Origin of the sequence: Desulfosalsimonas propionicica (genome assembly GCF_013761005.1) — a bacterium.
GTDB lineage: Bacteria > Desulfobacterota > Desulfobacteria > Desulfobacterales > Desulfosalsimonadaceae > Desulfosalsimonas > Desulfosalsimonas propionicica.
This window is the reverse complement of record NZ_JACDUS010000007.1, coordinates 1-57,671: the sequence shown is the minus strand read 5'-3', so window position 1 is coordinate 57,671 and position 57,671 is coordinate 1. Positions and strand designations below refer to the sequence as shown.

The following is a 57,671-nucleotide window of genomic DNA, read 5'->3' as shown; positions in this document are numbered from 1 at the left end:
GGGACTCAAGCTCCTGGTAACGCCTCTTCAATGACTGCTTCCGCTCAGTCCATTGCTCCTCGTGCTGCTGCATTTTTTGGCGTTCTGCGATTTCCTTTTCCGCTGTCTGGTAAATATCCAGCGGGTTTTGCCCGGCCGGGACAACCCCGGCCATGAGCACAAGCAACACCAAAAAGTACCCGCAGCACCGGCCCGGGCGAATAATTGATTTTTTCTCATGTGCTTTCATTTTTTAATTGCCGCCTCTTACTTTTTGCGCTATCGGGCAAATGGCTTTAAAAAAACACTGCAGATGTTTTTCAGCCGATTCTAGAAATTCATTTGCACACCGGCCAAAAATTCAGTGCCATCAACATCATAGGCATCTGTAACGTCTTTTTTGTTCAAGATATTATCCACCCGCACAAACCCCTGGTAATGATCTCCGAAATCCTTGTTTAAGACGATATCAAAAACCGCATATTCATCCAGGCGTTCTTCATTGTCCTCATCTGCATATCGGCGACCCCGGTATTGGCCTTCCAAAAAAGCTGAAATGCCGTATTGCCGCCAGAAATAGCCCAGACGCATGCTGACCTGATGCATTGGCCGCTCTCCCAACTCCATGCCCGTATCCAGATTTTCCGTATCCAAATATGTATAGGCAAAATCCGCCGTCAAATCGTCGGTGATAACGATGGCAGTACTGACTTCCACCCCACGGATCCGGGCTTTTTCCACATTTTCCCATACCAGATCCCAGGGAGGTGCTCCCTGACGGATACTGCGGGAAACAATCAGGTTATCCACCTCATTTTGAAACAAAGTAGCTGACAGGGAAATATTTTTGGTCGGGTTCCAGTCCGCACCCATGTCATAGCCCCAGGATTCTTCCGGCTCCAAATCGGGATTGGGCTGAACCGCGTAGGGCCCCATGCGCCACTGACCGTAAAGCTTGCTCAGCGTTGGCGCGTTAACCCCCCGGCCCACGGAACTGCGGAGCTTGACGGCATCGCTTACCCGATAGGCAATGCTGAACTTCGGCGTGACCTCGGATCCCCACTCGTCATGCTCGTCCACCCGCACCCCGAGCACCAGCACCAACGGGTTGAAATCGATTTCATCTGAAACAAAAAAACTCAGCACATCTTCTTCCGCTTCGTATTCCTTTATTTTATCATCGCGCTCTTCACGCTCAAACTGCGACCCCAGCGTCAAAAGGTGACGGCCGGAAAACAAACGACTGTAATTGATTTCTGTTTCATACATGTCATGGGCATATTCGGTTGCTGTTTCACCGGTTTGCTCATCGCTGCTTTCATGATCATATCTAAACCATGAACCCCATAGCCGAAGCGTTGACAAATTATCCGGCTTCCATTGCCAGGACGGGTTTACGCCCACGCGCTGCTGGATCCGGTCCTCATAGTCCATCCGGTGTTCGGAAAAATAGGGTTTCAGGCTGATCTCCGCCCGGGGCGACAAATCATAACGAAGTGTCCCCTGAATCGCATGCTCCTTGTATTGATCATAATCCGGATCAACGCCGTCTGAATGCTTAGAAGTATAACTCAGGACGGATCCCATGCCGTTGCTTTTCCAGCTGCCGGTGGCTTCCATGATCCGCCGGTTTCGACTGCCTGCAGCCGCAGATGCGGAAAAGTCCTTTCCGTCTTCTGCCTTGCGCGTGATGACATTGATTACCCCGCCCATTGCCTCGCTTCCGTAAAGGGCGGAGCCAGGCCCCTTGACCACCTCGATTCGTTCGATCATTTCCGTTGGATAAGACTGTAAATCCACGGATGCATCATGGCCGCCATAAATACGGTGACCATCCACCAGGATCAGCACATGCCTGGACTCCATGCCTCTGATGCTGACCTTGCCCTTGTCGCCCCATGACCCGCTGTCCATATCAACCCTGAGACCGGGCAAATGTTCCAGTGCCTCCTGCAGCGTCTTGAGCTTCCTGTCTTCAATTTCCCGGCGGGTAATCACCTCGGTTTTAACCGGCACATCCTCTATGAGATGATCGGTCTTGGTCGCGGTGACCACCACATTGCCGGCCTGTATGACATCTTCTCCGGCCACTGCCTGACCGGCGCTTAACATGCAAACCAGCAGCAAACCGATCCCTGACCGCAACCATCGCAATTGGCTATATCCCATTGAAACAAACTCCTTTAATAGATTAACTAAACTGAAATAAAATAAAGCCTTTAATTTTAACCCGCTAAATAAGTTAGATAACACTAAATCAATTTTCGTTGCTAACGATTCAGGCCAGAAAATTAACGTTTCAGGCCAGGGCGGATTTTTCCTTTGGCAACCGGGAAAAGACAAAGCCCATTTTTTAAGAAGGCTGAAAGCTTGTTATTTTTCCGGACCGGACTGCATCATTGTACAGGCTTGCCGGCGAACCCGGGAGGGACGCATTCCGTGGTATTGGTAAAACAACTTGCTGAAATGACTAATGCTGTCATAGCCCACCGCATAAGCCACTTCAGTCACATTCATTTCACCCTGGCGCAGAAGCGAAATCGCTTTTTCCATCCTCAGCCTGCGCAGATACGCATAAGGGGTCGTGCCGCAAATATGGGGAAACAGCTGTTTGAGCTTGGAGGCACTGACCCCTGCCCGGCCGGCCAGTTCCACGATTGAAGGCGGGTTATCCATAGCTTCTTCCATGCAGGCGATGGATTTTTGGATGATCTGCACGTTTGACGGGCTGCTCTCATTGAACGGGGTTAACTCATCAATGGCAACGATATTACAGATAAGCTCCAGGATCTTGGCCAAATAAAACAGATGAACCGGACCTTTGGCAAAATCGGAATGAAGAATCTCATTGACCACCGACCGCATGCCGGAAGTCATCGGAAGGATCTGCTGATGCGCAAACACCTGGTCAGCCCCTATTCTTTCATAAATCCAGGCAGCGTTTTCTTCCGCAATCACTCGGGTCAGCAAGCACCGGCCGACAGTGACCATAAGCCCCTGGCAGCTTTTTTTGTCGCCTTCGCATTCCAGCCTGCAGCCATTGGGGGAACAGTGAAAATGGCAGCAGTTATCCGGAACCCAAAAATCCCGTACCTGCCCTTCAAATACAGCCCTGACCCGAATTTTTCCACACAGACAAAAAAACAGACAAATGCAGTCGGAATGATCATGCTCCGGTGACTGTCCGGAAAAAACCGATGATGCCATATGAACAATCCGGATATCCGGATCAGACCAGATGGTCCGATCCGGAAGCCCGTATTGGCCTTTTTTATCAGCTTGCATGGTCATCGATATGGGATCCATCGCATTTGGCAACAAAATATTCCCCCTCATTTACCGGGATTTTTCACTTCACCGGGAATTTGAAAAACCAAAGTGGCCGTCTGCTTTTCCTGTAAGTACTTTTCCCGGTCTGCGCCCTCGGCATCAACCTTGACAGAATACCGCACAAACCAGCGGCCTGAGCGGGGAATGGGAATGCGAATCGTATCACCGGACACGGCAGTCTTTGAATAATAATAATCCTCCGAACGCGTGGAAAATCCGTTGTAAGTGGCATTCCAGGTCCCGGGCCCGGTATATGGCTTCCCCTTAAAATAAACTTTCAGCTCCAGGTCATCGCCCGCCTTGAGCCCGGAGATATCGCGGACAGGGACCAATTCAAGATTCTGGCCGATGCGCCCCGGGAAATCGGACGAAGATTTTTCACAGGTCACATAGGTTTTGGCGTACTGCTTGCTGTAAAGACTGAGCTTGATTTCCCCTGATCTGTCAATAATCGCGCTTTTGGGCTTGATGGTATGCCGTTCACGACCTTTTTCATCCATATAAACCGTATAAAAGCCGGGATTGGTCTCAGCGGCAAGCACATAAGTGCCCGGCCCGTCATAATCCACCATGTACGAATGAAGGCAGGTTTCATTGCGGATTTTGATTTTCCGGATATCACCGGCAGGCGTATATACACGCACTGATTTTAATTTTTCCGCGCGCACGCCGTCATCTACGGGAATATGATGCCCATAGCAGAAAAAAAGCGGGGAGACTTTCCCGGCATGGACATGGTACCGGCTGGATTGAATAAACAGGGAATGGCCGTAAGCATCAGACGGCAGGACCGGCTGCAGCAAAAACACCGTAAGCAAACCCATCAATGCATACACTTTTTTCCGACTCAGCATTTTAACCATTTTTGCATCCTTTGTTGAAATGAAACAAAAAAAAGGCCCAACCCGACGCATAAACAAACTGCATCTTTTGTTGTGCCTTCACTTTCTTCGCGATTCATCAATCCGAAGACCGTAAAACAAAACATCATCAATTAGACTTGTCTAATTAAAAAAGAAGTTTCTAATTAATCCGGCAAAAAATTTTTGTCAACGTTTTTTTCCTTTTTTCGAAAACCCCTCAACCCCCTTGCCCGAACTGCAAACCGGCTCAACTCTTTTGATTCCAAACAGGCCAGAACCCTGCATTTTTCAGGAGCTATGACAAAACCGGCGGCTCCCGTGAAAAAAAGCCGGGCCAGGGGCAGCCGGCTCAGCATCAGGCGGCACCTCAATGCGTCCCTGCCAAACGGGCAAATATCGCACAAACTACAGGTTTCAATAAAAACACGGCCCTTGCCGTCATATTTATCCGCAATCAGGTTCACCAGTTCACAGGCGGAAGATCCGTCCAACACCCCTGACGGCTGCACATATAAATCACCGGCGATCTGCCGATACCGGATGGCAAAACCGGCGCTCATTTTCCTGCCCCCTCCCGGCCTGAACGCAAACGCTGCTCCAGTCTTTCCTGAATTTCTTCATGCAACGATTTGCCGCCCATCAGCCTGGACTTCATGTTGATCATGCCCAATTCCCTGCGCCTCAATGCTTTTTGCGCATCACGGTCAAAAAGACAATCGCCTTGACGGATTTCTTTTTCCATATCTTTCCCTTTTTTGAATTTATTTTTTGGGCCTTCATTCAGGCACTGTTTTTTGCGGTTCTGGCCACAGCATTGAAATCAGCGGGTTCGGCATTTGATTGGGATTGATTCCAAATCGCCTCGGCAACGGCATTCAGACTTGAATTGGGCAGCATGAAAACCGGTTTCTGATATTTTTTGCCCAGTTTTTTGACAAGAGAACAGGCATTATGGCTATTGCAGCTGACCGGGCAAACAATCATATCCGAACGCTTAAACTGCCCTTCCAAATTTTTTGCGCCGTTTTTGACAGACCCGTCATGATGTTCAAATAAACCATTTCTGCCTTCGACAAGCTTTCGGTAAAGCGATTTCATCCGGGTAATACCCCCGACCATCAAAATCCGTTTATTGCATAAGTCATAAACAGGACAATCCCGGTCACAGTCATGAAATGCAGACAAGCGTGCCATCATGCCTTCAATTTCTGTTTTGAGCCGGTTGTTGGCATCCCGTTGTTTTTCCAGCTTGCTGGCTACTGAAGTATTTTGCTCCCGCAGACTTGTCATCTCCTGATCCTTTGCCCGGGTCAGCGCTTCAAGCTCAGCCACCCTGACCCGAAGACGGTCATTGTCCCTTTTGACTTCAGCGATAAAGTCTTGCTCCGAAATTTCGGCAACAAATTGTTGCAATCTTGACTGCTCCTGCTCCGAGGCCCTGACCCGCCTTTCCAAGGATGCCTTCTCAACAGACAACCGTTCTTTTTCTTTTTCCAGGGCCCGCCGGGCCTTTCTTGCCTTTCGGAGGCTTTCCTGCAAACCTTTCATGCTCTTTTCCCGCTCTGCCAGCTGCCATTTTAACCCGACCTGATCTTCAGCATTTTTATGCATGGCCATATGGATGTTACCAAAAACCTCACGCCTAAATTCAGCCGGAAAGCCCGGCCTTGAAGCGATCTCCCACAGAATCACCTGATAATCACCGGTTTTAAACAGATCCCGCCATTTCTGCATTAATTCCTTTGGGTCCAGGGATTCAAAACTTTCTGAATCCTTTTTAAACTTACGGAAAAGCAAATTCTCCACTTTTCGGGAAAGCTTATTTTCACTGTCTGAACTGGCCACTATCGCTTCATGAATTTCAAAGGCGGATTTTTTATTGAATGACAAACCGGATTTTTTCAGCACCTGCTTTTGTTCGGACCGCGTCAGACATATTTCTGCCACCGGACAGGTCAAAAAACCGTCAAATTCCCAGAATCGCAGTCGGCCATTGGGCTTGGTTTCAGATCTGTTCTCAGCACTGTGCCTGGTTTCCCCCGGCTCGCGGAATTTTTCATTAATGGGCATTTTTTCAATCCTTTCCTGGAAAAATGTTCAAAATATTCTGAAATGATGCCGCTGATGACTAATCCATATCCGCCAGAACCTGTGTCAACTTTTTGCGCAATGATTCCAGCTGTTTTGATTTAAAGGATTTCCGACTTTGCTCAAGATCCTCAATGGCATCCCGTATGGCGGTTTTTAACTTCTTCTCCCGTTCCCGGGAGGAATGAACTTCCAAAAGCCGGGAAAAATGGCCGACGCCAGGCTTATCCGCTCCTTGCTCAAGCACGGCGGCAACCAAGCGGCGATGCCTGTCAATACAACATTGCAGTTCCTGAACGCTCTCGCCAACGGCATTTATCAATTCGTTTCTGTTTGCTTTCATATTATTCGACAATCCTTCTTTTGTTTTATACTTCTAATTTTAGCGCAAAAAAAAGACCCGTCTGTCGTCATACAGCTTCCAGGCGTTTCTGTGTCTCACTGAAATGAAAGCGCATTGACAATTTCTGCCCTGAAATCCCAAAATTATGTCGGGCAAACATATTTTGTTTTAGATTTCTATTTATATTTTACCTATCTAATAATGCTGTTTTAAATTCGTGTCAAGCTTTTTTTAAATGCTTTATTTTTATGCTTGACAGTGCTGTTCCGGTTTGATTAGGCTTTAAACCATAAATTTTATCTGCCCAGGTGCTCTAACAGAGCCTAACAGGGAACCCCGTGTGAATCGGGGACGGGCCCGCCGCTGTGATCGGGGACGAAAGCTGCAAAACACCACTGGCCAATCATGCCGGGAAGGTGCAGCCGGTAGGATGATCCGAGAGTCAGAAGACCTGCCTGAGCAGTAAGGAACACGACCGCGAGGACAGCGTCGTGTCCCGCGTCATCTGCGGATAAAAAAGGGAAATCCCGGATCGATTTGTTTCGATCCGGGATTTTTTTGTTTGGAGGATTGTCAATGAAACCAGATGTCCTTTTTTTCAGTGCAGCAGGGTGTTATTTTTTGAGTTTCGCCGCTGCATGGGCTCCCGGAAGGTGGGGCAACACAATGTGGTTGTTTTTACTCCCGGGTCTTTCTGCCAATGCCGCGCTGGTATTTTGGCGATACTCGACCGCCTGGCCCCTGATGCCCATGTATCTGGGGCCGGCAACCCTGCCGCTTTGCCTGGGTTTGCTGACCACGCTCGACCGGCGCAGGGCAGATGATATCCGGGCACGCCGTTTTGTCCTGGGTCTGACCCTGTTTTTGGCTGTGGCCGCGTTTTTGTTTCCCAAGGATTTTTATCTGCCGTTTTTAAAATCCAACACCCCGGCCTCTCACCTGTTTTTTCTATTCAAAACCCTCGGCCAGGGCTGCTTTCTTTTCAGTGCCGCATGGGCATGGGCAGGTCTTTTATCAGGCAAACCGCAGCAGCCCTGGCTCGGCTGGGCGGTTTGGGGGTTTGTCTTCTGGACCCTGTGCATGTTCTCGGGCATGCTTTGGTCTTATCTGGGCTGGGGATCGCCGGTTGTCTGGGATGATGCGGCCATCACCCTGATTATGGCGACCTGGTTTTTTTATATCAGCCTGCTGCATTTGCATCTCACCGGCACCTGGACGGCTCAGACCCGGGCGGCTTATGCCGCATCAGGTGCTTTCGTGGTCGTGACGCTGAACTTTGTCCCGGACCTGGGGCCGTTACGATGGCCGTTCTAGATGCCATGCCAATATTTTCTTACATATGGAAAAAGCTGGCCGGCATTCATCTGACCATCGTGTTGTGCCTTTTGCTGGCCGCGGATCTGTCTTTCGGATATGTCTGCCTGAACCGCAATGAAATCCTTTTTGCGCCCTTAAACGACGTGGGCCTCATTGCCTGGATCAACACCTATGGCCGCTGCAACCTGAAATCCACGGCCTGGCTGCTGGCCCTGCTGGTTCTGCTGACCCTTTTTTGCATCAACACCTTTGTGTGCACGACAGATCGGGTGGCGCGGCTGATCCGGCATCGCAAAAAGTATCCGCGGCTGCGCCTGCTTTTCAGGCTTGCCCCGCATCTCATGCACTACGCCCTGATCCTTATCCTGACCGGTTATCTCTGCAGTTATACGTTTTCCCGGGTTCTGGACGCACGGACACTCGTGCCCGGATCCTCCCTGACGCTGCCCGACACTGAAGCCAGAATCCAATTCCAATCCTTTTCCCCGGATTATTACAAAGGCGGCCGAATGCCTGCCTTTAACCAGCATGTGATCCGGCCCCGGGCTTGCCTGCTCCTTATCGACGGCGACCGCCGCAGAAAAGCCCATCTTTCCTATAACAAGCCTGTCATTTTTCAAAATTACGGCATCTTTCTCAAGGATTTCGCGCCAAAGAAAAAAAACAGCGGAATGAACAGCAACGAACGGATCGATCTGACCATCCGCAAAGATCCCGGGGTCTTTTTATACATGCTGGGCATGCTTTTGTTTACTGCCGGAATCGCCTTGTACCTGACCGATTGGATGGCTCTCAAAAATGGAAAAAGGAGGTCTGATGAATAAAATGCTTTGGGTTTTTCTATATATGCCAATCCTTCTGCTGCCCATACTTGTTTATGCATGCGGTCAGTCCGGAGATAAAGGCAACGCGGAGGATAACAACAGGTCCTTTATTCAATTGGGGGAATTTACACTGCAAAAGGTTTCCCCCGGACGAACCGAGGTACGCGACGGCGCCGGCCGCAGGCTGGTGCTGGTGCCGAAAAACGCCCCTGCGCCCGGAAATGTGGATTCCAACCGTCTCATCCGAACACCGGTCAAGCGCGTTGCGGCATATGGTGCATTTAATGTTTCCGTATTAAAAGCGCTGGGGGTTTTGGAAACAACGCTGGTGGGATCCACTTATCCAACAGAGAAATGGCATATCCCGGAAGTCAGAAACGGTATGAAATCCGGAAAAATCGCTTTTCTGGGAAGTGACAACAGCATTGATTTCGAGCGCCTGGATCAGGTGCAGCCGGATCTGGTGCTGACCTGGGACCGCTCCATTATTCCCATGCTCAATGACCTGGACATTCCCTGCGTTATCACTTCTTCAACCACGGCCATGTGTTTGAATACCCGGATGCGTTTTGTCAAATTCCTGGCTCCTTTCTTTCACCGGGAGGATCAGGCCCGGAGTTTTTTCAACCGGGTCAACACCGCTTTGACGGAAATCCGCGAACAAACCCATAATGCAGGGCCGCCGCTTAAGGTTATGTGGGGGGATATCTACGAAAAAAGGGTGCTGGTGGAACCGGGCAACGCCTGGGTGGCCGAACTGATCAATACCCTTCAAAGTGATTACCTGTTTGATGACGTCTTTGGCACGTCCTGCATTGAGATCAATGTAGAACGGTTTCTCTACAGCGGCAAAGAAGCCGACATCCTGTTTACTTACCGCACGCCTGAACAGGGCGCCACGTCCAAAAAGGCCCTGGCTCGCCTGAACCCGATTTTATCCGGCATACGGCCCTTAAATGACGGAAGGGTGTATGCGCCTCTGCCGCATTATGCACAATCCTATCACCGGCTGGATGAAATCCTCAAAGAAATCGCCGCCATCTTGTATCCGGAATTGTATAAGGACGATGCGCTTCGCTATTTCATGGAACTGCCGGAAACCAATCCCGAAACCAGACGGAGAAGATAAATGAACGTTGCAGCAAAGCCCATAGCCGGCCGGCACCCCCTTAGGGAACACAGGCGGATCTTTGGTTTTGTCCTTTTGGGAGTGCTGACTGTCCTGCTGATGGTTTTCAATATCGCGGTGGGCTCGATTCCCATCTCTCCTGGGGAAATCTGGGAGGCCCTTATCCATCCGCAAAGCACGGCCATTTATAACGATATCATATGGAAAATACGCATTCCCCGGACAATTTCGGCAATTTTGGGGGGAGCCTACCTGGCGGTTTCAGGGCTTTTGCTCCAGGTGTACTTCCGCAATCCCATCGTGGGCCCGTTCATTCTGGGAATCTCCTCGGGCGCCACGGTGATGGTTTCCTTTGTCATGCTCACCACTCTCACTGTCGGCATGACGGTAATTTCCCCGTTCGTGACCACGTTGGCCGCTTTTATCGGGGCCTATGCGGTCATGATGGTGGTTGTGGCCATCGCATACAGGGTAAAAAGCGGGATCACCCTGCTGATTGTCGGATTGATGATGGGCTATTTATGTCATGCAATCACCAGTATTCTCACGGCCCTTGCGGAAAAGGAAAAAATAAAAGGCTTTGTGCTCTGGCAGCTTGGCAGTTTTTCAGGTTTCGGCTGGGATGAGATCTGGATGCTACTCATCTTCGGGGGCCTGGTGCTGGCCCTGATTTATTTTTTAAGCAAGCCGTTAAACGCTTTCCTGCTGGGCGAGACCTATGCCGCCTCCATGGGGGTAAACATCCGGCGTTTCCGGATACTGATTCTGCTGTGCGCCTGTGCGCTTGCCGGCATGATCACATCAGTGGCCGGGCCGGTGGCCTTTATCGGCTTGGCTGTTCCGCATATGGCGCGCCTGGTGTTTCAAACCTCGGACAACCGGATTCTGATTCCAGGCGCCTGCCTTGTGGGTGCGCTGGTCACCAGCCTGTGCGATTTTATCGCCCGGATGCTGCTTTCTCCGGTTGAACTGCCGCTTTCGGCAATCACAGCTTTTTTCGGCGCACCGATTGTCATGGGGCTTTTGGTTAAAAGGAGGGTGGAATTATGAATCACAACAAACCAAACCATATCCTGTCCTGCACTGATCTGGCGGTGGGCTACAAGGACAAGACTGTGCTGTCGGATTTGACCCTGGGGTTTGCGCCGGGCCAGTTTGTTTCTCTGCTGGGACCCAACGGCGCCGGGAAAACCACACTTTTGCGGACTTTTTCCCGGCATTTAAAGCCGATAGCAGGGGCCATAAAGGTTATGGGCCGGCCCATAGGGGAAATCACCGCCATGGATCTGGCCCGATACATGGCGGTCGTACTGACGGAAAAAATCTCGCCCCCGCTTTTTTCAGTATTCGAATTTGTGGCTTTGGGCCGCTATCCGCACACGGATTTTCTGGGGCAAATGGATCAGGCAGACCACAGGGCGGTTGAAAAAGCCCTTGCGGCTGTAAACGCCGGGAATCTGGTCCATCGCTCCTTTTCCGATCTGAGCGACGGTGAGCGCCAAAAAGCACTGGTGGCCCGGGCCCTGGCCCAGGAACCGCAGCTATTGCTTTTGGATGAACCCACTCTTCACCTGGATTTAAAGCACCGCATGGAAGTTATGTCCATTCTTCGCAACCTGTGCCACAGCCACGGAATCACGGTGGTGGCCTCACTGCATGATGTGGATGTGGCCGCCAAGGTATCCGACCGAGTGGCTCTGATCAAGGACGGCGGGGTGTCTGCCTGGGGAATGCCCGAAACCGTGCTCTCCGGTCCGGTTGTGGCGGATCTCTATGACTTCAATGATGCCCGGTTCAGCAGCCGGCTGGGGGGAATTGAGTTCCGGGGAACCGGCAGCAAGGGCCGAATTTTTGTCCTGGCGGGCGCCGGCACCGGGGCCCTGGTATACAGAATGCTGATTAAGCGGGGATTTGCAGTATCCACAGGCATTCTCTGCTCCAATGATGTGGATTATTACGTGGCGCGTTGCCTGGGAGCGGATTGCATGACACAGACGTCCATGACATGGGTAAACAGCGAAACCCTGGCTGAAGCCGGGAAAAAACTCGATGCCTGCGAACTGGTCATTGACTGTGGGTTTGACAACGGCCACGGCCCAATAAGCCAGGGCAACCAAAAGCTGCTGGAAATGGCCCTGAAAAAAGGCAAGCGAGTAATGAGCCTGCGCAGCAACGGAATCGAAAAAACAGACCCGGACCTTCCAGCAACAGATGGACCCATCATCTGCCGGGATGCGGCCGAACTGCTCGAAGCCATAGATCACCGGGCATGGGTACATCATGAACAAAAACAAACATTTAATCCGTCCCCCACAGCGGCATAAAGGAGGTATTATGCGGCATTACACCTTATGCTATTTTTCTGCCACCGCCATGGAAATTTCCTCTTTAAGCCAGGGGGTTGACCATTTCCGGAAAAATGACGGTCAAGTCACCATTTACGTCCGCACTCAGACCCAGCTTTTTGACAACTCCAGGCAACACAGCTTTGTGGAGCAGGCTCTCTGCGCAGATATCGTGATTGTAACCCTTCATGGCGGGAAAAACTCCTTTCCTGCTTTTGATGCTTTGATTGAAGCGTTAAAGGCAATACCAGAGCTAAAACGGCCGTATCTTCATATCCAGCCCACAGCGGGCGATGAGGATTCAGTGGCAGCGGCCGCAGAGTTCTCCCCCGACTACGCGTCCGAAGCCTGGAACCGGATTTACGCCTATTTATGCTATGGCGGCCACCTCAATTATCATCAGCTGCTGATCTATCTCCATAATCGGCTTTTTGATACGGATGAGCCCTGCCGGCCGCCCATGGAACTGCCCCATGAAGGCATCTATCACCCGGACATGCCGGACATCCCTTCCCTTGCGGAGTATCTGGCCGAACGGGTGAATCCGGACAGGATAACCGTTGGCCTCTGGTTTTACCAGACCTACTGGCTCAACAACAACCTGGGCTTTATCGACGCCATTATCCGATCGGTGGAAGCAGCCGGCGCCAACGTCATTCCGGTCTTTCACATCCGCTTCAAGGACGCCCACCGGGGCAACCACGGCGCGGATTATATAGTTGAAAACTATTTCATGGACGGGGACCGTGCGCGCATCGATGTACTGATCAACCCGAACATGTTTTCCCTCACCCTGGTGGCCCCGGAGTACAAGTCCCTGTATCACCGCATGGACGTGCCCGTGATCCAGGCCATGACATGCCTTTCGCCCTATGCCGAATGGAAGGAGAGCCCACAGGGCATGACCGCCATGGACGTGGCGCTTTCCGCAGCGCAGCCCGAATTTGACGGTGTCCTGATCTCCGTTCCCGTGGCAACGCGCGAACAAGAGACCATCGACCCGATTACCGGTGCGCTGATAGCCAAATATCAGCCCATATCGGAACGGGTGGACAAAATGGCGCGCCTGGCCATCAACTGGGGCCGGCTGAAAGGCAAACCCACTGCCGAGCGCCGTGTGGCTGTTATCTTTCACCATTACCCGCCGCGAAACGACCGGATCGGCTGTGCCGCGGGACTGGACAGCTTTGCCAGTGTCAAGCTGCTGCTGGACCGGATGAAACAAGCCGGGTATGCAACGGATTTCGAATATGCAAATGGCGATGAACTGGCCAATGACCTTTTAAGCCGCATGACCGCCGACCAGCGCTGGCTGCCCATGGATCAAATGGCAAAAAAGGCCTGCGCCCATGCGGATGAAAAATGGTTTACCGCCTGGCACAAAGAAATCCCCCGCCGCGTGCGGGAAAAAATGGACGAAGACTGGGGCGGGATCCCCGGCGATCTGTTCGTCCATAACGGGCAGATGCATTTTGCCGGCATTCAAAAGGGCAACGTGTTTTTAACCATCCAGCCGCCCCGGGGCTACCTGGAAAATATCGACAAAATATACCATGACATGTATCTGTCCCCGCCCCACCACTATCTCGCCCACTACCGGTGGATCCGGGATGTGTTCAAGGCGGATGCGGTCATGCACGTGGGCAAACACGGAAGCCTGGAATGGCTGCCCGGAAAGGCGCTGGGACTTTCGAACGAGTGCTATCCGGATCTTTCCATCATGGAGCTTCCCAATGTCTATCCCTACATCATCAACGATCCGGGCGAGGGCACCCAGGCCAAGCGCCGCTCCTATGCAGGCATCATCGATCACCTGACGCCGGCTTTTACCAACGCGGATCTCTATGACGATCTGACCCGCGTGCAAGCCCTGGTCAACGATTACGCGGCAGCCGGGGCCGAAGACCCGGGCAAACTGGAAGTGCTGCGGCCCATGATCTGGGAGGCGGTGGAAGCGGGAAACCTGGACAGGGATCTGGAAATCACCAAAGAAGACGCGTTTTCCGATTTTGACGGTTTTCTGGAGCGCCTTCACGACTATATTGAAGAGATCTCGGATACCATGATCAACGACGGCCTGCATATCATGGGAACGCATCCCGAAAATATACGCCTGAATGAATTTGTGGTCCAGCTCACCCGTATTGCCAACGGGGACACGCCATCGCTTCGCGAAGCCGTGTTGCATGCCATGGGCTTTGACTATGATGACCTCCTGGAAAACCGGGGCCGGCGGCCGGATCGCTTTGGCGGCAAAAGCGGCGGAGATATTATCCGCCAGGCCCATGAAACCGCCCTGGAAATGGTGGGCGAGCTTTCAGAATCCGGCTTTCGGCCGGATGCTGCAGCCGGAATCGCTTCAAAGCATCTGGGCCGGGCTGCGCCTGAAGCGGATGCGGTTCTCTGCTATATCGCCGATACCCTGGTGCCCAATATCCGGCGATCCACCGAAGAGATGGATAACAGCCTCGCCGCCTTTGACGGCCGGTTTGTCCCGCCGGGACCGTCCGGGGCACCGAGCCGCGGGCAGGCGGACATCCTGCCCACGGGCCGCAACTTCTACTCGGTGGACCCCAACAAGATCCCGAGTCCTGCAGCCTGGGAAGTGGGGGTGCAGATGGGGGATGCCCTGCTTGCGCGCTACCTCGAGGAGTCGGGCCACTATCCGGACTCCATCGGCATCCTGGTATACGGAACCGCCACCATGCGCACCCGGGGCGACGACATCGCGGAAATCTATTATCTGATGGGCTTAAAGCCCGTCTGGGCCAGGGGCAGCGGCAATGTGACCGGCTTTGAGGTAATCCCGGCACAGGAGCTGGGACGCCCCCGCCTGGATGTGGTTCCGCGCATTTCCGGATTTTTCCGGGACGCTTTTCCCAATCTGGTGGAACGCATCGACGAGGCCGTGAGCATAGTCACATCCCTTAAGGAACCACCGGAGACCAATTTCCTCAGAAGAAACGTATTCAAGGATATGGAAGAATACCGAAAAGAAGGGCTGAGCGAGGAAGACGCCTTTCGGGAAGCCACCTTCCGGGTCTTCGGCTGCCCCCCGGGCACTTACGGTGCAGGGGTTGCCGAGCTGGTTGAATCCAAAAACTGGGAGACCCAGGAAGATCTCGGCAATAATTATATCCGCTACTCCGCCCATGCATACGGCAAAGGCTCCTACGGTCAGCACAAAGCCGGCGCCTTTCGCAGGCAGCTCTCGCGCATGGACGTGACGGTGAAAAACGAGGATTCAAGAGAATACGACATGATGTCCTGCACAGACTACTACAACTATTACGGCGGACTGATTGCGGCCGCCAAGACCGTGCGGGGGAGCCTGCCCTATTCCGTTATGGGCGATTCCTCAGACCCCCGGCGCGTCAAGATGCGCACCACCTTTGAGGAGGCCAAGCACGTGCTTCGCTCCCGCCTGGTCAACCCCAAATGGCTGGCCGGCATGAAGCGGCACGGGTATAAGGGCGCGGGCGATATCTCCCATATGATGGATGTGGTGCTGGGCTGGGACGCCACGGCCGAGGTGGTGGAGGACTGGATGTATGAAAAGATCGCCCGTGCCTATGCCCTGGACCCGGAGATGCAGGACTGGATGAAATCGGTCAATCCCTTTGCCCTGCAAAACATCCTGGACAAGCTCCTGGAGGCCATCAACCGGGGCATGTGGAAGGCGGATGAGCAGATGACGGAAGAACTCCGGAACGCCTACCTGGAGATGGAAGGCGAGATCGAGGAATGGACCGAATAGAGGGCTTTTAAACACAATCATGAATTTATTTCAAAAAAATAAAGCCATAAGGCTTTCGTTCATGGTCGTCTGTCTCTGCTTTGGATGCGTCTGCACCCCTGCCCGAGCCGGGGCGGCTGAAAACGGAGATACCGTCGTGCTTGAAGCCGAAGCGATCCGCGCTATGAACGCCCTGAAAATGCCGGATATTTTAAACAACGTTTCCGGTGTTCAGGCCGGAGATTCTTCGGTGAGCATCCACGGCTCCTACAAGGTCAAGGTATTTGTGGACGGCCGGCCCATCAACGATCCCACCTCGAGCCACGGGGGCGTCAACTGGGATATGATATCGCCGGAAGATGTGGCGCACATTGAGGTCCTGAAGGGAAGGGGGGGGCTGACCTACGGCCGGGATGCAGGCGGCGGGGTTATCCTGATCACCACAGAAAGGGACCACCGGCTTTCCGGATACGTCAAGGCCTATGGCGGCAGCCATAATACACAGGACTATAGTGCGGCGCTGAGCACCACAAGCGGTAGATTCAGCCTGGGGGTAAGCGGGGGTTATGAAACCACCGGCGGCTATAAAACAAACAACGACAAGGAACGCTACCAGACGGGCCTGAAGCTTTCCTATGACCTGGAGGAGAAGAAAAAAATCACCTTTTCAGCGGATTATCTTGAAGACAAACGAGGCTTGAGCGGTCTTCCGGATTATCCCACACCGTTTTCCCGAAAACAGACGCGCAACACCGCCTACTCGCTGACAGCCGATTTTCACCCGGTAAACAGCCGGACCTATTATAACGCGGGCCGGCGGGACAATACAGATGAAACCCGGGGGGTGGACAACACCCTGGAGGTCGCAAATTTCGGGGAGGATATAGCCACAACATTTCACACCACAGACCGGGGGGATTTAAGCTGCGGGGCGGCATTGACCTGGGATAAGGCCAGCGGCACCGCCTTTGAAGACCAGGATGAACACGCCATCTCGCTATTTGCCTCTCAATCCATAACGTTTCCCGACCGCCATGTCACCTTTACGGCAGGGCTTCGCGGCAATTACCATTCCGCCTTTGCCAATACGGTCAACCCGGAGATCAAACTGATTTACAAAAAAGCGGCATGGCAGATAGCCGCTGCCTACAGCCGTACCGACAACGCGCCGTCGTTTTACCAGCGATACAATGAAACCAGCTCCACCCGGCCCAACCGGGACCTGGTGATGGAGACCGCGGACAATCTGAGCGTGGAGTTTTCCGCATCCCCGCTGGAAGGTTTTTCCTTTACCATCTCAGGCTTTTACAATCGCCTGAGCGACCGGATCACCTATGTAACCGGAAACGAGGGCATCGGCCGGTATCAGAACTTCGGCGAGGTGCTCTACCAGGGCGGGGATCTGGCCTTTACCTGGCAGATGATGGAGGGCCTTAAGCTAAAAACTTCTTATACCTATCTGGAGGCAACAGACGCGGAAACCGGGCTCTGGCTGCCGTGCAAGGCCCGTCACACGGGCCGTTTAACCGTTTACTGGAAGCCTCTCCGGGCGCTTTCAGTGGTCTTTGACGGAAAATCCACCTCCAGTGTCTATCGCAACAAACAAAATACCAAGGAAATCCCGGGCTATTCCATCGCGGATCTGCGGGCCGAGTATGCATTCAGCCGGTTCCAACTGTTCGGGAAAATAGAGAATATGTTCGACAAAACCTATTATTATGCCGACGGTCTGCTGGCCCCGCCGCGGACCTGGGTTGTGGGCATCAACTGGAGGATATGAATGTACCGCAATCTCTACCCCTTCTCGGCCATTGTGGGCCTGGAGGAACTCAAACAGGCGCTGCTGTTAAACGCTGTCAACCCGGCAATTGGCGGCGTCCTGATCCGCGGTGAAAAAGGAACCGCCAAATCAACTGCCGTACGATCCCTGGCCGCACTTCTGCCATGGATCAATGTGGTGGAGGGCTGTCCCTTTTCATGCGATCCCGACCATCCCGATGAGGCCTGCGACAACTGCCGACGCGCCGCACTGCCGCTTTCCCGCAACCGCCGGCGGGTAGGGGTCGTGACCCTTCCGTTAAATGCCACAGAAGACCGGGTATCCGGCGGTGTGGACTTTACCCTTGCCATTCAGCAGGGCCGGCGCGCGCTCCAGCCCGGCCTCCTGGCTGCGGCCAACCGCGGCATCCTTTACGTGGACGAGGTCAACCTCCTGGACGACCATATCGTGGACATTATCCTGGATGCCGCTGCATCCGGGGAAAACATCATCGAGCGCGAGGGCATCTCCTTTTCCCATCCGGCCCGCTTCATCCTGGTGGGCACCATGAACCCGGAGGAAGGCGAGCTCCGCCCCCAACTCCTGGATCGTTTCGGACTGTGCGTAGAAACCGCGGGCGCGGAAGATGCCGAAACACGGGTGGCTCTCATGGAACGGCACCAGGCCTTTGATGCGGATCCGAGCGCATTTATTCAAAATTCAAAAGAAGCCAACCAACGGGTAGCCCTGCAGATCAAGACCGGCCGTGAGTACCTGCCGCTCGTGCGCATGCCCCGGCACCTGAGAAGCTTCATAACAGAGCTGTGCGCGGAAAACAACGTGGCCGGCCATCGCGCCGACCTGGTCATGGAACAGGCCGCCCGGGCGCTTGCCGCGCTTAAAGCAGCGCCCGAGGTCACGACGGCCCATATCAGCGAAATCGCCCCCATGGTCCTTATGCATCGCCGGCGCGAGGCCCAGCCGCCCCCACCGCCGCCCCGGCCGGCAGAAAAAGAACAGGAAGAAGAGCAGGAGGAAGCAGAGCAGCAGGAAGAGAACCAGCAGCCGGCCGGGGCGCGCGAAAACCCTGAAAACACTGAGTCAGCAGCCCAACAGGAACAAGAGGCCGGCGAAAGCCGGAAAGAAGACCAGGACACTGAACCGGCGGATGAATCCGAAGAACCGGTCGAGCAGGCAGCGCCCCGGCCGAAGGACGAGAACAGCGAGCAGTTGTTCCAGATCGGAGACACCTTTCGCGTCAAACCCATCACTTCGGCCAAAGACCGTGTCTTCCGGCGCGGCTCCGGGCGACGCTCCCGCACCCGGGTCTCCCGGAAACAGGGCCGCTACGTCAAAAGCTGCCTCACGCCCCGGCATGGCGACATCGCCCTGGATGCCACCCTGCGGGCCGCGGCCCCGTATCAAAAACAGCGCGGCCCGGCAAACGGGCTCTGCGTTAACCTGAGCAAAGAGGATGTGCGCGGTAAAATTCGTGAGAAACGCACCGGCAACTTTCTTCTCTTTGCAGTGGATGCAAGCGGGTCCATGGGCGCCCGGGGCCGCATGGCGGCATCCAAAGGCGCTGTCATGTCGCTTCTGCTGGATGCCTACCAGAAAAGGGACCGGGTGGGTATGATCTCATTTCGAAGAAACGGGGCTTTTGTCAATCTGCCGCCCTCGGCCTCTGTGGATCTGGCCGGCAAACTGCTCGAAGAGATGCCGGTGGGCGGGCGCACCCCGCTTTCTGCCGGCCTGGCCAAATCCTTTGAACAGGTGCGCAACATCCTGCACAAAGACCCCTCGGCCCGGCCCATCGTGATCCTGATCACCGACGGCAAAAGCAACGTGGCCATGGGGGATCAAAAACCGGTGGACGAGGCCCTGCACCTGGCCGAAGCCATGAGCAGCGATGAGCGGATCCAGTATATTGTGGTGGACACGGAAGCCCCGGGGCTGGTCACCTTTGACCTGGCCGGACGGCTGGCCGCCGCCCTGGATGCCCGGTATTTCAAAATCGACGACTTAAAAGCCCAAACCCTAATTGATATCATGAAAGGACAGAACCGATGAAAACCACCCCGGTTTACCCGTTTACAGCCATTGTGGGCCAGGAGAAGATGAAACTGGCGCTCATTTTAAATATCATCAATCCCGGCCTTTCCGGCATTCTCATCCGCGGTGAGAAGGGAACAGCCAAATCCACGGCTGTTCGGGCCCTGGCGGAAATCCTGCCGGAAATCGAAGTCTTTGAAGACGACGATTTCCAACTCGATCCGGCCGAAGAAACGGATATGTACCTGGAAATTGCCCGCAGCCTGGGCCAGCCGGCGGAGAATGAACCAGAGCTTCCCCGGACAATGAAGCGCAAAGTCCGGGTGGTGGAGCTGCCCGTGGGCGCCACCGAGGACCGGGTGGTGGGGACCCTGGATCTGGAGCATGCGCTCAAAAAAGGGGAAAAGCGGGTGGAGCCGGGCCTTTTGGCCGCCGCCCACCGGGGCATTCTCTATGTGGACGAGGTCAATCTCCTGGATGACCACGTGGTGGATGTGCTCCTGGATTCAGCAGCCATGGGCGTCAATAGCATCGAGCGCGAGGGCGTATCCTTTTCCCATCCGGCACGTTTCACCCTGGTGGGCACCATGAACCCCGAGGAGGGCGAGCTCCGCCCCCAACTCCTGGACCGCTTCGGCCTGTGCGTCAATATCGAGGGCATTCACTCGGCTGATGAACGCGTGGCCGTGATGGAGCGCCGGGGAGCATTTGACGAGGACCCGGAAGGCTTTGTGCACCAGTGGCAGGCCGAGTCCAGGGATCTGGCAGAACGGATCCAGAAGGCCAGCCGGCTCTATCCCCGGGTGACAGTGGAAAAGCCCATGCTCTACGAAATTGCCCAATACTGCCTGGACGTGGGCGTGGACGGCCACCGCGGCGACATCATTATTCTCAAGGCAGCCAAAACACTTGCCGCCTATGAGGGGCGGACCGAAGTGAGCTCCGGCGACATCCGGACCGCGGCGGAGCTGGCCCTGCCCCACCGGGTGCGGCGCCAGCCCCTGATGGATATCGCGGACAACGTGGCGGCGATCAGAGAAAAAGCGCTGCAGACGGGATAAGGAGAAATCCAGTGATACAAATTGAAAACCTGCAGAAAACCTACGGCAAGACCCGGGCCCTGGCCGGCATTGACCTTGTCGTGCCGGAAGGCGAGCTGTTTGCCTACCTGGGACCCAACGGGGCCGGAAAAACCACCACGATCCGCATCCTTACCGGACTGACCCAGCTGACCGGGGGGACAGCGCTTTTGAATGCCCACGACATCCGGACCCGGTCCCGGGCGGCCAAACGCCAGTGCGGCCTGGTGCCCCAGCAGATCAACCTGGACGGGGAACTTACCGTGCGCGAAAACCTGGACATCCACGGCCGCCTGTTCGCCATGCCGGCCACAAAACGTAAACAACGCATTGCCGGGCTTCTGGACTACGTGGAGCTCTCGGATCGGTCCGACAGCCTGGTCAAGCAACTCTCCGGCGGGCTCAAGCGGCGGGTGCTGATCGCCCGGGCGCTTCTGCACCATCCGCGCATCCTTTTTCTGGACGAGCCAACAGTGGGCCTTGACGCGGATATCCGGCGACGCATATGGGGGCTGATCAAAAAAATCCAGCAGGATGGAACCACGATTTTTCTGACCACCCACTACATCGAGGAAGCCGAGTTTCTGGCCGACCGGGTGGCGTTTCTGGATGAAGGCCGAATCGTGGCTTTAGACCGCCCGGACCGGCTCATCGCCGAACTCGGGGGCTGGGCCGTAGACCAATTAGCGGATAGCGGCATGAAGACCTGGTACTACCCGGACCGGGAAGCGGCAAGAGATGCTATGGCCGGCCGTGACACGGGCTTTACGCTGCGCCGGGTCAACCTGGAGGATGCCTACCTGGCGCAAACCGGAAAGAAGGTGCAATGATACAGGGATTTATCGCGGTTTATTTGCGAGAGATGATCATCGTCAAACGCCGCTTCAAGCGGCTGGTGGCCAGCATGGCGGTATCGCCGCTTCTGTACCTGCTGGCATTTTCCTATGCCATGGGCGGGGAGGTCAAGTTCAACGGATTCACCTACACGGAGTTTTTGATTCCCGGCCTGGTGGCCATGAGCAGTATGATCCAGAGCTTTGCCATTGCCACCGACATCAACGTGGCCCGGTTTTACTGGGGCATATTCGAGGAATTTCAGGCCGCACCCATCAGAAACGCCGCCTATGTGGCAGGCGAGGTGCTGGCCGGCATGAGCCGGGCGCTCATCGCCATTGCCGTCATCCTGCTTATGGGCCTGGCCTTTGGCGTGAAACTTCACTATGGGCCATTGCTCTGGCTGGCCGCTCTCTTAAACAGTTTCGTATTTGCCTCGCTTGCCGTGGCGCTTGCCATGCTGGTGAAATCCCATGCAGACCAGAGCCTTTTGACCAGTTTCGTTATCACGCCCATGGCCTTTCTGGGCGGCACCTTCTTCCCGGTGGAACGGCTGCCGGACTGGGCACAGCATATCCTGTTCTTCCTCCCCCTCACTCACGCATCCGAGTCCATCCGGGCCGTGGCTTTCGGCCGGGTGCCGGACTGGCAGGCCTATGCCGTGCTGGCCGCCGTCGGGCTGTTCTGCTTTCTGCTGGCACTAAAAACCGTAAACAAGGCAAAGGACTGACCCATGCGCATTGGCACTTACTATGACGGGGTGGAGGTCCACCGCAATGACAAAATGATCTATGCCCGATTTTTACGTCCTCACCAGGTGCTGTCCACCTGTCGGGCAGCCGGCGGATTCCGGGACGATCTGGGCTTTCTCTTAAACCATCAGAGCTGCGAGCCGGCCGGGCACATGCATCGGCTGGCCCCCGAAGTCTGGCGGGATGCAGAGGGTTATCGCCGCATGATCTGCGACCCCTGGGATCTTCCGGCAGAAGAGTGCGCTGTGCTTGGCACCGCCGCCAACATGCACAATGCCGTTTTTCAAACCGAATCGTTTCATGAGCTGACCGTTTTGGCGATATGCACCGGCGGGGTGGAGAGCAATGCCGGCCGGGCCGGGGACCCGGCCTCAATTTACGAAACCGGCGAAGGATTTGAAAAAATCAACAAGGCGGCAGACCCAAAAGGCCCCGGCACCATCAACACCATGCTCTTTATCAACAAACCCCTCACTCCCGGGGCGCTCACCCGGACCCTGGTCACGGCCACTGAGGCCAAAACCGCCGCTCTGCAGGAGCTTTGCGTGAACTCGCGTTACTCCGACGGCCTGGCCACGGGCACCGGCACGGATCAGATCGGCGTTGCCGCCTGCGAAACCGGAGATCCTGCCCTGACCAGTGCGGGCAAGCATGCCGCCCTGGGAGAGCTCATCGGCCGCGCAGTGCTAAAAGCGACCAAAAAGACCCTGGCGCTTCAAAACAGCCTGACGCCTGCCGGCCAGTGCTCGGCCAAAATACACCTGGAGCGCTTCGGCCTCTCGCGAAAAACCATGCAGGAAAGCATCTGCCGGCATCTAACAAACGGCCAGGCGGCGCTTTTGCTGGACAATTTCACGGTCATCGAGCGAGATCCCGTTACAGTGGCCGCTGTTGCCGCCATGGTCCATTTAAAGGACAAGTTTGCCTGGGGCGTTCTCCCGGCAACCTGCTGGGGCGAGGTCATGGGGGCTTATGCCGCCCAGACGGCCTGTGCTGTATCCGGGGACTACACCCGGATGGCCGGCTACCGGGAGGCCCTTGCCCCCCTGCACGGGGAATACGGCAATCCCGCATTCACGGATCTGGTCTGCCGCGCACTGGCCATGGGCTTTGCGGATAAATGGCAAAATAAACAGGGATGTTGAAAAACGATCCTTAACAAGTAACAAAGCATCAAGCAATGAAAGGAAAGGTGATTTAAAAAAGAAATTTGATAAGAAAAGCAATGCAGCCGGTCACCGGCGCAAAGCATTTGCCCGGCGATAATAGGGAATCCCGTGAAAATCGGGAGCGGTCCCGCCGCTGTCACTCTGCCCTGCCCGCTAAAAGGGGCCGGGAACCGGATGGCAAGTAAAAAGGCCACTGTTATGTCCGAAGAACGGGAAGGCCGCCCTCCGGCAGAGAAGCCAGAAGACCTGCCGGCCGCAGCCAAAGTGGAACAGACTGACGAGGAATCGGTCGCACTTTCAATAAAAGGGCAGGCTCACCAGGCATATCCAAATGGCCTGCCCCATGCGAAGTGAAACCAGAAAGCCCCGGAAGTCGGGGCTTTTTCATTTTCCTCCTGCGTTTTAAACGATCAATGGATCCGGTAAAAAAGGAGAGTATGATGAAAACAGTTATACGAATAAAGATGTTATGCACCGTTTTTGGTATTTTTTTAACTTTTTTTCTGTTTATGCCAACCAGCGCCCTGGGCGTTCAGGAACCTACAGATGATGCAGAGAAGACACTAAGCCGTGCTGCTGCGGATCAATCAGAAAAAACTGCCACAAAAATGGAGGACATGGTGGTTACTGCCGGCAGGGTCAAGGAAATGAAAAAAGAAATCACCAAGAATATAACGGTCATTACGGAAGAAGAAATCCGGCTCTCTCCCGCCCGGGATCTTGGCGAGCTTTTGGCGGAAGAAAATGTGGGCCGGATTATCAAATACCCCGGTGCGCTTTCCGGGGTTGGCGTTCAGGGGGCACGAACAGATGTCCATGGTATTGATCTGGCCGGCAGGGTCCTCCTTCTTGTTGACGGACGCAGAACCGGGACAGGGAATACGGCCAAAATCATGACCGAGAATATTGAGCGTGTGGAAATCATCCACGGTCCGGCCTCTGTTCAGTATGGGGCGGCGGCCATGGGGGGCCTGATCAATGTCATTACAAAACGGGGAAAAGAAAAACCCTCGGCTTTTGTAGAGGGAAAACTGGGCAGTTTTAACTATCAGGAAAGCAGCATCGGATTTTCCGGAAAAACAAAGGACTTTGATTTTTCGGGCTCTTTTTCGCAAAGCAGCGTGGACGACTATGACACAGGCGGAGGTGAAAAATATGAAAATACCGGTATTGATGAACAAGACAAGCTCAGTCTGAACCTGGGCTATGAATTTCTGCCCGATCACAGAATCGGATTCATCTATCAGTACTATGACGCCAGCCACATCGGTGATGGCGGAACACTGGCGCCGGGCTATTATAAAGATCCTGATGATTATATGGACAAAAGCCTGGAGTCGTACGATTTCATCTACGAAGGAGCGACCCGGGACAAACTGTTTTCATGGAAGGCCAGATATTTTACCTCAGAGGACGAAAACACCAATTACGTTGTCACCAGCGACACAAGCGCGCTTGATTACAAATCAACCACTGAACCTGAGGGTGCGCAGGCCCAAATGACCTGGAGCCCGAAAAATTATCGCCTGACTGCGGGTGTTGACTGGATCCATTACGATCTTTCCTCAACTTCGACGCCAAAAAAAGGAGAATATGACAACCCCTCTTATTTCCTTCTCGGCAAGGCCGATTACCTGGACAAACGGCTTATTTTATCCGCAGGCCTACGCTACGACGACTATGAATACAAAGCCAAGGACCAGAATATAAAATCCGAAGATGAAAACACAACGCCACAGATCGGGATCGCCTACCTGCCTGTCGAGAATCTCAAGTTAAGGATCAACTATGCCGAAGGATTTAGAATGCCGGCACCGGGAGAACTGGCCTATGATATTTTCTCTTATGGAGTGCAATACTCCGGCAACCCCGATTTAAAACCGGAGCAAAGTCAGACTTATGAAGCAGGCCTGGATTTCTATTACAAATATTTTGATGCGTCACTGACTTATTTCCATACTGAATATAAAGACAAGATCAGCGGAACTTTCATCAGTCCCACAGAGTATACCTATCTCAACATTGGAGAAGCCACTGTTTCAGGCTTTGAGGGCGAGCTTTCATATAACCTGGCCCATCTCCTTAATTTGTCAACCTGGCAGATAAAACCTTATGCCAGTTTTGTCTACCTCCTGGACTATACAAATGAAGAAACCGGTGAAGACCTGGAACAGATTTCCGAATACAAAGGGGCGTGCGGGATACGGGTTCACGACTTAGAAGGCTTCTCAGCCGCATTCAACCTGACCTACACAGACCATTTGACTGACTATGGCGGCGAAAAACTGCCCAGTTATGCAGTGGCCAATCTTTCAGTGGAAAAACGGCTTGTCAATTGGGGCCGTTATGGAGACATGAGCCTGCGCGGCGAAATAAAAAACCTTTTTGACAGGGATTATGCCCACAAAGACGGTTATCCCATGCCCGGACGCAATTTTGCCATAGGGCTTCGTTATCAGTTTTAAGTAAGGACAGGCGACAAAAACCAAATCATACGGACATGGAGGACCGCGATGACGTGCCACATAAAATTGTGTGCCAAACTGCTTCTGCTCATACTCGTGTTCGCGTGCGCCCCGACGGGAGTTGCAGCCTTTGCAAATGAGGCAAAAGACGCAAGGGAAAGCACTGGAACGCAGGAACCCGGGGAAGCAAAAACAACCGAAATGGATGACATGGTGGTCAAGTCCACCAAGATCGAGCGCAAAATTGAGCATATCACGGACTCGGTAACCGTTGTCACCGAAGACCGGATCAAGCTGGGGGGCTTTACAGACACAACCGAGATTCTTCGCTTCACCCCCAGTGTCGAGTTCAAGCAGGCCGGCGGCCCGGGCCAGTTCAATTATCCAAAGCTTCGGGGATACGATGATGGTCATTTTCTGGTGCTTGTCAACGGTATGAAGATCAATGAGGCCTATGGTGCCGGAACCGGCCATTTTCTCGGGCATATCGACCCCCGACTGATCGGATCCGTGGAAATTCTCCGCGGCCCCCAGGCCTCATTGTACGGCTCGGATACCACAGCCGGCGTGATGTCCTATACAACCATAAGCGGGGAACCTGGTGTTCATTACAATGTGGGGACCGAATACGGCTCCCTGGAATGGAAAAAGGGATACGGCAGCGTGCGGGGCGGTAGGGAGACCTGGGATTATGCCGTGGCTGCGGCCTACACCGACAGCGGCGGGGTCCACGACGAGGAGTATTACAAAAACCTGTCCCCTGCCCTTAAACTCGGCTGGCATCCCGGCCCTTTTGATGTGGAACTGGCCTATTTGTATGTCAAAAGCGAGTTTCAGGCGGCTGAACTCAATGAATCCAATGAATTCCTCGAGAACCGGGATGCGCATTATGCCTTTCAAACCCCGGACCCGAATAACGCCAACGAGTATGAACATCACATCACCACCCTGAATATCTCCCACCGGATCAATGATGCCTTTCGCCAGAAAATGATGCTGGGCTGGTTTGAGAAAGATCATTACCGCAATGACAAGGATGATGGTCTGCTGGGATATGAAACCGCACCCTTTGACAATTTTACCTATGACGGGGTCGCATATAATAAGGGTGAGGCCGTTCCGATTTACGATAAAGGTACAGGCGAGGCATATGGCTACGATCACAAGAATCTGATGACGGACTACAACCTGATATGGGATATGCAGATAGGCAATGCCGGTTCCAATACCATGCTTTACGGGTTTGAATACCTGTACCAGGAAGGCGGGAAATGGGGGCGGTATGGCGATGTCTCAGCGGATACTTACAACTACTCATTTTATGTCAATGACCAGTTAATGCTCCTGAATGACGCCATGATTATTTCCGCCGGCCTGCGGCGGGATGAACATGAAGTCTATGGCAGTGAGACCACCGGCAAGCTCGGCTCGGCCTATACATTTCTCCGGACCGGGACCACCCTGTTTGCAAACTACGGGACCAGCTTCAGGGCCCCCACGTTTTCCAACCTCTATGATCCGTCCTATGGAAACCAAAACATCGAACCTGAGACCGGCTGGACAGTTGAAGGCGGTGTTCGCCAGGAATTCATGAACGGTCGGTTAAACGCGGAACTGACCTATTACTACTCGGAATTGGATGATGTCATTGTTTTTGATCACACCATCGTCAATCCAAGACGGGACTCGGGTTATGGCCAATACGCCAACCGGGATTCCCAGGAAGTCAGCGGCCTGGAATTCTCATTTGGCGCAGCCCTGACCGACCACCTGAATCTTCGCGGCAACTACACCTATACCGGATCGCACAGCAAAGAGGCCGGAGAACGCTACCGAACCGTCCAGATCGCCAGAAATAAAGGCAATATCAGTCTTTTTTATGAAACGGCAAAATACAATTTCGGGGTTACCGGCTATTACTGCGGCCCGCGACTGCGCTGGAAAGGGGACCTCGAAATGGAGGATTATTTCCGGCTGGATGTTTCCGGCCGCTACGAGGTTTATGAAGGCCTGAACCTCTATGGCCGCATCGAAAACCTGCTGGACGAAGCCATCGAAGAAGGCCTCGGGTATGAACAGCCTGGTTTTTACGCAATCATGGGCATTGAATATTCTCTTTAGCATCAACTGAAATAGCTGCGCCATGAAATCCCTTACGCCATAGGCGATGTGAAGACGAAATTTCAGGGCAGCAAAATCGACCTCATGACCGCTGCCCAGGTTGCAAAATGGCAGCTGAAATGGCGACTGGAGGAACAAATCAAATGAAAAAAAGATTGAAAAAAGGATTATTGATGGTGTTTACCGGAGACGGCAAGGGCAAGACCACATCCGCCCTGGGCCTTTCCCTGAGAAGCGCGGGCCATGGGCTTAACGTCTGCTTCATCCAGTTTATCAAAGGCTCCTGGAAATACGGGGAGATGGATGCGGTGGGCCGGTTTGACGGCCTGATCGATTTCCACGTTATGGGCCGTGGCTTTACCTGGAAATCCGACAACCTGGAAGAGGACAAGGCGGCTGCGCGCGAGGCCTGGGCGTTTGCCCAAAACGCCATAAATTCCGGCAAGTATCATCTGGTGGTCCTCGACGAGTTTACCTACCTGCTCAACTACGGCATGGTGGATATGGATACGGTTCTCTCGGCCCTTGCGGGCAGGCCTTCCGGGATGAATGTGGCCGTCACCGGCCGCGACGCCCCGAAGCCGCTCATGGCCGCGGCTGACCTGGTATCGGAAACCAGGGCCCTCAAACATCCCTATCAAGCGGGGATCACGGCACAGAAAGGCATCGAGTTTTGACTCTCCATCGCCTGCTCAACTTCAGTACCCATCCGGGCGAAACCGGGTTGACCCATATCTGATTGGAAAAACAAAATTTTTATTAAGGCCAAAATTCGAGGGGGTATTTTTATGTATCTATACTGGCGCATACAGCAGGACCTGAACTGCCTGGGCGAAGTGATCCGCTTTCATGATCCCGCCTTTGCCAACGCCTTTCACAAATGGGTGCGCAAGAATTTCAACAGCATTGCCCTGGCAGAAGACTTTTACCCGGACGAGGACTCCTCCAGGCACTTCATGGAAACCAATCATGCCGGAACTGAGACAACGGTCTGACCCATTGTTATAAAAATCGCAATATACGGAAAAGGCGAACTCGGTAAATGCTTGCCCGGATCTGGTCTTTGGCGACGAGGCTTTTATCAGCTGTTTCCGCGCCCGGCGCCACCCGGTTGCAGACATAGCTCCTTTTTTCCGGAACTTTCCCTTGACAGTCTGCTGTGCAGCCAATATGAATAAAAGTGTTAGGGTGTAGTTTGCTTAATAGGGAATCCCGTGAAAGCCGGGAGCGGTCCCGCCGCTGTAACCCCGATCCGTCTCATGATGACGGAGACCTTTTCAGCCTTTGTGCGCCACTGTAGGGCTCAAGCCCCATGGGAAGGCCGCTGAGAAGGCGGGGGAGCCAGAAGACCTGCCTTGACCCATATATCGGTGTTTCTGCGGAGCTACAGATGCCGAACCTGATGGACAGCTCCGAATGGACAAATTGTTCCATTCGCAATAGATGAGGGCCAAGAAAACTGGGTGCAGCCCTCCAGACACCGTTGCACGTGTCTGGAGGGCTTTTTTATTTGGAAAACCCTTTAAAATAAAGAGGCTGCTATGATGAAGCTTTTTGCCGCCCCTAGCCATCCGGCATGGCAAATGAGCGAACCTGTCTATGTTATTCGGTACGGCAAATTTTTCCGCACGGTGTATCACCCGGAGGGATGGTCGGATGTGCCGGATTACGAACTCAGCGTTGATGGCAGGATCTATCGCACACCCCATCACAAACTGGGGGCAAGCGAGGAGGCGGATTATGTGATCGGAAGGGACCATGGGCTCTACCGGGCAGCCGGCCATCCGGATAAGGACGATGCTTCTGCTGCTGCGCCGGTTTTTCCGTTTCACTCAGCCTGCTCGTCGGTTGCCGCCTCAACCTCGCCTTCCGCATCCAGATAGGCATTCCTGAGGGCATCCAGGGTTTCCGCGTCCGTCCGCCACATGCCTCGCTGCACAGCTTCCAGGAGTTTATTCAGGATGTTTTGCAGGGCATAGGGGTTGACCTGCTTCATCCATTCCTGCATATTCGCGTCCAGGGCCACTTTCCGGGCAAAGCGCTGATACATCCAGTCATCCACCACGCCGGCGGTAGCATCCCAGCCCAAGATGATGTCCATGGCCTTGGATATATCGCCCGCGCCTTTAAATCCGTGGCGTTTCAGACCTTCCAGCCATTTGGGGTTTAACAGGCGCGCGCGGAAGATATGCCGGGCTTCCTCAGTGGTGGTGCGGACCGCTGCCCGGTCCGGATCGGCCGAGTCGCCGGCCAGAGAAAAGGGTCGGCCTCCGGTCACCGCGTGCACGGCCGTGATCAGGCCGCCGTGGTAGTTGTAGAAATCCGTACAGCTCATCATGTCCTTTTCCCGGGTGTCCTCGTTTTTAACCGTCACCGACATCCGGGAAAGTGCCTTGCGGAAGCTCTTTTCCGACGACTCGCCAAAGCTGTTTTTTCCGTAGGCATAAGAAGAGCACTGAATATACATATTGCCCAGGTCATCAACCGTCTCCCAGGCCTTTGATTCCACAAGCTGGGCCACGCCCGCGCCATAGCTGCCGGGAGCAGAGCCAAAGATGCGGTATGTGGCCTGACGGAAAGCGTCTATTCCTTCAAGCCCTTGTCCGGCCAGCTCCGCCAAATCCAGGGTGACATGGCGACGGATAAAATTGGTCTCAGGCGCCTCGGCAAGCGCAGCCACCATCTGCACCGCCTGATCGATCAAGTCCACAAGCAGCGGAAAGGCATCGCGGAAAATGCCGGAAATTCTCGGGGAGACGTCAATGCGCGGCCGGCCGAGTTCGGCTGCGGGAATAATTTCAACACCGCGCACATTGCCGGAGCCTTTCTGCCATACCGGCCGAACTCCCAAAAGATAGAGGATTTCCGCCACATCATCACCCTTGGAGCGCATGGTCGGGCTTGCCCACAGGATCAGGCCCACGCTGTCCGGATAGCTTCCGTGTTCGTCAAGGTAACGCGCCATCAAGGCATCCCCCAGTTTGCGGCCCACTTCCCAGGCCGCAGGGGTGGGAATCTTCTGAGGGTCCACGGAATAAAAATTTCGACCCGTGGGAAGAATGTGCGCCTGTCCGCGGCTGGGAGCCCCGGACGGGCCGGGCGGCACAAAACGGCCCTCCAGAGCGCCAAGACAGGCGATCCTTTCGTTTTCCGTCTGCTGAAGCCGCGGAGCCAGATCATTTTGGACAAACTCAAGGGCTTCGGTCACCGCCGGATGGGCTTTGCCCAGATGCTGCCGCTGGGCCTCCACTGCCGCGTCCGCTTCTTTTCCCGAATTCATCAGATCCCCTACCAAATCCTCACAAAGCTGCCGGGCTTTTTCCAGCACCTGGCCCCCGGTCTCAACAGCCGCGCCGATTACCGGCCGGCCCCGGCTGTTAAATACCTGTTCGGGGTCATAGCCCAAGGCCCTTAAAACCGCTTCGCGAAGCGAGGGCACCGATCCGTTGGCCAGGCGCATGATCTGGACCAGGGTCCGGATCAATTGAGCATTCTCCGGCGGCCGGCCCAGGGTATGCAGGCCGTCTGCAATGGTGGTATCCGATATTTCTCCCAAATACTCATGAAGGGTTTCAATAAAGGCGGCCACGTCGGAAAGAGCGGCTTTGCGAGTGAGGTTCAGGTCATTTACAAGATCGGCCGCTTCAGCGGCCTCCCATATCATGGGCGCCAGGATCTCCAGCTTGGCCGGGTCCTGGACTGCGGCCTCCTGATATTCCAATAGCCGATTTTCCAGATCCGCCAGCTCCTCGTAGAGCCCTGCGTTTGTCAGGGCCGGCGGCAGGTGATCAATTATACAGGCATAAGAGCGACGCTTGGCCTGGGTGCCTTCGCCGGGGTCATTTATTATATAGGGATAGATATTGGGCAGATCCCCTATGGCAAGATCCGGGTAGCACTCCGGCCCAAGGCCCACGGCTTTTCCCGGCAGCCACTCCAGGCTCCCGTGTTTTCCCACATGGATCACTGCATCCGCGCCAAAGACCTCCCTGATCCACCGGTAGTGGGCCAGGTAATGATGGGGCGGGGCCATGTGCGGGTCATGGTAGAGCTTGTCCACTTGCTCTAAATATCCCCTGGGCGGCTGAATGGTGATAAACAGATTGCCGTTTAAAAACCCGGGGAAAAGCAGTCGCTGCTCATGGACAAAAAGATCGCCGGGCACCGGCCCCCAGTCCGCCTGGATTTGCTCCTGAATCGGCCGGGGCAGTGCCTTGTGCCATGGCTTATAATATTCCGGGCCGGCTGTTGCCCGGGACCGGTCGGCCATCTGATCGGGCGGGAGAAAGCGCTGGTCACAGGTCATGCAGGCAGTCAGCGCCCGGGCCAGCTCGTTGCCGTCCGTATAGAGATGATCCACCCGGTAGCCCTTTCCGTTCATGGCCGCCACCAGATCCGTGACGCTGGCAAAAGAATCCAGCCCCGACGCGCAGCCGATGCGATCGTTTCGCGGCGGGTAATGATGAAAGACAATGGCAACTTTTTTTTCCGCGTTTTTCTTTCGGCGAAGCGCCGCCCAGTTCAAGGCAAGGCGAACCATCGCAGCCGTGCGATCCGGTATGGGGACGTACTTGTTCACCGCCGCCCCGCTGATCGGGTCCGTGTCCACACACTGTTTGGCAGCCACAGGCACGGTGACAATCACACCGTCAAGCTCGGGCTGGGCCACATTGATGGTGATATCCACATTGTTCAACCCCTGCGGGTTTGCCTTCCATTCCGCTATGGGCCGGGTGGTGGCCATGGCCTGGATGACAGGCACGCCCAGGCGCTCAAGCAGCCCCCGGTATTCAGGTGCTGCCGCATTCAGGCTGAACATGACCGGATTGATCAGCACATCAATCAGCGGCCGGTCGTCTGCCATGAAAAACTGCGCCATCACGGAATCAGCGCCCTTGTTTCCGAGCAGCCGATCCTTGAAGCGCACGTGGAACACGCAAATGACGTTTGCCCCCTGAGACTCTGCCTCCCGGACAATGGCGTCAATGTGCGCCTTGTTGTTGCTCGTCCAGAAATTCTGATAAAACCAGATGCCCACCGTGGGCCGGTTTGGATCCAGGCTGCGGCGATAGCCCTCGAAATCGGCAATATGGCCATGATCCGGATGATACAGCCCTTCAAAGGGCTGAGGAGCGGGCGGGGCAAAAGCCTGGGCCTTGCCGTATAGCCGGTTGCTAAGAAAAATTAACAGATTGAGCAGATTTTCCACACCGCCATAACGATAATACCGGCTCAGCCGGGTCCACACATCAGCCCCGTTTTCCAGGCCGTCGCTATAGTCCTCAACCAGTTTCAGGGCATCCGCATTGCTGCCCGTGGGCTGCACATGAAAAAAAGGCGTTTGCCCGCCCCGGCTCCGCGCCACGGTTATGGCTTCGGTAAGCGCCTCCCAGACCGGACAGGAATGGGCGCCCGCCATCAACGTGACAAAAACGGCATCTGCGGCCAGGGCATGGCGCACAAAGGCCGCCCGGGCTTCCTCACCGGCCTCCAGCTGGGTGCGGGTGCGGGCATGGATATCAAGCGGGGCGAACCGGCTGCAAAAAATCCGGGCCGCCTCACTCAGGTTTGGGATTTCATTGGCGCTTACGCTGAAGTAGACCAGTTTCATTAAAACGCAATCTCATATCCAGTTTTAAAAAACCGGGGCATGCCGTAATAAATATAATTGTCTGTTTCCTTGTTGCCGTTTATCTCAACATCTTCATCAAACACGTTGTCCACGGCCATTGTCAGATAGCCTTTCCACAAACGGTATTTTCCGCGTAATCCATGTAAAAGCCGGAAAGCCCAAGCTTGCTCCATTTGCGGATCGTATTCGTACTCCATGCTGTCTTCGTCCCCGTACTTAAAGAAGGCCTGGGTTTTCTGCAAAAAAAATCCCGGACCGCATACACGATCCGGGATATCCCTTTTTATCCGCAGATTCAGCCCGGGGCACAACGTTGCCGGCGCAGTCAAACCCCTTATGCTTATTCAGACAGGTCTTCTGACTTGCGGATCCCTCTACTCGCTGCCCCTTCCCGACACCTTCGCCAGTGGCTTTATTGCAGCTTTCGTCCCCGCTCACAGCCGCGGGCCGGTCCCTGATTTGCACAGGGTTCCCTCTTCGGCTCAACTGATGAGCACCTGAATAAAAAATTCATTTAAAAAGATTCCAAAAGCAAAGTCAAGGATGAATTGCCGCGCTGCCCCCTCGGCCCACTCTTGTTCAAGTGGGTTGACAATGGGATGATTTCTTTATATTCTCTTTTCAGCCTAAAATAAAATAAAATAAAAGGTCCGGGTGCGGCCCGGGGGCCTGAGCAAAGTCCCTTCCGGCCGCTAAAAGGGAACACCGTGAAATTCGGTGGTGGACCCGCCGCTGTAATCGGGGACGAAAACTGCAGCATCCCACTGGCAAAGTTGCCGGGAAGGGGCAGTGAGTAGATCGATCCGAGAGCCAGAAGACCTGCCCGGACTTTGAGAAGCGCGGCTTCCCGGTATAGCCGCCGTTTCACCGCACCCTGGATAAAAAAGGGAAATCCCGGATCGTGTATGCGATCCGGGATTTTTTTTTGCACTTTGATGAATATCCGTTACCTCATACTGGCACTGACCACAAGATGCAACCTGTGCTGCCGATATTGTTATAACGGTCCGGAGAAAACGCCGGCCGATATGCCGGAGTCGGTTTTATACCAGGCCTGCCGGCTGGCGGCAGACAGCGGCCGCCCCTTTCATCTGCAGCTCACCGGGGGCGAGCCGACGCTGATGCCGGCACTGATTGAAAAAGCCGCCCGGTCCGCCCGTGAAAGCGGACTTTGCCGGACTATCGGAATACAGACCAACGGGAGCTGCCTGAGCCCGGAGATGCTGAAAATTTTCAAGACCTACGACATGCAGGTGGGAGTCAGTCTGGACGGCGGTCCGGACGTCCACCAGGCGCAGCGGGGCAAGGCGGCCGAAACCCTTCGCGGCCTGCAGATGCTGGAGTCCGCCGGCATCCCCTTTCGGGTGACAACCGTGGTGACCCGCCACAACACGGCTTTCCTGGATCGCCTGGCGCTTACTCTGGCGGGCTTTTCCTGCGCCCGGGGCATCGGCCTGGATCTTTTGGTGGCCAAAGGCCGGGCCGCTGCAACGGCGGCTGCAGATTTTCCCGACAGCCGGTCCCTGGCAGACGGCAGCAAAGCCATGGCCGCAACCTTGGCTGCGGTTAACGCCTGCAGGCCCCGCCCTATCCGTTTGCGTGAAAAGGATCTGTTGATGCGCGCTGAAAAAAAGCCGGCCTTCTGTCATGCCTGCCGGGGAGAGAGCCTGGCTGTTCATCCGGACGGCCGGCTGTTTCCCTGCGGACAAACTCTGGCGGATGATTCTTTTGCCGCAGGCACCGTCTGGCATCCGGAACCCGGTGCCCTGCAGCGACTGGGTATGTCCAGGCCCGAACAGGCGGACTGTGAACGCTGTGAGATACGGGATCGATGTCCGGGCGACTGCCCCGGCCGGCTCCATTATAACCGGGGAGCGCGTCAGACACTGGTCTGCGACCTGTATCGGGCGCTTTGGAAAACTTCAACCGAAAACCCGCCTGAACGGAGAAAAACGTGATTCATCGATTGTTCCAGACAGCTTTTTTATGTTTTTTGGTTTTGTTGACAGCTCCGGGCACGTCCCCTGCCCTGGCTCACGATCACGATCACTCCGGCCATTCAGGCCAGAGTGCCCACCGGCTGGAGGAGGTAACGGTAACCGCCAAACGGCTGGAAAGCTTTATCCAAGACAATCCGCAGCAGGTGGAAGTTATGGGACGCGATGAAATTCGGGAGCGTAATTTCCTGGACACGGACACAGCCGTAGACGCCATGCCCGGCGTATCGGTGGAGCCCAGCGGCACAGGCCTGGGCGCGCGCATCAGTATCCGCGGCTCCGGCGGCACCGGACGCATTCTGATTTTGGTCAACGGGCGCCCTGCGGGCGGCAGCCAGTACGGCAGCGCGGTTATCGGGGACATCCCGGTTTCCATGATCGAGCGCATCGAAGTCTATAAGCCGCCTGTACCCGTATGGCTGGGTGTCGGCGCATCGTCGGGCGCCATTAATATTGTGTTGGCCCCTGACGGCAAAGCAGACGGCAAAACCCGGCCCTCGGCCCGCTTCCGGGTTTTGGGCGGCTCCTATGGCACAGCGGAAGCCACGGCTTCAAAATCCATGAGCTCTGACAACCAGCGGCTGCAGCTGTCCGCAACCGGCAAGCACACGGACGGCAAGCGCGGAAACAACGATCGCGACAGTGCCAACATCAGCGCCCAATGGGAAATGCAGACCCCCGACGCCCGGGCCTATGACATAAACGGCCGATACTACTACAGCGCCCACGGAAATCCGGGCCGGGATTACAATCCCACTCCGGATGCCGAGCAGACCTTTCAAAAAGCATCCGCGGACTTTCGCGCCCAGGGCATGACAGGCGATACCGGAAGCTACAAAGCCAAGCTGTTTGCCGACGGGGTGCGGCTGGAAGACCGCTCCCAGACCGGACTGGAATCCACCCTGGAGACCCTGGGGATAGGCGTGAAAGGCGAGACCGACTGGTGTGAGGATACGGGCTTGTGGTCCGTGCGGACCGGCGCCTCTGCCAGACATGAAACCGTGGATCATACCTTGAGCGGCGATCATGATCGCCGGCAGATCGGCCTTCACGGCCAGTTCGACCGCCGGCTAGGGGCCTTCTCCGTAAGTGCCGGCGCAAGAGGGGATTGGGCATCGGATTTCGACCCGGCGCCTGGCGGCAATCTGGGGATTTCTTTTAAACCCGGCGCCGGCCGGATCATCAAAGCCGGGGTGGGCTACACGGTCAACATTCCCACCTTCGGCCAGCTCTACCAGCCCAGCCACGGCTCTATCGACCAGGTCCGGGGCAACCCCGATCTTGACGAGGAAAGGGTGATCAGCAGCAGCCTGGGATTTATACAAAAGGCGGGCGAGACCGGTGGAATCTCTGTCACCCTGTTTCGCGAGGATGTGAAGGACCTGATCGCCTACCAGGAATTCGCGGATACCATCAAGCGGCCTGTCAACATCGCCGATGCCTGGCGCTGTGGTGTTGAAATCAATGTCAAGTGGCAGCCGTTTGAGCAAACCGAGATGAATTTCAACTATATCCGCCAGGAGAGCGAAAACGAGGCCAATGGCGAGGAGCTCACCTACACACCGGCCCAGAAATTCACGGCCACCGTTAAACAGACTCTGAAAAAGACGGACACGCGCCTGGAGATTGACATGGAGGCCGTAAGCGAGCGGTTCAGCGATCTTGAAAACAGCAGGGAAAAGAGGATGGCCGGCTATTTAAGCGTGGACGCAAAAATCGCCCAGCCCCTCAAGTGGGGCGGCCACCCGTTTGAGCTGTTCGTCCAGGTGCGCAACCTGTTTGACAATGATTTTGAAATTCATCACGGCTACCCGAATGACGGATTGCGGGCTTATGCCGGTTTCAATGTTGCGTTATAGGAGCCAGCCATGAAACATCCCATTGTTATTGCCACATTCGGCAGCACGACCCGCGCGCGCCAAATCTACGGACACATCCATACCCGAGTGAAACAGCGTTTTGCCGGCCACGAACCGGCAAGTATCATCTGGTGGTGCTCGACGAGTTTACCTACCTGCGCGACCTCAGCACCCATCCGGGCGAAACCGGGTTGACCCATATCTAATTGGAAAAACAAAATTTTTATTAAACAACAAATTTGAGGGGGTGTTTTTATGTATCTATACTGGCGCATACAACAGGACCTGAACTGCCTGGGCGAAGTGATCCGCTTTCATAATCCCGCCTTTGCCAACGCCCTTCACAAATGGGTGCGCAAGAATTTCAACAGCATTGCCCTGGCAGAAGACTTTTACCCGGACGAAGGCTTCCAAGTACGCCACGGTAAGCAACTCTGCCGGAACTGATTTGGTTTATTTGGCCGAACTTTCCCTTGACAGTCTGCTGTGCAGCCAATATGAATAAAAGTGTTAGGGTGCAGTTTGCTTAATAGGGAATCCCGTGAAAGCCGGGAGCGGTCCCGCCGCTGTAACCCCGATCCGTTTCATGATAACGGAGACCTTTTCAGCCTTTGTGAGCCACTGTAGGGTTTAAACCCCATGGGAAGGCCGCTGAAAAGGCGGGGAAGCCAGAAGACCTGCCTTGACCCATATATCGGTGTTTCTGCGGAGCTACAGATGCCGAGCCTGATGGACAGCTCCGAATGGACAAATTGTTCCATTCGAAATATTGGAGGGCCAAGAAAACTGGGTGCAGCCCTCCGGACACTATTATTTGTGTCCGGAGGGCTTTTTTTATTTGGCAACCCGGTTAAAACAAAGAGCGCGGATTGCTTTCGGATCCGGAATTTGGACAATTTCGAATAATACAGAGCATTTATCCGTACGTGAAATTCTGAAAAATTGATGGCACCGTAAAAAGTCTGATTTCAGATGGTGCCATAAAAAGTTCAAGATCAAGGCTTGCGCAATTTCGAAGAATGCAGCGTACTTAGCCGTACGTGAAATTCTGAGAAATTGCGCGTAACGCAGATATTGCACTTTTTACGGCACCATCAAAGTTGTTTTTAAAAGAACTTTTTAAAAAAAAGGAGGCGTTTTATGGAAAGGGACAAAAACAACAATGACGGCATGGAAAAAATCAAGAATACCGATCATTACAAAGCCCAATACCAGAAAGATTTTGTGGACAAGTGGGATGAACTGATTGACTGGGAAGGTCGGGCCGAAGGTGAAGGTGCCTTCTTTATCAACCTCTTGAAAAACAAGGGAAAGAACAAAATCCTCGACCTGGCCACAGGAACGGGCTACCACTCGGTCACGCTGATGAGCGCCGGTTTTGAAGTTCACAGCGCGGACGGAAGCACGGAAATGCTCCACAAGGCCTGGGAAAACGGGAGGAAACGGAATTTGGTGCTCCGCACTATCCAGGCGGACTGGCGCTGGCTGACCCGTGATATCAAAGAGCGATACGATGCAGTGATATGTCTGGGCAATTCTTTTACTCACCTTTTTGCCGAACCGGATCGCAGAAAAGCACTGGCCGAGTTCTACGCTGTATTGAAATCCGACGGAATCCTGATCATCGATCAGCGCAATTACGATAATATGCTGGAAACCGGATACAGTTCCAAGCACAAATATTATTATGCAGGCGACCGGGTAAAAGCCGAACCGGTCCATATCAGCGATGACCTGGTCATATTTGAATATTGTTTTCCGGACCAGTCGAGCTACAAGCTCAATATGTATCCCCTGCGCAAAGACTATTGCTGCGGTCTGCTCCGCGGTGCGGGCTTCCAGAAAATCACAACATACGGGGATTTTCAAAAGGATTACGGCATCAAACAGACAGACTTTTTCATTCACGTGGCTGAAAAGCAATAGCTTCCGACCCCGCCGCATTACTCAAAAAAACTGCCGCTGCCAGACAGCGGCAGCAAGAGGTTGACATGCATGATTATGGCCCAAGCCCTGCGGCCTTCGGTAAGGCCAAAATTATCGATTTAAACCGCAAAGGCGGAAACCCGGTTCCCAAGGCAAATTTGAACGGCACTGAAGCCTTTCTGGTGAGAACGGAAAAAATCTTTTATCTGGCTTCCCTCTACCTTGATGACAAGCAATGCTATCAGGGATCCGGCTATACGATCTTCGCGGACGGAGAGACCTGGTATTTTTCCATGGACGGCGCCAAGAATCCGAACGTCAGGCAAAAATGCCGAAACGTGGGAAAACGCATTGCCCGCGTCTATAACGGAGAGCTTGAAAAGGGTCGCATTGACGGCTACGGACGATTTTGGTCCGAACATGTGGACCCGGCGGATTCTGCAGACAGATAAATCATGGATATTCCGGATCGTGTCTGGGATCCGGAATTTTTTTGAATTTTGATGGATGTCCGCAACCTCATACTGGCACTGACCACAAGATGCAACCTGTGCTGCCGTTATTGCTATAACGGGGCAAAGAAAACTCCCGCCGACACGCCACAGCCGGTTTTAAACCTGGCCTGCGGGATGTATCGGGCGCTTTGGGAAACATCCAGGGATGCGATTCATGTATATGCCATAACCGGAAACCCGCCTGGACGGAGAAAAACGGGATCCATCGATTGTTCCGGACAGCTTTCTTTTGTTTCTTGTTTTTAAGGAAGTCACAGCAACCGCCAAACGGCTGAAAAACTTTATCCGAAACAATCCGAAGCCAATTGCGTTATAGGAGTCAGCCATGAAACATCCCATTGTTATTGCCGCATTCGGCAGCACGACCCGCGCGCGGCAAATCTACGGACACATCCATGCCCGATTGAAACAGCGTTTTGCCGGCCACGAAATTGTCTGGGCCTACAATTCCCGGATCGTGCGGCACAAAATGAAGCAAAAGGCGGTGGATCTGCCGCCGCCCGCTGCGGTGTTTGATGAACTGGCCGGCCGGGGCTATCAATGGGCCGTGGTACAGTCCCTAAACGTAATCTGCGGCCATGAATTCCATCGTTTAAAGGATGAGGCCCTGAAAGGACCCCTTCGCGTCTCCATCGGCCATTCCCTGCTTTGCAGTGCCGGCGATTTTTTCAAGGCGGCAGAAGCAATAAGGCCGGTTTTTGAAAAAGATCCACAGGAGGCGGTCGTGTTTGTCGGGCATGGCACGGATCACTGCGCCTGGTCGGTCTACCCGGCCTTTGAGTCCCTGTTGCGGCAAAAATACGGCAGCCGGGCCTTTGTCGGAGTCGTGGAAGGAGATTGGCCGGATTGCGCCGCCGTGATCGCAGCCGTGCAGTCGGCCGGCTTTTGCCGGGTGCGGCTCGTGCCTCTGATGCTGGTTGCCGGCGTTCATTTTGAAGAGGATCTGGCCGGTAACGAAGACTCCTGGAAAGGTGCATTTGAATCCGAAAACATCGAGGTCTGTCTGGAGATGGCGGGCCTTGGCACAAATACAGGGATAATCGATATTTTCGGCGATCATATTGAAAGTGCCATAGATGTCATTCCGGAAGATGTTTCACTGACCGGTCAAATGCCGAAATGGCAATGACAATGAATCAACTAAAAACGGTGAGCAAAAAATTTTATTGACACCTTCAAAGGATCGCAATACAAAATAATAGATTTTAAAATTGGAAATCCGAAGTATTTCCAGCAGCACAATTGAACAGAAAGTTCAAACAGCAGGCATAAGAACCAGGATTTATGTGAACACATTGCATTTTCACTTAAATCCTGCTCCACCCGTATAACATAAACAATCCAAAAGCCACGAAGGCAAAAAACAGGTCGAAACCTGTATTGCGCCTTCGTGGCTTTTTTTATTGGCGCTTCATTTTTGATGCCTTCGTAAAAGTCTGATTTCAGATGGTGCCGTAGATGGTGCCGTAAAAGTTCAAGATCAAGGCTTGCGCAATTTCGTAGAATGCAGCGTAGTTATCCGTACGTGAAATTCTGAGAAATTGCGCGTAACGCAGATATTGGACTTTTACGCCGCCATCATTTTTGAATCCATGAATAAAAGGAAGAAAGGAGGTGATGCCAACCCAAAATAAAACAAGCTGAACAAACAGTATGAAGAGGGAAGGCAGCCGCGACCCGCCAGTCTGCTCAAGCTGCCTTCCCGGGCAAAGCCCCCCCGAGGAGAGGTATGCTTTCACTAATTTATTTCCAAATCATCCCTGTGTCAATCCGGCTTTCAACAGGGCCGGCGCTTCGGGCGGGCTTAGCGGCATGTGAAATCATTTTTGAACCAACTCCAAAGGAGAAGGATAAATGAAATTCATTCAGTTACGCTTTGCCCTGTTACTGGCTGCGGGGCTTTTCTTTTGCCTCCCGGCTCAGGCGCAGGCCAAAGAAAACAAAACCAGCGTGCAGCAGGCACCATACCGCCTGGACAGGGTCATTGTCCGGTCCCATCCAATGGGCGAAAAAGCAATGGAGGTAACACCCGATGTCACGGTGATCAACGTTGACAAATTTGAAAAAGCCGGAAGAATTCATCATGTTCAGGACCTGTTAAACGAAATCCCGGGCCTGGACGTCATGCAATCCAATATTACCCCAAGCCCTTCTGAGCAGGTCTACATCAGGGGGCTGGATCAATCGCGGATCCAGATATTTCTGGATGGAAAACCCATGCGGCTGATGGGAAGAATGGGATATTACAAAATCGACTGGACCACTATGCCGATAGACAACGTGGAATCCATTGAAATTATCCGCGGCAGCCACTCCCTTCTTTATCCATTCTCCATGGGCGGCGCCATCAATATCATCACCAAAAAAGGCAAACAGACAGATGATCTCAAACCCGATATCGCTGTTGCTACCGAATTCGGCACCTATGGAGCGGAAAGCCACAGCGCCAACATTGAGGGAGGGTTTTCAAATGCCATCGGCTACGCCCTTGCCCTTGCAGACCGAAGCGGAGACGGATACCTCAGAAACAACGACTACAATACCACCAGCTTCAATTCCCGCATCTCGCTTTTTCTGCCCACTCATGGGACCCTGACGGCCGGCTGGGATTATGTTGATAACCAGACCGGCTATGCAGTGATAAATGATCCGGATGATCCGGCCAGTAACTACGACCCGGACTATCCGGTGGTGCGTGCCGATGAAATCGACACCTTTACCCACGATTATGAGGGCAAAGCCTATGCCGGCGGAGATTCCTACTGGGAAAAAACAACCAATGAATACAGCCTGCTTTTTGAGCAACCCCTCGGCCCCGGTGATCTTGAAGCCCAAATCTATCAGCATCAATCCGAACGCGACAGATTTTATTACAATGCAAGCGGAGAACAAAATAAACAACCGGGGACTGAAGAATTAAATACAGGCGTCTATATCAAATACCTCGACTGCGACCTGGCACAGAACCATTCCTTCTCCATTGGAGGAGAATACCGGGCCCAGGGAGATGATGACAACGAGGATTTTTATGAAATCCTGTCCGCCTATTTCCAGGATGCCTGGACCATCTCACCGGCTCTGACCCTTACCTGGGGGACCCGTTACTATGAATTCCGCAGCGATGCCTATCAGGCGGGATTCCCCGGATGGGGCATATTTTATCAGCTCAGTCCTGAAGAACAGGCAAAATATGAATATCGCCGGGTTGAAAAGGAGTGGTGTCCCAAGGCCCGCCTGAATTATGAACTGAATCCGGACCTGTCCCTTTATGCCTCCGTGAGCCGTGAAATGCGCACGCCTTGAATCTGAGACCTCTGGAGATGGGCGCAGGGTGCGTCCACAGAAGCTTATATGGCGGCAAACCCGGAACTTGAGACCGAAACATCCTGGACATATGAAACCGGGTTTATAAAAAAATTGCGCTTTGACACCAAGTTCCGCGCAGCTGCGTATTACATGGATATTTCGGACTATCAGCAACACAACTATATCTCTGGCGAACCAAGCGCACAGGTCTACAACATTGACGTGGAACTCTACGGTTTTGAACTCGAACTCAGCAAAAGCCTGTCCAACGGCTTAAGCGGCTACCTCAACTATTCATGGAAAAACTGGTCCCATGATGATCATCCTTTTGACTCCAAAGGGACCCATTACTTTATGGAGAACCAGCCGCAAAACACCGTCAAGACGGGACTGCATTACAGGCTCTGGAAAGGCGGCAGGGTATCGCTCAACGCAAAATACATCGATGAGCGGCAAAGCAAGCAGGATCAGATACTGGGTGACGTGATCACGGTGGATATCGGTGCGCAGCATACGTTTCATCTCGGATATACCGACTTTACCCTTAAAGGCTATGTCAACAATCTTACCGACCAGGACTATGAACTGCGGGCGGGTTACCCCATGCCGGGCATTACCGCCGGCATTCGGAGCGAATTTACATTCTGAATTTCTTACTTATCATCGCTTTCCGGCGGGGGACAAAAGGTTCCCGCCGGAGGCGATGATTGACTGGAGATTGGCATCATGAACCGGATACTGATTTGTATATGCACGTTGTGCGCATTATTGATGGTTTCGCCGCTTATGGCCGACACACTTACTGTAACCGATATGTCCGGCCGGTCGGTAACCGTGCCCCGTGATCCGGAACGAATCATATGCCTGGGGCCGGGGACATTGCGTCTCATCGTTTATCTCCGGGCCCTGGACAACGTTGTCGGGGTGGAATCCCTGGAAAAACAGCATCCCCGGGGACGTCCGTATTGGCTGGCCAACCCCGGACTCCACGACCTTCCGGTATGCGGACCCGGAGGACCGGCCAGCATCAATCAAAAACCGGATATGGAAGTGATTGTCAGGCTGGACCCTGAACTCATTTTTGTGACCTACATGGACGGGTCTTTGGCTGAAGAAGTACAGTCCGTTCTGGACATTCCTGTAGTCGTTCTGAGTTATGGCGCTTTTGCCACCTTTGACCCCACGGTTTTTGACTCCCTGGATCTGGCCGGCCGGATCCTGGACCGAAAACAACGGGCGGCGTCAGTGACCCAATATATCCTGGATGCGCAAAGCGACTTGCTGGCCCGGGCAAAACAAAGCACTGCCCCGAAAAAGCCAGAGGCATACGTGGGCGGTATCGGATACCGGGGGGTGCAGGGGCTTGAAAGCACGGAACAGAAATACGCCCCGTTTGACTGGGTATTGGTGGACAATATTGCCAGGGACATGGACGCGCGGCAAAGAACCCATGTGTTTACCAACAAGGAGACGCTTCTCAAGCTGAATCCCGGAACAATCTTTATCGACGGAGGGGGGCTGGCTCTGGCCGCCAGGGCCTACAAAAAAAATCCCGGAATTTATAATGCCCTGGCGGCTTTTGCCCGGGATCGAGTTTATATGCTGCACCCGTTTAACTGGTATACGACCAATATCGGCACGGTGCTGTGTGATGCCTATGCTGTTGGCAAAATCATGCACCCGGAGCCCTTTGCCGACGTGGATCTATCTGAAAAGGCAGACGAAATATACACTTTTCTGATCGGGGCGCCTGTACATGAACATATGGTCAAAGATTACGGTCCCCTTGGGTCAAAAGCCCCGTTCATTCGAAGAAACCGGAGGTAATCATGTTGCAGACTTCAAGCGGCCACGGCCGGGAATATAAACTCAATACAGCCAAGGCGGAATTTTTTGACGCCCATGCGGAATCCCCGTGGGCTGCGCTGGAATACTCGCCCGAAGAAAAAGCCAGGATCCGGCAGGCAATCCAATCCCTTCCAAGCCTGCACGGACAGACCGTGCTTGAGCCCGGATGCGGCACCGGCCGTTTGACCCGTATCCTGGCCGAACAGGTGGGTCCGCAGGGCCGGATTCTGGCCATGGACATCAGCTCCAAAATGGTACAAAAGGCTCACCGCAAGGTGGGAAAATTGCCCAATGTACATCTGCGCTGCGCGGCCATGGAAGCCTGCATTTTGCCCGGGGAGGAAGTGGATCTGGTTTTTTGTCACCAGGTCTTTCCCCATTTTGACGACCCGCAACAAGCCGCCAAAATCATGGCCGGGTGCCTGCGTCCCGGCGGAAGGCTGATGATCCTGCACCTGATTGGCAGCAATGAGATCAATGACCTGCACCGTAAGGCGGGAACGGCTGTGGCCCGGGACATGATGCCGGATCAGCAGGAATTGCAGCAGATGTTAAACCGGGCGGGTCTTGATATTGAGAAGATCAACGACGCCCATGACCATTTTGTTCTCATAGCGGGCAAGGGCACAGTCCCCGGGGCTGTACAGACAACAACCTGAACCGGGCATTTCAAATTTTGCCGCATATGGTGTGTCAGCGGGATAAACAATAAATGCAAGTCTGAAAAGGCCAGAAAAAATGAAACAGCATGAGGTGAAAGCCGGATTTGAAAAATGGTCTGTGTTTGAAAAAGCCAAAAAAGCCAACCGGATGTGCCATACAGAGGCGTATCAGGGGCTCAGGGAAATCCTGACAAAGAAATGCGCACCTTGTCCCCGGATCCTGGATATCGGGTGCGGGGACGCAGATGATATCTCGCTGATTCTGGAAGACCATCCTGTTTCTGAATACATCGGTATCGACAATTCGCCGCAGGTTCTCGGGCAAGCCCGGTCCCATCTGTATCAGCGACTGTCCTGTACATGGCATCTCATCTGTGCGGATTACACCGAGGCCCTGCACAGCATTCAGGCCCCCATGGATGTGATCTGGCTCGGTCTTTTCCTCCATCATCTGCCTCAGGAACAAAAGCGGTTATTCTTTCAACAAGCCTTCACGCTTTTGTCCCCGGCAGGAGCCGTTATATGCCACGACCCCGTGCTCCTGGAAACAGAAAACCGGGCCGGGTTCCTGGAGCGCATCTCCCTTGCCTGCCGGAACTGGCCGGAACTGACCCCTGATGAGAAAGAGATGCTCTGCCGTCACTGGTCTGATCATGGCCGGCAGGAGCATATCCCCATGCTGGAAGAAATCGCCGGGGAATCCGGGTTTTCACAAACGGAAATACTGTGGCGGGACCCGGACGCCTTCTACGCCCTGCTGGCCTTCCGGCGCTGAGCCACTGCATCAATTGGACTTCAACTGTAATAATGTCCTTTGACGTGGTCTTACAGCGGGACATTGGCCCTGTCGCCGGATAAAGGTCTTCTGTGTGGACAGCAATAAACTTTGCGGTATCCCGGGCGTGATCCCCTGCTGAAATAAACAGGCAGACATATTTCAGGGCGTCTGGTGTCACGCGGTATTTTATGACAATAAAAACGCTGTTGACAACAGATCCGGGCATGCATTAAAAAAAAGTGTACCTGTCAGGGTGCCGGGAGATACCTGCAGAAGATTTGGCGGGCAGCTTCCGGGTAAAAGGAAAGATGGTGCAAGTCCATCGCATGCCAGCCGTTGCCGTGATCCGGGGACAACAACCGCATAAGGCCACTTTCAGGAAGTCACTGCCTGGGGGGAAGGCGCGGTTCAAGGAAGATCCGTAAGCCGGAAAGCCTGCCCTGACGGAAGTTAAGGATTTTTGCTGGATCAAATCCTTCTGATAACATTTATCAGGAGGTGTTTTGTGACAGCAGCAATCCATCACGAATTCGGTGCCCTCATTTCCCGGCTGACCCGCCGTGAAAACCTTTCCCGCAAAGAAGCTGAACAGGCTTTTGCCACTGTTTTAAACGATTCCACCACCCAAATGCAGCAGGGCGCTTTTCTTGCCGCCCTTAGGACAAAAGGCGAAACAGAGGCGGAAATCGCCGGCGCCTGGGATGCCATCTATCAACTGGACACGGTCAAAATTCCCCTTAGCCCCGGCCTGCTGCCGGTTGAAAACAGCGGCACCGGCATGGACACTTTCAAGACCTTTAATATCAGTACGGCAGCAGCCGTGGCCGCAGCCGCACGAGGCATTTGCATGGCCCGGCACGGCTCCCGGTCCATTACTTCAAGCTGCGGAACAGTGGATATGGCCGAGGCCCTTGGCGTGGATGTCGAATGCCCGGCCGAAATGGTGGCGAGAAGCATTGAAAACGCCGGTATCGGCCTTTTCAACGGCATGAGCGCCACTGTTCATCCCGGCGCCCTGGGCCGGATTCTGTCTATGATCCACTTTGGCTCCACCCTCAATATTGCAGCATCGCTGGCCAACCCGGCCATGCCCGCAACGGGTTTGCGGGGCGTGTATGACCGGGAGATGATCCTGCCGGTCATCCGGGTAATGAAAGCCATCGGCTACCAAAAAGCCATTGTTGTCCACGGGGCAGCAGACGGCGCAGCCCCTGAGCAGACCGGAATGGATGAAGCCTCGGTAATCGGGCCCACTTTTTGTGCAAGGCTTCTTGAATCCGGCGAAATTGAAACCTTTACCCTTTATCCGCAGACATACGGCCTGGGCAAAGGCGATCCCGGGGATCTGGCGCCTTCAGGCAACATGGACACAGAGACCCGCCGCTTTGTCCGCCTTATGCGCAACAAGGAAAACAGTCTCCGTAAAGAAGCGGTCATGCTCAATGCCGCACTGATTTTCTATGCCGCGGACATGGTCTCAGGCATTGATGACGGCCTGGAAATCGCCGCCAATGCCATGGAAAGCGGGGACGCATTGGCCACCTTGCGGGCCTGGGTTGCCGCTCAGAACCGGGACCCGGAAACAGGACTGCAAACCCTGGAGAAATGGATTGAATAGCAACAGCCCTGCAAGCAAAGGGATGATTGCCGCAGAGGAGGGGCTATGAGGATAGTGTTGACCGACCGCAGATGCCTGGAAATCCAAAACAACAACAAACTGGAAAAAAGCGGCAAAGGCGAGATACGCCTTCGGGTGCTTTACTGCGCCATATGCCGGACAGATGCAAAGATGTGGGACCAGGGGCACCGGGATCTGATCCTGCCCCGGGTGCCCGGCCATGAAATGGCGGTTGCCGACAACCGGGGAAACCGTTACGTCATATGGCCGGGTATCAGCTGCGGCACATGTGTGCACTGCCGGGCAGGACGGGAAAACCGGTGTGAACATCTACAAATTCTGGGATTTCACAGGGACGGCGGTTTTGCCGACGAAATCATCGCCCCTGCGCACAGCCTGATCCCTGTTCCCGAAACCCTGGATCCGGCCATTTCCTGTTTTGCCGAGCCAATGGGCTGTATTTTCCATGCCCTGGCAAACTTCCCTGTAAAGAAAAACCCTCGCTTTTTGATTTACGGCGGCGGCACCATGGGGCTTTTGGCCGGCCTCGTCATTCAGGCGGCCGGGGGCAAACCCATGATAATTGAAAAAAACAAGGAAAAAATCCAGGCTGCGCACCCCTTTTTAAAGGCCACCACAATAGCATGCGCGACCCATACCCGCGAAAGCGGCTTTGATGCTGTCATCAATGCCTGCCCGGATATCCAAGCCTTTGCCGACGGATTGAAAAAACTGCGAAAAGGCGGCCATTTCCTGTTTTTCAGCGGCCTGACAAAAAACGCAACCATTGAGACCGATCTGATTGACCTGATCCACTACCATGAGATTACAATCTCAGGCAGCTACGGATTGGCACCTGCGGATATGCAGCGCGCCGTGAGCTTTCTGGATGCCCATCAACGGATTCCGGCAACATTGATCCAGGGCATTGCTGCCCCGGAAAACGCCCCCGATCTCTTGCCGCAGGTGCTGGCCGGAAAGGGATTTAAGTATATACTGGATTTTACCGGCTCTTTGAGCAGGGAATATGCCGGCCAAAATCATCAGGGGACAAGCCAGGGCCCAATTTTAGAAACCAAATAAAAAGCTCGCAGGATGCAGGCGCGAATTCATCATTCATCGGGCGCACACGCCAGGGCTCCCAAGCAGCCGCCCTTCCAAGGGGCGACTGCCCGAAACCTGAAAAGGGTTGACAAAATTTTTTTGCCATATTAATTCGAAAATACTTGCTTCAATAGATTATTCTAATAAATAAAGGTTACCTTTACGAACTTCGACTTTCAATAGCACCAGGAAAGTGAAAGCGCAACTGACGATACAAGGCCACATGGGTCTGGTTGCGCTTTTTTGTTGCAGAACGCGGTAAAACAAGGGCCAGGAGCGGTATAAACCAAGCCCCAAAAATTCGGCACTAAACTTGACAAGGAATTTGGAATAACAAATGAGCGCCAAAATTTTTCTCTTGAGAGCAATCATTGCGCTGATCGCTGTCGCCTTTATCAGCGCCTACAACCGGACCGGAATGCCGGTGCTTCTATGGCCGGGGCTTGTGTTTTACGCCGTTTGCTCTCTGATGTACCTGAAGGCCTTTTTGTCTGCGCTTTTCAAAACCCGGCGGGTCTCTGCGGATTTTCTGGTGGTAACGGTCCTGGCGGTTTCATTTTTGGCTGAACAGTATCTGAGCGGTATGCTTGTGGCATGGTTCATCAGCATGGGGCTTGCTGCGTCTTTCTATATGATTGAAACCAGTCAAAAAAAAATCCAGGCCCTGACATCAGAGCGGGAAAAAACAGCAAGAGTTGTCGATGCTGCAGGATCAATGCACGAAGTGCCCATTGACCATGTTGCGAAAAATGAGGTGGTGCTGGTTCCCCAGGGCGAAATGGTGCCCGTGGACGGTGAAATCATTGAAGGAAAGGCGTCCCTGGACGAGGCCATGATTACCGGGGAGCCTTATATGGTTTTTAAAGGGGCCGGGGACCGGGTGTTGTCCGGTGCTGTCAGTGTCAGCGGACAAATCAAAATCCGGGCATCAAAACCCGGGAACCTGTCTTTTATGTATATGCTGGCGGCAGACATCGCCGAATCCCTGAAACATAAACCCCGCATGCAGCAGCGCTCAGATCTTATTGCGCAATTGTTTATTCCCGGGGTGGTTTTTTATGCACTTGGATATCTGTTTCTTTCCGGCATGTCAGGCGGGGATTGGCAACAGGCGATGATGCGCACGGCAGCGATTACCGCCGTCGCCTGCCCCTGTGCATGGGCCCTGGCTGTACCAACGGCCTTTGCATCCATTATCGGCGGCCTTGGATATAAAGGGGTGCTGGTGCGGGGCGGCATCCCCCTGGAAGAAGCGGGAAAGGCCAGGCATGTGGTTTTGGACAAGACCGGCACACTGACCCTGACCCACCCGAAAGTAGAGCAGGTTGTCGGTGTGGATATGGATGCTGATCAAGTATTGCGCCTGGCGGCTGCTGTGGAAAACGGCTTTCTGCACCCCATCGCACAGGCGGTTATCAATTGCGCACGGGACAAAAATATTGCACCGCTTTGCGCCGCTCAATATGATTATTTGCCCGGAACAGGCGTCAAAGCCCGGGTGAATCATACCGAAGTGATTTTGGGGTCTGAGGAGACAATGGCCGGGATGGGCATATCCCTTCCGGAAACAGTTTGCGTCAGCGGCCGTGCTGTATGGGTAGCTGCTGATCATCGGGTTGTCGGTGTGATCGGGATCTCCGATGAGCTGAGGGCTTCTGCGGACAGCCTGGGATTGCGGTTTAAGGAAAAAGGCATTGCCGACGTCTTCCTGGCCACGGGCGACCGGGAAGAAGGGGAAGCCAGGCGGGTGGCCCGGATCATTGGTGCAGACCATTACCAATGGATGATGACAGCAGAGGAAAAAACTGCACTGGCAAGTCAGCTGGCCAAGGAGGGTGGCGTGATCATGATCGGTGATGGCGTCAACGACGCCGCAGCAATGGCGGCGGCAAACGTGGGCGTTGCTGTCGGGGCCCATCAGGCCGAACTGTCAGTCAGAGCGGCGGATATCGTGGTTTTAAACGATGACGCGGCTGTTTTGCCCGGAATTATCAATGCCGGACGGCAGTTGCGGCACGTCATCAATACCAACTATGCCTGGGCCGTGGTTTTTAACCTGGCGGGCATCAGCCTGGCCACGGCCGGTATTCTCAGCCCCTGGCTGGCCGCCCTGGTTCATCATGGGTCTTCGGTATTTGTGGTGGCCAACTCGGCCCGGCTGGTGAAACAGTGAAGCCTCAGGACAAATCCCGCGCTCAGTCGATTTCCCCTTCAGGACCGGCCTTTGAAAAGAAACAAATGCATAAAAAATATCATTTAGCAAGACCATGAAACTTTCAATGCCAATTAAAAGCGGAGGTTTGAAAAAATGAATCCCAAAGACGATCAATTACAACCTGATTTTGCGCCCTTGGCTGACTGGCTTTTGGGTCCGATTCGGCTCGCCCTGATGGATGCGGCCATGGAACTGGAATTGCCTGACCTTTTGACTAAAACCGGAGATCCTGATAAATTGGCCTCCCGCCTCAAAGTGCATCGTCAAAATTTATGTTTGTTTTTAGACGCATTAACAGGTTTGGGTCTGACTGAAAAAGAGGACGGCTTTTATTACAACACGCCTTTGGCCGACAGGTACCTGCGCCGTGACCGGGAAACATGGCTGGGAGAGATGCTGCACAACCTTAGAAATATACAGCATCGCAACCTGGATAATATGGTTGAACTAATCCGGAGTGGTCCATCTGAACTAAAGGGCGAAAAGCGCCTGGAGTCAGAGGAACAATGGAAAAACTTTGCCGGCCATTTGATTAATTACCAAAAATCCGGCCTTGCACGGTTGGCTGCGGATATCGCGGAATCGCTACCCGAATTTCCGCATGTCAAAAAGATGCTGGATTTGGGAGGCGGACCGGGACTGGCCGGGATGGCTATTTTGCAACGGCACCCGCGCCTGGAAGGCGTGCTATGCGATATGCCCTCAATGATCAGCGTGGCCCGGGAACAGGCGCAAGCAAAAGGCTTGCAGGGACGAATGACCTATATATCCGGTGATTACAACCAGGTTGATTTGGGCGAAAGCTATGATTTGATCTGGACAAGCCATGCCCTTTATTATGTGCAAAATTTTTCTCATTTTTTCAGCCGCATCTATAACTCCCTGAATCCCGGCGGTGTATTTCTGAGCCTGCACGAAGGGCTTTGCAACGAACGCACTTTCCCTCCTTATCATGTTTTAGCCCGAATTTCCCTGGCCTTGGAAGGACAGGACGTTTCATTCAGCCAGGGTTTTATCGCAGAAAAAATGCGGGAATCCGGTTTTGCAAAAATCGACAGCCAAAGCCTGGAATTGTCTATGGGACCGGTCTGGCTCGACATTGCCAGAAAAAGCGAAACAATCTTTAGTGCCCCCAACCCGGGTTAAACTGCTCGGCATGGTTAAGGATTCTGTTCTCAATACTTTTTCTGTAATTGTCCATTCGGGAAAAATCCATATTGGGAGTATAGAACTGCTCAATTTTTTCATGCGTCAATTTGGCCACATGCAGGGTTTCCACTGCTTTCTCAAGAAGATACCCGGAGTTTGCCTTTTCTTCTGCCAATTCCCGGGTCTTTTCTTTTACCCATGGCGCAAGACATTCATTCAAATCATAAATATATGGGTTTTGTTCCGGAAACTCTTTTGGTTTTGCGGTTAGCAAAACATTTGGTTCCGGCAAAAAAAGATGTTCCATATAATTGCGGTCCAGGGGATTGTGGCAAATTTCCACTTTAATGCCTTTTACTCTAGCGATCTCTGCAGCATGATTGATAATTTTCGACCGCCCGGCGCCATGCTCGCCGACAAGGCCAATAATGGTGGTTTCAGGACTTAAAAACGTTTCCAAATGAGAAAGCGTGCCAAAAGGCGTAATAGAGCTGACAAACAGGTTTCTTTCTGAAGCATGAAACCCGGCATCATTGCAATGGACAAACAGGGTCTCTGTAATTTTTGCCATAAGTTTATTTATTTTTATCTCCACTGCCGCTTCTGCGCAAAGCGAGGCCACGTTGTCCAGAATTGTCCGGGCGGCATGTAAATAACGACAGGCCTGATGAAAGTGCCGGGCAACTGTTGATTGGATGTCTCTGATTTGTTTATAATGCGGACGGATGCCATCTTCGTCCCAGAACATCCCCAAATCCAGAATTTCATCCAGCGCACCCGGAACCTGCGGATCAAAAGCATGATGACCGGTTGCTGCAACAACGACGACCCTGATTTCCGGAACGACCACGGCATCAACGGACTCCGGATCAAGCGAACAATGCTGATATTCGATATTGAATCCACGCTCAATCATTGAATTGCCGATCTCTTTTAGGAAGTGCGACTTTCCGGTCCCGGGACCACCTTTTACAATAAAAATCCGACCATTATCCAATTCATGAAGAAAATCATAATAAGTATGAAACCCTGCGGAAGTGTTGCAGCCGAAGAAGCATCTTCGTATTCTGGGTTCAGTCCGTGCGATATCCATATCATCTCCCTGTTTTCTAAAAGCAAAGCTTATTCAAGTTTGACAGTTCTGGTTCCTGCTTTGTTTGATTTTAAATAGAGCCCTTCCATCCCGACTGTACGAACACGCCTGGCAATAAGCTCAGTTGCTGTTGTATAGAGGCCATGATCACACATTCGCTCAAAATAAATCCCACCGGAAAATGTGTAGCGTTGCTTCAGGCCACCAGGCATTCTCAGGGCTTCTTCCTCAAAGGCGATAAGATCACCAGCAACCAAATCACGGGGGATTTCGATTAAGGGGTGTCCATTTGCACATTTGACAGCGTTGAGTCCGGCCAGACTTCCTGTAACCATGGCTTCGGTATGCCCCACGAAAAAGCCGGATTTTTCACCTGCACAAAACAGGTTGGCAGAGCCGCAAACCTTAAGCGAATTATCTCTGGGTGCTCTGGAAAGAAATCTTACCGAGTTGGCATGTCCGCAAGAATGGGCATAGGTAGCGTTCTCTAGACCGGGAAAACGTCTGAGCATTTCCAGGGGATAAAAAGGTGACATCATTTTGGCATACCCCCCCGTATCCAGCAGGATCAAATTTTCAATATAGGCGGGAAGAGAATATTGCCGACACGCTTTGATCCCTGCCATTTCCGGACGAACCAATTCGCCGGGGACAGGCAAAATAACGCTGCCCAAGCTTTCCAATTCGCTTAGCAATGCTGGATGAAGCGAATCTTTATTCAACTCACATGAACCGCTGAAAGACCCCTTGCTGCCATTATTTCTCAGCCCGACATCGTCCTTTATGCCGGCCTTATGCGCAATACTGACGCGAGGCCCAAAAGCCGGGCACCGCAGAACGCACATCCCGCAGCCGTTCCCATAGCGTGAGCAGTTGCCCATGGGGCCGGCAGACCCGGTTGTTTCTACAAACACATCGGCATCAAAAAAAACATCATCTGCAGTTACAACGCTTTCAACCCTTCGGCCGCACGTAACGACATCAACAACACGATGGCAGAAATTCAGCTGAACGCCTTTTTCTGTGAGCAAACCGCGGACTTTTGGCTCAACATGCATGCTCGAATATAACGTAGCGTGTTCATGCCCGGGGAAACTGACATTTTTATGTTGGGCAGCTTCATCTGTAATGCTTATCAGTTCGCCTCCCCCCATGGCGATAAGTTCTTCAGCAGCTGTAAAGCGCCCATTATTACGCATTATGCCGCCTGCAAGCCCGCAGCCGAGAAGCATGTCTGTTCTCTCCAAAAGCACCACTGAAGCGCCGGCTTTCCGGGCTGTAAGTGCAGCAGCGCAGCCGGCCCATCCACCTCCGATAACAATCACCCGAGCCATGTCTTTCCCCCCTTCCGCATTCAATGGATCATTATTCTTATTCCGGATTTATGATGCATGCTTATTCAGGACAAACTCTGGATTCAGGCAGGCTTTGCAGGTTCGAACTTGTTTGCCTTTCATTTCAACGGTACAACTGCCACATATGCCTTCTCCACAACATATCTGCTGATTATTGGAAATCGCAAGCACCGGCAATATCTCCAGCTCAGCAAGCAACGATCGTATCAACATGTGTTGCCGATGATCACCACCGCTGAAAATGCAAGCAGGCTTTAGCTGATGCATTATTGATGACAGAAGGGCTTTGCCGCCAGGCCTTTTTAAATCCATTTCAAAAACTTGTACTGTTTGCGGCAGCAGATTACGAATAACGACCGGTTCCTTTTCCCCCAAAAAAACTGCAACGCTATTGCCGTTACGAAGCATTCTTTTTACAGCAAGCGGGCCGGATGCCTGGGCAATGCCATCAAGAACGACAAGACAATTTTCGTTGTGTGTGTTTTCAATATTCCGGGAGCCGAAAATGCCGTTCCAATAAGGGCCCCGTACGGATAGGTTTCTCCCGCAATTTTCAAGTCTTTTTGTTTTAGGACCGATAACAGAAATCAGTACCTGAATTTCCCCTTTGCCGGCATTAGCACTCATGACAGCAAGAGGAATTTCAAAAAACGAAGTATCTTCCTTTTTTTTAAGAAATACAAAACTGCCGGGATGACACAATTCTTCAGATAGCGCCTGACCCACATCAAGGCGCAGTAGAAGCAGGTGATTGTGAATTGTTTCTTTTTCAAGAACGTCCGCAATGATTGATTTTCGGCCGGGCCCCTTACCGGCTTTACGACACCATTGATATTCCTGAAATACACATGTACCGTTCCAGTCGCAGTCACAATTTTCATACCCGCAAAGTAACGGGCACATAACACACTCTCCCAGTTCGGCCAGGGCACAGGGACAATATTCGGTTCCGGCATCAATACATCTAAAAAACGAAGGGCTTTTTCTTCCAGGCTTTGTGTCGGCATCCATAAGGTTCTCCTTTGCTGCTTTGTCGTAAACAATATACAACATCTTGAAATTTTATATGATATCGAGATGCCATACTTAAAACCATTAAGCAGGAGAAGCATCTGTTTTAAGAAGAAAAAGATAGTAAAAAGCAGCTGCCACAACAACAATCTCTTCATAACAGTTAACATACCCAAAACACTTAGAGATATTGACAAACGCCCAGATCATAACGAGGATACCAATTGCTTTGTCGTCTTGCGGATAAGCCGCACATAAAAGTGCAAGCGTATATCCGGCAAGAGGACAGGGGAACATCGATAGCGCGATAAACCCGTGCCCGGTTAAAATTCCAAAAACAGGAAATAAAAAAGACAAGATAATCAAAAAAACAGAGATCCGCCGACGCCAATTGTTGAGAGGAAAATTGAATTTTATTTTTTTTGTAAAAAACAAATCAAACAGAAAAAGAACAGCCACTACAAGATATAATGGTCCCCCTAAAAATTTTGCAGTTGGACTTTTGCCGCAATAAACGATGAAACAGGCAATACCATTCCACGCAAACGCAAAAAAAAGAAACAATTTAACAAATGCATCCGTTTGCTTGCCAGGGCGGTAAAAAGCTAAAAAAAATGCTATCAATGCACCAATGATAAGCAGCAGCTGAATAACGATGGTGTCATCCCTGAAGTTTTTCAGTATATTCCAAAATATTTCTGAAGTAGACATAAAAAATTAAATTTTCAGCAGATAAAAGTTATTTGAAATATGTGCGCCAAAAGCCCCCTGCTTTATAAAACATTGAAATTTTCTTATCACAAATTGACAAAAGCAATATTTTGGCTGCAGCGCTTGTTTAGAAACGGTAAGTCGCCTTAACGCCAAACATTCTGGGATCTCCGTCCTGCCCCAGCTGGTCCCCGCCCCAGTCAACCTTTCTCTTTGCATATTTTTCGTCAAAGACATTTTTCGCCCACAAAATGATGTCGTAGTGCCGGGATTCATAGCCTATGCGCAGGTTAACGAGCTGGTAAGCGCTTTGCTTTATGTCGTTCTTGGTATCAAAATAAAAATCTCCCACCCCCAGCAAATCGACTCTTCCGAAAAATCCACAGGCCATTCGGTATTGCGCGCCGAGGTTATAGGTATACTCCGGGGCATTTGGCAGGTCCTTGCCTGAATACTCATATTGCCCAAAATCAGCTTCAGTCGCCGTCCATTTGTCAATCTCCGTGTCCATGTAGCCAACACCGGCAATCAGATCCAGTCCGATCGGCGTACTGGCCTGCACCTCCAGTTCAACACCTTGCGAATGAGCTTCAGCGGCATTTTTTATTTTCCTTGCCCCCATCACACCGGGAACATACTCAGTGACCTGCTTGTCCTCTATATCGATATAAAAAACGGATAAATTGGCCTTAAGCCGATTATCCAGC

The 57,671-nt window shown here is 53.3% G+C and carries 47 protein-coding genes and 7 riboswitches (1 of these 54 running past the window's edge); of the genes, 31 read left to right on the top strand and 16 right to left on the bottom strand.

Features of this window, described 5'->3' with window-relative positions:
- The 8 genes from HNR65_RS12165 to HNR65_RS12130 all read right to left on the bottom strand — a co-directional run.
- Positions 1 to 229 carry the beginning of a DUF3450 domain-containing protein gene (locus HNR65_RS12165; RefSeq protein WP_181551789.1) on the bottom strand. 566 nt of this gene lie to the left of the window's left edge, so only the first 229 of its 795 coding nucleotides appear in the window; it begins with the start codon at positions 227 to 229; the stop codon falls past the left edge of the window.
- An 80-nt stretch (positions 230 to 309) separates the two neighbouring features.
- Complete coding sequence (locus tag HNR65_RS12160) at positions 310 to 2,148, bottom strand: TonB-dependent receptor plug domain-containing protein (RefSeq protein WP_181551788.1); 1,839 nt, start codon at positions 2,146 to 2,148, stop codon at positions 310 to 312.
- Between the two features lie 204 nt (positions 2,149 to 2,352).
- Positions 2,353 to 3,270, bottom strand: coding sequence for a helix-turn-helix domain-containing protein (locus tag HNR65_RS12155; RefSeq protein WP_181551787.1), 918 nt, complete (start codon positions 3,268 to 3,270; stop codon positions 2,353 to 2,355).
- Between the two features lie 41 nt (positions 3,271 to 3,311).
- Positions 3,312 to 4,172 carry a DUF4198 domain-containing protein gene (locus HNR65_RS12150; protein ID WP_232364757.1) on the bottom strand — a complete coding sequence of 287 codons (861 nt, stop codon included), beginning with the start codon at positions 4,170 to 4,172 and terminating at the stop codon, positions 3,312 to 3,314.
- A gap of 164 nt (positions 4,173 to 4,336) precedes the next feature.
- Positions 4,337 to 4,732, bottom strand: coding sequence for a hypothetical protein (locus HNR65_RS12145; RefSeq protein WP_181551786.1), 396 nt, complete (start codon positions 4,730 to 4,732; stop codon positions 4,337 to 4,339).
- Complete coding sequence (locus tag HNR65_RS12140) at positions 4,729 to 4,914, bottom strand: hypothetical protein (protein ID WP_181551785.1); 186 nt, start codon at positions 4,912 to 4,914, stop codon at positions 4,729 to 4,731. Before HNR65_RS12140 ends, HNR65_RS12145 begins: the two co-directional genes overlap by 4 nt.
- A gap of 38 nt (positions 4,915 to 4,952) precedes the next feature.
- Positions 4,953 to 6,242 carry a DUF2325 domain-containing protein gene (locus HNR65_RS12135; RefSeq protein ID WP_181551784.1) on the bottom strand — a complete coding sequence of 430 codons (1,290 nt, stop codon included), beginning with the start codon at positions 6,240 to 6,242 and terminating at the stop codon, positions 4,953 to 4,955.
- A 58-nt stretch (positions 6,243 to 6,300) separates the two neighbouring features.
- A complete protein-coding gene (locus HNR65_RS12130; protein WP_181551783.1) occupies positions 6,301 to 6,603 on the bottom strand; it encodes a hypothetical protein in 303 nt (100 codons plus the stop codon).
- Between the two features lie 289 nt (positions 6,604 to 6,892).
- Positions 6,893 to 7,076: riboswitch (cobalamin riboswitch) on the top strand.
- A gap of 193 nt (positions 7,077 to 7,269) precedes the next feature.
- On the opposite strand from HNR65_RS12130, the gene ccsA reads away from it, so the two are divergent.
- The 17 genes from ccsA to HNR65_RS12045 all read left to right on the top strand — a co-directional run bounded on the left by ccsA (position 7,270) and on the right by HNR65_RS12045 (position 30,068).
- Entirely contained in the window at positions 7,270 to 7,917 is a 648-nt protein-coding gene (ccsA, locus tag HNR65_RS12125) for a cytochrome c biogenesis protein CcsA (RefSeq protein WP_181551782.1), read from the top strand.
- Complete coding sequence (locus HNR65_RS12120; RefSeq protein WP_181551781.1) at positions 7,905 to 8,744, top strand: hypothetical protein; 840 nt, start codon at positions 7,905 to 7,907, stop codon at positions 8,742 to 8,744. Before ccsA ends, HNR65_RS12120 begins: the two co-directional genes overlap by 13 nt.
- Positions 8,737 to 9,873 (top strand): ABC transporter substrate-binding protein, encoded by a 1,137-nt coding sequence (locus HNR65_RS12115; protein ID WP_181551780.1) that lies wholly within the window; start codon positions 8,737 to 8,739, stop codon positions 9,871 to 9,873. The genes HNR65_RS12120 and HNR65_RS12115 overlap by 8 nt, the downstream gene beginning before the upstream one ends.
- Positions 9,874 to 10,923 carry a FecCD family ABC transporter permease gene (locus tag HNR65_RS12110; protein ID WP_181551779.1) on the top strand — a complete coding sequence of 350 codons (1,050 nt, stop codon included), beginning with the start codon at positions 9,874 to 9,876 and terminating at the stop codon, positions 10,921 to 10,923.
- The gene (locus HNR65_RS12105; RefSeq protein ID WP_181551778.1) at positions 10,920 to 12,197 is read left to right on the top strand and encodes an ABC transporter ATP-binding protein; all 1,278 of its coding nucleotides are present in this window, start codon (positions 10,920 to 10,922) and stop codon (positions 12,195 to 12,197) included. The genes HNR65_RS12110 and HNR65_RS12105 overlap by 4 nt, the downstream gene beginning before the upstream one ends.
- Positions 12,198 to 12,207: 10 nt before the next feature.
- On the top strand, positions 12,208 to 15,975 hold the full coding sequence (cobN, locus tag HNR65_RS12100; RefSeq protein ID WP_181551777.1) for a cobaltochelatase subunit CobN: 3,768 nt from the start codon (positions 12,208 to 12,210) through the stop codon (positions 15,973 to 15,975).
- Positions 15,976 to 16,036: 61 nt separating this feature from the next.
- Positions 16,037 to 17,734 carry a TonB-dependent receptor gene (locus HNR65_RS12095; protein ID WP_181551776.1) on the top strand — a complete coding sequence of 566 codons (1,698 nt, stop codon included), beginning with the start codon at positions 16,037 to 16,039 and terminating at the stop codon, positions 17,732 to 17,734.
- The gene (locus HNR65_RS12090; RefSeq protein WP_181551775.1) at positions 17,735 to 19,783 is read left to right on the top strand and encodes a putative cobaltochelatase; all 2,049 of its coding nucleotides are present in this window, start codon (positions 17,735 to 17,737) and stop codon (positions 19,781 to 19,783) included.
- Complete coding sequence (locus HNR65_RS12085) at positions 19,780 to 20,826, top strand: magnesium chelatase ATPase subunit I (protein ID WP_181551774.1); 1,047 nt, start codon at positions 19,780 to 19,782, stop codon at positions 20,824 to 20,826. Before HNR65_RS12090 ends, HNR65_RS12085 begins: the two co-directional genes overlap by 4 nt.
- 11 nt (positions 20,827 to 20,837) lie before the next feature.
- On the top strand, positions 20,838 to 21,674 hold the full coding sequence (locus HNR65_RS12080; RefSeq protein WP_181551773.1) for an ABC transporter ATP-binding protein: 837 nt from the start codon (positions 20,838 to 20,840) through the stop codon (positions 21,672 to 21,674).
- A complete protein-coding gene (locus HNR65_RS12075) occupies positions 21,671 to 22,408 on the top strand; it encodes an ABC transporter permease (RefSeq protein WP_181551772.1) in 738 nt (245 codons plus the stop codon). The genes HNR65_RS12080 and HNR65_RS12075 overlap by 4 nt, the downstream gene beginning before the upstream one ends.
- A gap of 3 nt (positions 22,409 to 22,411) precedes the next feature.
- On the top strand, positions 22,412 to 23,575 hold the full coding sequence (locus HNR65_RS12070; RefSeq protein ID WP_181551771.1) for an adenosylcobinamide amidohydrolase: 1,164 nt from the start codon (positions 22,412 to 22,414) through the stop codon (positions 23,573 to 23,575).
- 70 nt (positions 23,576 to 23,645) lie between these two features.
- Positions 23,646 to 23,867, top strand: a riboswitch (cobalamin riboswitch).
- 379 nt (positions 23,868 to 24,246) lie between these two features.
- On the top strand, positions 24,247 to 26,064 hold the full coding sequence (locus HNR65_RS12065; RefSeq protein WP_181551770.1) for a TonB-dependent receptor plug domain-containing protein: 1,818 nt from the start codon (positions 24,247 to 24,249) through the stop codon (positions 26,062 to 26,064).
- Between the two features lie 48 nt (positions 26,065 to 26,112).
- Positions 26,113 to 28,185 carry a TonB-dependent receptor plug domain-containing protein gene (locus tag HNR65_RS12060; protein ID WP_181551769.1) on the top strand — a complete coding sequence of 691 codons (2,073 nt, stop codon included), beginning with the start codon at positions 26,113 to 26,115 and terminating at the stop codon, positions 28,183 to 28,185.
- Between the two features lie 107 nt (positions 28,186 to 28,292).
- Positions 28,293 to 28,862 (top strand): cob(I)yrinic acid a,c-diamide adenosyltransferase, encoded by a 570-nt coding sequence (gene cobO / locus HNR65_RS12055; RefSeq protein ID WP_332309029.1) that lies wholly within the window; start codon positions 28,293 to 28,295, stop codon positions 28,860 to 28,862.
- Between the two features lie 111 nt (positions 28,863 to 28,973).
- The gene (locus HNR65_RS12050) at positions 28,974 to 29,180 is read left to right on the top strand and encodes a hypothetical protein (protein ID WP_181551767.1); all 207 of its coding nucleotides are present in this window, start codon (positions 28,974 to 28,976) and stop codon (positions 29,178 to 29,180) included.
- A gap of 174 nt (positions 29,181 to 29,354) precedes the next feature.
- A riboswitch (cobalamin riboswitch) is annotated at positions 29,355 to 29,557 on the top strand.
- A gap of 169 nt (positions 29,558 to 29,726) precedes the next feature.
- Complete coding sequence (locus tag HNR65_RS12045; protein ID WP_181551766.1) at positions 29,727 to 30,068, top strand: hypothetical protein; 342 nt, start codon at positions 29,727 to 29,729, stop codon at positions 30,066 to 30,068.
- On the opposite strand, the gene cobN (HNR65_RS12040) is transcribed toward HNR65_RS12045, so the two are convergent.
- Together cobN (HNR65_RS12040) and HNR65_RS12035 are read right to left on the bottom strand one after the other, a co-directional pair.
- A complete protein-coding gene (gene cobN, locus HNR65_RS12040; protein WP_181551765.1) occupies positions 30,014 to 33,796 on the bottom strand; it encodes a cobaltochelatase subunit CobN in 3,783 nt (1,260 codons plus the stop codon). The two genes, HNR65_RS12045 and cobN (HNR65_RS12040), sit on opposite strands and share 55 nt — an antisense overlap.
- Positions 33,796 to 34,059 (bottom strand): hypothetical protein, encoded by a 264-nt coding sequence (locus tag HNR65_RS12035; protein WP_181551764.1) that lies wholly within the window; start codon positions 34,057 to 34,059, stop codon positions 33,796 to 33,798. The genes cobN (HNR65_RS12040) and HNR65_RS12035 overlap by 1 nt, the downstream gene beginning before the upstream one ends.
- A gap of 88 nt (positions 34,060 to 34,147) precedes the next feature.
- Positions 34,148 to 34,333, bottom strand: a riboswitch (cobalamin riboswitch).
- A gap of 119 nt (positions 34,334 to 34,452) precedes the next feature.
- Positions 34,453 to 34,658: riboswitch (cobalamin riboswitch) on the top strand.
- Positions 34,659 to 34,722: 64 nt separating this feature from the next.
- Between HNR65_RS12035 and HNR65_RS12030 the strand changes: the two genes are divergently transcribed.
- The 6 genes from HNR65_RS12030 (at position 34,723) to HNR65_RS12005 (ending at position 41,243) form a co-directional block, all read left to right on the top strand.
- Positions 34,723 to 35,775, top strand: coding sequence for a radical SAM/SPASM domain-containing protein (locus tag HNR65_RS12030; RefSeq protein WP_332309028.1), 1,053 nt, complete (start codon positions 34,723 to 34,725; stop codon positions 35,773 to 35,775).
- On the top strand, positions 35,772 to 37,673 hold the full coding sequence (locus tag HNR65_RS12025) for a TonB-dependent receptor plug domain-containing protein (RefSeq protein WP_181551762.1): 1,902 nt from the start codon (positions 35,772 to 35,774) through the stop codon (positions 37,671 to 37,673). Before HNR65_RS12030 ends, HNR65_RS12025 begins: the two co-directional genes overlap by 4 nt.
- Positions 37,674 to 37,928: 255 nt before the next feature.
- Positions 37,929 to 38,120 carry a hypothetical protein gene (locus HNR65_RS12020; protein WP_181551761.1) on the top strand — a complete coding sequence of 64 codons (192 nt, stop codon included), beginning with the start codon at positions 37,929 to 37,931 and terminating at the stop codon, positions 38,118 to 38,120.
- 49 nt (positions 38,121 to 38,169) lie between these two features.
- Positions 38,170 to 38,372: riboswitch (cobalamin riboswitch) on the top strand.
- Between the two features lie 441 nt (positions 38,373 to 38,813).
- The gene (locus HNR65_RS12015; protein ID WP_181551760.1) at positions 38,814 to 39,599 is read left to right on the top strand and encodes a glycine/sarcosine N-methyltransferase; all 786 of its coding nucleotides are present in this window, start codon (positions 38,814 to 38,816) and stop codon (positions 39,597 to 39,599) included.
- 65 nt (positions 39,600 to 39,664) lie between these two features.
- Positions 39,665 to 40,051, top strand: a complete 387-nt coding sequence (locus tag HNR65_RS12010) for a hypothetical protein (RefSeq protein WP_181551759.1) — start codon at positions 39,665 to 39,667, stop codon at positions 40,049 to 40,051.
- Positions 40,052 to 40,439: 388 nt separating this feature from the next.
- Positions 40,440 to 41,243: a sirohydrochlorin cobaltochelatase gene (locus HNR65_RS12005; protein ID WP_181551758.1), complete on the top strand. Its 804-nt coding sequence runs from the start codon at positions 40,440 to 40,442 to the stop codon at positions 41,241 to 41,243.
- Positions 41,244 to 41,556: 313 nt separating this feature from the next.
- Here the strand turns inward: HNR65_RS12005 and HNR65_RS12000 are convergent, their stop codons facing one another.
- Entirely contained in the window at positions 41,557 to 41,853 is a 297-nt protein-coding gene (locus HNR65_RS12000) for a hypothetical protein (RefSeq protein WP_181551757.1), read from the bottom strand.
- A 115-nt stretch (positions 41,854 to 41,968) separates the two neighbouring features.
- Between HNR65_RS12000 and HNR65_RS18030 the strand changes: the two genes are divergently transcribed.
- From HNR65_RS18030 to HNR65_RS11955, 8 genes are all read left to right on the top strand, one after another.
- A complete protein-coding gene (locus HNR65_RS18030; RefSeq protein ID WP_419836648.1) occupies positions 41,969 to 44,068 on the top strand; it encodes a TonB-dependent receptor, PUIUD motif-type in 2,100 nt (699 codons plus the stop codon).
- 78 nt (positions 44,069 to 44,146) lie between these two features.
- Positions 44,147 to 45,247, top strand: a complete 1,101-nt coding sequence (locus HNR65_RS11985) for an ABC transporter substrate-binding protein (RefSeq protein ID WP_181551754.1) — start codon at positions 44,147 to 44,149, stop codon at positions 45,245 to 45,247.
- Positions 45,248 to 45,249: 2 nt separating this feature from the next.
- Positions 45,250 to 45,927, top strand: a complete 678-nt coding sequence (locus HNR65_RS11980; protein WP_181551753.1) for a class I SAM-dependent methyltransferase — start codon at positions 45,250 to 45,252, stop codon at positions 45,925 to 45,927.
- Positions 45,928 to 46,006: 79 nt separating this feature from the next.
- A complete protein-coding gene (locus HNR65_RS11975) occupies positions 46,007 to 46,705 on the top strand; it encodes a class I SAM-dependent methyltransferase (RefSeq protein WP_181551752.1) in 699 nt (232 codons plus the stop codon).
- Positions 46,706 to 46,942: 237 nt separating this feature from the next.
- A riboswitch (cobalamin riboswitch) is annotated at positions 46,943 to 47,165 on the top strand.
- Positions 47,166 to 47,213: 48 nt separating this feature from the next.
- Entirely contained in the window at positions 47,214 to 48,326 is a 1,113-nt protein-coding gene (gene trpD, locus HNR65_RS11970; RefSeq protein WP_181551751.1) for an anthranilate phosphoribosyltransferase, read from the top strand.
- Positions 48,327 to 48,371: 45 nt separating this feature from the next.
- Positions 48,372 to 49,409 carry an alcohol dehydrogenase catalytic domain-containing protein gene (locus HNR65_RS11965; RefSeq protein WP_181551750.1) on the top strand — a complete coding sequence of 346 codons (1,038 nt, stop codon included), beginning with the start codon at positions 48,372 to 48,374 and terminating at the stop codon, positions 49,407 to 49,409.
- 358 nt (positions 49,410 to 49,767) lie between these two features.
- Positions 49,768 to 51,603 (top strand): heavy metal translocating P-type ATPase, encoded by a 1,836-nt coding sequence (locus tag HNR65_RS11960; protein WP_181551749.1) that lies wholly within the window; start codon positions 49,768 to 49,770, stop codon positions 51,601 to 51,603.
- Between the two features lie 135 nt (positions 51,604 to 51,738).
- Complete coding sequence (locus tag HNR65_RS11955; protein ID WP_181551748.1) at positions 51,739 to 52,791, top strand: class I SAM-dependent methyltransferase; 1,053 nt, start codon at positions 51,739 to 51,741, stop codon at positions 52,789 to 52,791.
- Here HNR65_RS11955 and HNR65_RS11950 read toward each other — a convergent pair.
- From HNR65_RS11950 to HNR65_RS11930, 5 genes are all read right to left on the bottom strand, one after another.
- A complete protein-coding gene (locus tag HNR65_RS11950; protein WP_181551747.1) occupies positions 52,769 to 53,887 on the bottom strand; it encodes a hypothetical protein in 1,119 nt (372 codons plus the stop codon). The genes HNR65_RS11955 and HNR65_RS11950 overlap by 23 nt on opposite strands.
- A 29-nt stretch (positions 53,888 to 53,916) precedes the next feature.
- Positions 53,917 to 55,221: an FAD-dependent oxidoreductase gene (locus HNR65_RS11945; RefSeq protein ID WP_181551746.1), complete on the bottom strand. Its 1,305-nt coding sequence runs from the start codon at positions 55,219 to 55,221 to the stop codon at positions 53,917 to 53,919.
- A gap of 48 nt (positions 55,222 to 55,269) precedes the next feature.
- Entirely contained in the window at positions 55,270 to 56,253 is a 984-nt protein-coding gene (locus HNR65_RS11940) for a sulfide/dihydroorotate dehydrogenase-like FAD/NAD-binding protein (RefSeq protein WP_181551745.1), read from the bottom strand.
- Between the two features lie 84 nt (positions 56,254 to 56,337).
- A complete protein-coding gene (locus tag HNR65_RS11935; protein WP_181551744.1) occupies positions 56,338 to 56,964 on the bottom strand; it encodes a DUF6064 family protein in 627 nt (208 codons plus the stop codon).
- 127 nt (positions 56,965 to 57,091) lie between these two features.
- On the bottom strand, positions 57,092 to 57,671 hold a 580-nt coding region (locus HNR65_RS11930), incomplete at its 5' end, for a TonB-dependent receptor domain-containing protein (protein WP_181551743.1).

What these genes read in the sequence shown, in the direction of transcription:
- HNR65_RS12160 (WP_181551788.1), bottom strand. Translation starts at nt 2,148, where the DNA reads ATGGGATATAGCCAATTGCGATGGTTGCGGTCAGGGATCGGTTTGCTG.
- HNR65_RS12155 (WP_181551787.1), bottom strand. Translation starts at nt 3,270, where the DNA reads ATGACCATGCAAGCTGATAAAAAAGGCCAATACGGGCTTCCGGATCGG.
- HNR65_RS12150 (WP_232364757.1), bottom strand. Translation starts at nt 4,172, where the DNA reads ATGGTTAAAATGCTGAGTCGGAAAAAAGTGTATGCATTGATGGGTTTG.
- HNR65_RS12145 (WP_181551786.1), bottom strand. Translation starts at nt 4,732, where the DNA reads ATGAGCGCCGGTTTTGCCATCCGGTATCGGCAGATCGCCGGTGATTTA.
- HNR65_RS12140 (WP_181551785.1), bottom strand. Translation starts at nt 4,914, where the DNA reads ATGGAAAAAGAAATCCGTCAAGGCGATTGTCTTTTTGACCGTGATGCG.
- HNR65_RS12135 (WP_181551784.1), bottom strand. Translation starts at nt 6,242, where the DNA reads ATGCCCATTAATGAAAAATTCCGCGAGCCGGGGGAAACCAGGCACAGT.
- HNR65_RS12130 (WP_181551783.1), bottom strand. Translation starts at nt 6,603, where the DNA reads ATGAAAGCAAACAGAAACGAATTGATAAATGCCGTTGGCGAGAGCGTT.
- ccsA (WP_181551782.1), top strand. Translation starts at nt 7,270, where the DNA reads ATGTGGTTGTTTTTACTCCCGGGTCTTTCTGCCAATGCCGCGCTGGTA.
- HNR65_RS12120 (WP_181551781.1), top strand. Translation starts at nt 7,905, where the DNA reads ATGGCCGTTCTAGATGCCATGCCAATATTTTCTTACATATGGAAAAAG.
- HNR65_RS12115 (WP_181551780.1), top strand. Translation starts at nt 8,737, where the DNA reads ATGAATAAAATGCTTTGGGTTTTTCTATATATGCCAATCCTTCTGCTG.
- HNR65_RS12110 (WP_181551779.1), top strand. Translation starts at nt 9,874, where the DNA reads ATGAACGTTGCAGCAAAGCCCATAGCCGGCCGGCACCCCCTTAGGGAA.
- HNR65_RS12105 (WP_181551778.1), top strand. Translation starts at nt 10,920, where the DNA reads ATGAATCACAACAAACCAAACCATATCCTGTCCTGCACTGATCTGGCG.
- cobN (WP_181551777.1), top strand. Translation starts at nt 12,208, where the DNA reads ATGCGGCATTACACCTTATGCTATTTTTCTGCCACCGCCATGGAAATT.
- HNR65_RS12095 (WP_181551776.1), top strand. Translation starts at nt 16,037, where the DNA reads ATGGTCGTCTGTCTCTGCTTTGGATGCGTCTGCACCCCTGCCCGAGCC.
- HNR65_RS12090 (WP_181551775.1), top strand. Translation starts at nt 17,735, where the DNA reads ATGTACCGCAATCTCTACCCCTTCTCGGCCATTGTGGGCCTGGAGGAA.
- HNR65_RS12085 (WP_181551774.1), top strand. Translation starts at nt 19,780, where the DNA reads ATGAAAACCACCCCGGTTTACCCGTTTACAGCCATTGTGGGCCAGGAG.
- HNR65_RS12075 (WP_181551772.1), top strand. Translation starts at nt 21,671, where the DNA reads ATGATACAGGGATTTATCGCGGTTTATTTGCGAGAGATGATCATCGTC.
- HNR65_RS12070 (WP_181551771.1), top strand. Translation starts at nt 22,412, where the DNA reads ATGCGCATTGGCACTTACTATGACGGGGTGGAGGTCCACCGCAATGAC.
- HNR65_RS12065 (WP_181551770.1), top strand. Translation starts at nt 24,247, where the DNA reads ATGAAAAAAGAAATCACCAAGAATATAACGGTCATTACGGAAGAAGAA.
- HNR65_RS12060 (WP_181551769.1), top strand. Translation starts at nt 26,113, where the DNA reads ATGACGTGCCACATAAAATTGTGTGCCAAACTGCTTCTGCTCATACTC.
- cobO (WP_332309029.1), top strand. Translation starts at nt 28,293, where the DNA reads ATGGCAGCTGAAATGGCGACTGGAGGAACAAATCAAATGAAAAAAAGA.
- HNR65_RS12050 (WP_181551767.1), top strand. Translation starts at nt 28,974, where the DNA reads ATGTATCTATACTGGCGCATACAGCAGGACCTGAACTGCCTGGGCGAA.
- HNR65_RS12045 (WP_181551766.1), top strand. Translation starts at nt 29,727, where the DNA reads ATGATGAAGCTTTTTGCCGCCCCTAGCCATCCGGCATGGCAAATGAGC.
- cobN (WP_181551765.1), bottom strand. Translation starts at nt 33,796, where the DNA reads ATGAAACTGGTCTACTTCAGCGTAAGCGCCAATGAAATCCCAAACCTG.
- HNR65_RS12030 (WP_332309028.1), top strand. Translation starts at nt 34,723, where the DNA reads ATGCGATCCGGGATTTTTTTTTGCACTTTGATGAATATCCGTTACCTC.
- HNR65_RS12020 (WP_181551761.1), top strand. Translation starts at nt 37,929, where the DNA reads ATGTATCTATACTGGCGCATACAACAGGACCTGAACTGCCTGGGCGAA.
- HNR65_RS12015 (WP_181551760.1), top strand. Translation starts at nt 38,814, where the DNA reads ATGGAAAGGGACAAAAACAACAATGACGGCATGGAAAAAATCAAGAAT.
- HNR65_RS12010 (WP_181551759.1), top strand. Translation starts at nt 39,665, where the DNA reads ATGCATGATTATGGCCCAAGCCCTGCGGCCTTCGGTAAGGCCAAAATT.
- HNR65_RS12005 (WP_181551758.1), top strand. Translation starts at nt 40,440, where the DNA reads ATGAAACATCCCATTGTTATTGCCGCATTCGGCAGCACGACCCGCGCG.
- HNR65_RS11985 (WP_181551754.1), top strand. Translation starts at nt 44,147, where the DNA reads ATGAACCGGATACTGATTTGTATATGCACGTTGTGCGCATTATTGATG.
- HNR65_RS11980 (WP_181551753.1), top strand. Translation starts at nt 45,250, where the DNA reads ATGTTGCAGACTTCAAGCGGCCACGGCCGGGAATATAAACTCAATACA.
- HNR65_RS11975 (WP_181551752.1), top strand. Translation starts at nt 46,007, where the DNA reads ATGAAACAGCATGAGGTGAAAGCCGGATTTGAAAAATGGTCTGTGTTT.
- HNR65_RS11965 (WP_181551750.1), top strand. Translation starts at nt 48,372, where the DNA reads ATGAGGATAGTGTTGACCGACCGCAGATGCCTGGAAATCCAAAACAAC.
- HNR65_RS11960 (WP_181551749.1), top strand. Translation starts at nt 49,768, where the DNA reads ATGAGCGCCAAAATTTTTCTCTTGAGAGCAATCATTGCGCTGATCGCT.
- HNR65_RS11955 (WP_181551748.1), top strand. Translation starts at nt 51,739, where the DNA reads ATGAATCCCAAAGACGATCAATTACAACCTGATTTTGCGCCCTTGGCT.
- HNR65_RS11950 (WP_181551747.1), bottom strand. Translation starts at nt 53,887, where the DNA reads ATGGATATCGCACGGACTGAACCCAGAATACGAAGATGCTTCTTCGGC.
- HNR65_RS11945 (WP_181551746.1), bottom strand. Translation starts at nt 55,221, where the DNA reads ATGGCTCGGGTGATTGTTATCGGAGGTGGATGGGCCGGCTGCGCTGCT.
- HNR65_RS11940 (WP_181551745.1), bottom strand. Translation starts at nt 56,253, where the DNA reads ATGGATGCCGACACAAAGCCTGGAAGAAAAAGCCCTTCGTTTTTTAGA.
- HNR65_RS11935 (WP_181551744.1), bottom strand. Translation starts at nt 56,964, where the DNA reads ATGTCTACTTCAGAAATATTTTGGAATATACTGAAAAACTTCAGGGAT.